Raw genomic sequence first — 56786 nt, forward strand, 5'->3', positions numbered from 1 at the left:
GCCCCGGCCGACGCCCGTGGAGACCGACCCGGCCCAGGCGGGCCCCGAGCCGTTCCCGCCGCCCCGGCCGACGCCCGTGGAGACCGGCCCGGCCCGGGCAGGCCCCGAGCCGTTCCCACGCGAACCGCCGCAGGCGCCGGCTCACCGCAACCCCGGCCCAGGCCCGGCCCAGGCGGGCCCAGGCCCGGCCCAGGCAGGCCCCGAGTCGTTCCCGCACGAGCCGCCGCACGCGCCGGCTCACCGCAACCCCGGCCCGCACCCCCGCCCCACCGACCTGGGACCACACCGCCGACTTCCCGGACCGCACCCGCGGAGCCCGGCCGGCCCAACACCTCGACGGGGTACGGCAGTACACACTTTCGGGTTCCGTTCGCCCGGCTTCCGGGACACAGGGCCCCCATCCGGTACAAGCTGGAACTCCACCCACACGCCGGAAGCCCCGGGCCCTCGATGCCCGCCGGACGTTCCCCTGCCCGGAGGAGAACCCATGAGCGCAGGAGAGCCCGCGAATCTGCCGCCCCTCGCCTCCGGCCCCACCGGCCCCGACACCCTGCGGCCCCTCCTCGACACCGTGCTCGACGCCCTCGCGGCCGGCCACGGCGAACGCGGCGGGCCGCTGCCCGCCGGCGGACCGGACGCCGTCGCCACGCGCGTGGCCGACGCCCTCGGGGACGTCCTGCCCGACACCGGCGACCCGGACGCCCTGCGCACCCTCGTGCACGCGCTCGCCGCGGGCTCCGCCGACCCCGCCGACCCACTGTGCGCGGCCCACCTGCACTGCCCGCCGCTCGCCGTGGCCACCGCCGCCGACCTCGCCGCCAGCGCCCTCAACCCCTCCCTGGACTCCTGGGACCAGGCCCCGGCCGCCTCCGCCCTCGAAGCCGCCGTCACCCGCACCCTCGCCCGCACGGCCGGGCTCGCCGACGCCCTCGTCACCACCGGAGGCACCGAGTCCAACCAGCTCGCCCTGCTGCTCGCCCGCGAGGCACACGGCGGCGTGCGCCTCGTGTGCGGCGCCAACGCCCACCACTCGCTGCCCCGCGCCGCCTGGCTGCTCGGCCTGCCCGACCCGGTCGTCATCCCCGCACCGGGCGGCACCCTCGACCCGGCCGCCCTCCACCAGACCCTCACCGCGCTCCCCGGCCCCCTGCTCGTCGCCGCCACCGCCGGCACCACCGACGCCGGCCTCATCGACCCGCTGCCCGAGATCGCCGGCCTGTGCACCGCGCACGGCGCCCGGCTGCACATCGACGCGGCCTACGGCGGCGGCCTGCTGTTCAGCGACCGGCACCGCGACAGACTCGCCGGCCTCGAAGCCGCCCACACCGTCACCCTCGACCTGCACAAACTCGGCTGGCAACCGGTCGCCGCCGGACTCCTCGCCGTCGCCCGCCCCCACGAACTCACCGCACTCCACCAGCGCGCCGACTACCTCAACGCCGACGACGACACCGAAGCAGGACTCCCCGACCTGCTCGGCCGCTCCCCGCGCACCAGCCGCCGCCCCGACATCCTGAAGATCGCCGTCACCCTGAAGACACTGGGCCGCAGCGGGCTAGGCGCCCTGGTCGACCAGGTCTGCGCCCGGGCCCGGGAGTTCGCCGCACTGATCCGCGAGCACCCCGGCTTCGAGCTCTACGACCGCCCCGTCATCAGCACCGTCCTGTTCCGGCCCGCCGAGGCCGACGACGACGCCGTCGCCGCCGTACGCCGACGACTGCTGCACGAGGGCCGGGCCGTCCTCGGCCGCGCCCGACTCGACGGCCGGCTCTGGCTCAAGGCCACCGTCCTCAACCCCCACACCCGGCCGGACGACCTGGCCCACCTGATCAAACTCGTCGAACTCGCCGAAAGAAGCCTCCCCGCATGACCCACCCCCCACGCCACGAACCCGCCTCCCCACGCGACCTGGTCGGCGTCGGCATCGGCCCCAGCAACCTCTCCCTCGCCGCGCTCGCCCAGCCGCTCGCCGAACTCGACGCCGTCTTCTACGAACAGCGCCCCGACTTCCACTGGCACCCCGGCCTGCTCGTCGACGGCGCCACCGTCCAAGTGCCCTTCCTCGCCGACCTGGTGACCCTCGCCGACCCCACCAGCCCCTGGAGCTTCCTCAACTACCTCAAGGCACGCGAGCGGCTCTTCCCCTTCTACTTCTCCGAGCACCTCCACATCCAACGCGCCGAGTACGACGCCTACGGCCGCTGGGTCGCCGGGCAACTGCCCGGACTGCGCTTCCGCCACCAGGTCGACGGCGTCCGCTGGAACTCGGAACGGGACGTGTTCGAGGTCGACTTCACCCAACTCGACACCGACGGCGAGACCGAGGCCCTCGGCCGGACCTACGCCCGCAACGTCGTCCTCGGCATCGGCACCGCCCCCTACGTACCCGACCCCCTCAGACCCCTGGTGGACGCGCCCGGCGTGCCCGTCGTCCACGCCGCCGACTACCTCGACCACCGCGACACCATCCTCGCCGCCGGGCACATCACCGTCGTCGGCTCCGGACAGTCCGGCGCCGAGGTCTTCCTCGACCTGCTCCGGCACCGCCCGGCCGGCCAGGAGAAACTGCACTGGATCGGCCGTACCGAGGCGTTCGCGCCCATGGAGTACTCCAAGCTCGGCCTCGAACACTTCACACCCGACTACACGCGCTACTTCCACGCCCTCGCCGAACCCGTCCGCGACCGGCTGGTCGCCGCCCAGTGGCAGCTCCACAAGGGCATCGACGCCGGCACCCTCGCCGCCATCCACGACGAGCTGTACCGGCGCACCCTGCACGGCGGCTGGCCCGACACCGTCCTCACCCCCGGCGTCCGCGTCCGCACCGCCGGCCGGATCGCCACCAGCAAGATCGAGCTGCACCTGGAGCACCTCCAGCAGGACAGCCGCTCCCGGCTCACCACCGACGCCGTCGTCCTCGCCACCGGCTACCGCGAACGCCCCCTTGACCGCATCCTCGCCGGACTCGACCCCTACATCCGCCGCGACAGCAGCGAACGCCCACGCATCGACGAGCAGTACCGCCTCGTGCTGGACCCCTCGGTCACCGGCTCCGTCCACGTCCAGAACGCCGAGCTGCACACGCACGGCGTCGGCGCCCCCGACCTCGGCCTCGCCGCCTGGCGCAGCGCCACCATCCTCAACTCGCTCACCGGGAAGGAGCCGTACCCGCTCCCGTCCCGGACCGCCTTCACCTCCTTCGGACTTCAGGAGCCCGCTGCCCGGGTGCCGCAGGGCAGGCAGCCGCAACGGCTCACCCCGCTCGTCGAGGGCAGGTGAACGCCGTCACGGGAGGGTGAGCGCGGTCCGCCCGGCCGTCGGCGACCGGCCGCCCCCCGACGGCGCCAGGGCAACGCCTGGCTGCTCGGCGACGCCCACCACCCCTTCGACGCGGTGGTGGGCGTCGCCGCCGTCGACCCGCTGCGACTCCAGAGGCCCTGCGGCCCTAGAACACCGGCTTGCCCTCGCGCACCAGCTTCCAGTCCACCGACGCGAAGTCCTTCGGGTCCAGGACACCCTTCGCGGTCACCCACTCGGCGATACGGGTGCGGATCTCCGTCGACTCCGACCACAGCTCCTTGGCCGTGGCGACGTGCGGGAAGGCACCGCCGCCGTTGGCCCGGTAGTTGTTCACGGCGAACACGAACTCCTGGGCGTCGTCCAGCGCCGCCCCGCCGAAGGTCAGGTTCTTGATCCGCGACCCGGCCGGCTGGGCGATGTCGATGTCGTACGACAGGCCCGAGACGTAGTCGTAGTTGTAGTCAGGGCGGCCACCGGCGTTGGTCAGCTTCTCCACGTCCACCGTGGCACCGGCGGCCGTCTGGACGTAGTACCCCGCCGAGTACTCCAGGTAGGCACGGACCTGCGCGCCCGTCAGCAGCTTCGCGACCAGCGTGTTGTCGTACACGTACAGGCTCGACAGGTCCCGGATGGTGACGTCGCCGGCCGGGATCTCGGAGGTCCGGGAGAACGGCGAAGCCTGGGCGATCACCGGCAGCGAGGCGTACGCCGTACCCGCGAGCGCGGCCTTGACCACGTCCTCCTGGACCTTGGTGATCAGGTCGATGATCGGGGCGTCCTTGTAGCGGGCCTCGACGGTCGTCAGGGTCTCGGTCGCCCGGCCCACGACCTGGTTGACGTACGCGACGACCTTCTTGTGCTCGTCGGTGAGCAGCTTGGTGATCTTCGGGTCGTCGGCGACGGTGTTGGAGTTGCGCAGCGAGGCGGAGACCGACTCGACCTCCCAGCGGCCCTTGCTGAACACCAGCTCGATGTCGAAGAGGGACAGCCGCTCGGCGAAGCACAGCGGCTCCGACAGCACGACCGTCTTCCCGGTCTTCTCGTTGACGACCTTCAGCTCCGGGATCTCCTGGTGGGCGTGCCCGACCAGGATCGCGTCGATGCCCGGCACCTGCTTCGCCACGTTCGCCGCCGCGTCCTCCACGTACGGCACCTGGTCGCCGTACGACGACGTGCCCGAGGTACCCGAGTGCGCCGAGACCACCACCACGTCCGCGCCCATCGACCTCAGCTTCGGCACCCACTTGGCCGCCTGCTCCTCCAGACCCGGGAACGCCAGCTTGCCCTGGACGTAGGCCTTGTCCCAGATCGCGATGCCCGGGTTGGTCAGACCGAGCACGGCGACCTTCACCGGCTTGGCGCCCGGCACGTGGAAGGTCTTCATGAAGTACGGCGGGAAGGCGGGCTTCAGCGTCTTCGCGTCCACCGCGTTGGCACCGAGCAGCGGGAAGTCGAGCTGGTCCTCGAACTTCCGCAGCGTCTCGATGCCGTAGTTGAACTCGTGGTTGCCGAGGGCCGCCGCGTCGTACCCGATCGCGTTCATCGCCTGCGCCATCGGGTGCACCGGGCCGCCCTTGGCGGTGATCGGGTCGACCTTGGCGTAGTAGTAGGTGAGCGGGGTGCCCTGGATGGTGTCACCGGCGTCCAGGAGCAGAGTGTTGCAGCGGCCCTTCTCCTCGCGCACCTGCTCGACCAGGGTGGAGATACGGGCCAGGCCCATCGCGTTGCCCGCCTTGTCGGCGTACTCGGCGTCCTTGAAGTAGTCCCAGTTGAAGACGTGCCCGTGCAGGTCGGTCGTGCCCATGACGGTCAGGGAGTACCGCTTCACGGGGTGTCCGGGCTTCCTCGCCTCCGAAGCCTCGGCCGCCGGAGCCGCCGCCGCGCCGGCGATCGCCACTCCCGCTCCGGTGGCGGCGGACTTCTTCAGGAACTTCCGGCGGTTCAACGGCATGTCTCGGTCTCCTTGGCGGTGGCACAAACGACGCGCGAGTACAACAACGCGCGTAGATTCTGACCTGAGCATGACTTACGACAACAGGTCCAGAAGGTTGCGATCTGATGACCATCGCTCATAGGAGCGGACCATCGCACAATTCAACACTTGTCAATAACCCTTTGCCGAAAGTCCGTTGACTGGTCATACGGCGCCAATTCTCTACCCGCCGGTAAGCCATAGGCTCGACTCATGCGCCGAGCAAAGATCGTTTGCACACTGGGGCCCGCCACCGACTCGTACGACCAGATCAAGGCACTGGTCGAGGCCGGAATGGACGTCGCCCGGTTCAACCTCAGCCACGGCACCCACGCCGAACACGAGGAGCGGTACCAGCGCGTCCGAAAGGCGGCCGACGAGACCGGCCGCAGCGTCGGAATCCTCGCCGACCTTCAGGGCCCGAAGATCCGGCTCGGCCGCTTCACCGAAGGACCCGTACTCCTTGAACGCGACGACACCTTCACCATCACCGTGGAGGAAGGAATCGACGGCGACCGCCACCGGTGCGGCACCACCCACGCCGGCCTCGCCACCGATGTCACCCCCGGCGAGCGCATCCTCGTGGACGACGGCAAGGTCACCCTGGAGGTCACCGACGTCGACGGCCCCCGCGTACACACCCGCGTGATCGAGGGCGGCGTCATCTCCGACCACAAGGGCCTGAACCTCCCCGGCGTGGCCGTCTCCGTCCCCGCCCTCTCCAAGAAGGACGAGGACGACCTGCGCTGGGCCCTGCGCACCGGCTTCGACGTCATCGCCCTCTCCTTCGTCCGCAACGGCGACGACGTCGTGGACGTGCACCGGATCATGGCCGACGAGGGCCGCCGCCTCCCCGTGATCGCCAAGATCGAGAAGCCGCAGGCCGTCGCCGACCTCGATGGCATCGTGGCCGCCTTCGACGGCCTGATGGTCGCCCGCGGCGACCTCGGCGTCGAGATGCCACTGGAACAGGTACCGATCGTCCAGAAGCGCGCCATCAAACTCGCCAAACGCAACGCCAAACCGGTGATCGTCGCCACCCAGATGCTCGACTCGATGATCGAGAACTCCCGGCCCACCCGCGCCGAGGCATCCGACGTCGCCAACGCGGTCCTCGACGGCACCGACGCGGTCATGCTCTCCGGCGAGACCAGCGTCGGCAAGTACCCCGTCGAGACCGTACGCACCATGGCGAAGATCGTCGAGGCGGCCGAGGAGGACATGCTGGCGGCGGGACTCCCGCCGCTGACCGAGCGGAACAAGCCGCGCACCCAGGGCGGCGCGGTCGCCCGGGCCGCCGCCGAGATGGGCGACTTCCTCGGCGCGAAGTTCCTGGTCGCGTTCACCCAGTCCGGGGACACCGCCCGCCGCCTCTCCCGCTACCGCTCCCCGATCCCCCTCCTGGCCTTCACGCCGGAGCCGGCCACCCGCTCCCAGCTCAGCCTCACCTGGGGCGCGGAGACCTTCCTCGGCCCGCACGTGGACTCCACGGACGCCATGGTCGACCAGGTGGACGAACTGCTCCTGAAGTACGGCCGCTGCCAGAAGGGCGACGTCGTCGTCATCACCGCCGGCTCCCCGCCCGGCGTCTCCGGCTCGACCAACATGGTCCGCGTCCACCACATCGGCGAGGACGACAGCCCGAAGTGACGACCGGGGCCCTCTCTCGGGGCCCTGGTCAGTGCTTGGGGCCGACGTGCGTCTCCATGAGGGCGACGGAGGCTTTACGGGCTATGGAGACGGTCACGGCCGCGCGGCTCTGGTTGAGCGTCTTCCACTCGACACCGACATCGTCCAGGGAGTCGGTGAAGAGGCGGACGATGTCGGCCGAGGTGTTGGTGAAGAAGTAGCGCGGATACTCGTACCGCTTGCGCTCACCGCCGACGAGCCGGGTCGTCCAGTTGGTGATACGGCAGCCGTCCGAGTGGATGAGACCCCGGATGAACTCCCACGGGTGCGCGCCGACGATGGCTTGCTGCCAGGCTTCCAGAACGATCGGACGCTCGTGCTTCTTACCGGGGCCGTGCTGGGGGAAGAGGCAGTGCAGGTGCTTCGAGTAGACCTTCACATTGCTGCAGCCGGTCCTGCGGACCCGGCAGACCCTGTTGTCCGGGAAGACCGTGCGCATCGCTGTCTCACAGGCGTCCATGAGACCCGGCCACGCCTCAGTGCAGCTGATCATGAGGTTGGGGACGCGGTGCTGTGAGTAGTGGCTGATGTGCCCGTCGCCGAGGTACAGCCCGAGCAGGTAGCTGTACGCAGCCTCGTCCAGTTCCCGTCCGTGGCAACGCGGGCAGGGCGGATCGTGGCGACCCGGGCATTCACCCCGCTTCGCCCGGTCCAGGTGCTTCCAGTAGCCGACCGTCCCCACGGGGACGTTCAGCTCGCGGGCCACGTCGGCGTTCTTCGCACCGCCACGCAGGAGCGTGAGCGCCCTTTGTCGCACGTCTGTGCCATGAATGTTCATGCGACCACTCTGGGTCACCGGAGAGGACCGTGTGCAGCAAAAAGTGGAGGACCACGCGAACGTGGTCCTCCATTTCCATTCCTGGTGCCCGGTGTGGGATTCGAACCCACATGCCCAAAGGGCACGGCATTTTGAGTGCCGCGAGTCTGACCAGTTCCTCCAACCGGGCAAGCTGGGGAGCCCTGGGAAGTGTACCGGTTCACCGCGCGTCCCCGCAGCTAGGTACCCTGCTGGGAGCAGAGCCCCTGCCCCGTACCAAGGAGCCTCAGTGACCGCCCCCGAGTCGCCCCAGCCCGCAGACGCGCCCGACGACGACAAGTCGCACGTGCCTCCGCTGACGACCCGTGTCGTCATCGCCGAGGACGAGGCCCTGATCCGGCTCGACCTCAAAGAGATGCTGGAGGAGGAGGGGTACACCGTCGTCGGCGAGGCCGGGGACGGTGAGCAGGCCGTCGAGCTGGCCCGCGAGCACAAGCCGGACCTGGTCATCCTGGACGTGAAGATGCCCAAGCTGGACGGCATCTCCGCGGCCGAGAAGATCGCCGGTGAGTCCATCGCGCCGGTCCTGATGCTCACCGCCTTCTCGCAGCGCGACCTCGTCGAGCGCGCCCGGGACGCCGGTGCCATGGCCTACCTGGTCAAGCCGTTCAGCAAGAGCGACGTCGTCCCGGCGATCGAGATGGCCGTCTCCCGGTTCACCGAGCTGAAGCAGCTGGAGCAGGAGGTCGCCGACCTCACCCAGCGGCTGGAGACCCGCAAGCTGGTCGACCGCGCGAAGTCCATCCTCCAGACCGAGTACGGCCTGACCGAGCCGGCCGCGTTCCGCTGGATCCAGAAGACGTCCATGGACCGTCGTATGTCGATGCAGCAGGTCGCGGAGGCGGTCATCGCGGACAACGAGGAGAAGAAGGCGGCCAAGAAGGACTGAGCCCGTCCGGCAGGACAGAGGCCCGCGCCCCGGAGAAGGGGGCGCGGGCCTCTGCCGTACACGGAGGGTCAGTCCTCGCCGAGGTAGGCCTTCCGGACGGACTCGTCGTGCAGCAGGTCCTGTCCGGTGCCGGACAGGACGATGTTGCCGACCTCCATGACGTGTCCCTGGTCGGCGAGGGAGAGGGCCGCCTGGGCGTTCTGCTCGACGAGCAGGATGGTGGTGCCCTGGGCCTTCAGCTCGGCGATCGTCGCCATGATCTTCTGCATCATGATCGGCGACAGGCCCATCGACGGCTCGTCCAGCATGAGCAGCTTGGGCTGGGACATCAGTGCCCTGCCCATGGCGAGCATCTGCTGTTCACCGCCGGAGAGGGTGCCCGCGGCCTGCTTGCGCCGCTCCCCGAGGATGGGGAAGAGGTCGTAGGCGCGCTGGATGTCCTTCTCGATGCCGGGCTTGTCGTTGCGCAGGAAGGCGCCGAGGCGGAGGTTGTCCTCGATGCTCATGCGGGGGAAGATGTGCCGGCCCTCGGGGGAGTGGGCGAGGCCCAGGGAGACCACCTGGTGGGCGGGGATCTTCTTCAGCGACCTGCCGTTGAACCTGATCTGTCCGCCGACGGGCTTGAGCAGTCCGGACAGGGTGCGCAGGGTGGTGGTCTTGCCGGCGCCGTTGGTGCCGATGAGGGTGACGACCTGACCGGCCTCGACCTTGAAGGAGATGCCCTTGACGGCTTCGATCTTGCCGTAGGCGACCCTCAGGTCCTCGACTTCGAGCAGTGCGGTCATCGGTCGTTCTCCTTGCCGGGCGCGGCGTCGGTCGTGGTGTCGGCGCGTGCGCCGGTGGCCTCGGCCGTGGTCCCGGCGTGTGCCTCGGCGGCTTCGACCTCGGCCACCTCCTCGGCGCCGGGTGCGTCCTCGAAGGGTTCGCCGAGGTAGGCCGCGACGACGCGTTCGTCGCCCTGGACGGTGGCGCTGTCGCCTTCGATGAGCTTTTCGCCCTGGACGAGGACGGCGACGCGGTCGCACAGGTTGAAGATGAAGCGCATGTCGTGCTCGATGACGAGGACGGCGATGCCCATGTCGCGGATGGCGAAGACGAGTTCCTCGGTGGCCCGGGTCTCCTGCGGGTTCATGCCGGCGGTGGGCTCGTCGAGGAGGAGCAGGCCGGGCTCGCTGGCGAGGGCGCGGGCGATCTCCAGTTTGCGCTGTTCGCCGTAGGGGAGGTTGCGGGCGAGGTGTTCGGCCTTGTGGTCGAGGCCGACGAACGCCAGCAGTTCCATGGCCCGGTCCTTGGAGGCCTTTTCGGCCTTGTGGAAGCCGGGGCCGCGCAGGACGGCGGACCAGAAGCCTTCTTTGGTGCGGGTGTGGCGGCCGACGAGGACGTTCTCCAGGACCGTCATGTTGGCGAACAGGCGGATGTTCTGGAAGGTGCGTGCGATGCCGGCGGCGGTGACCTTGAAGGACTTGGGTGGCAGGATGTCGCCCTTGTAGCGGACTTCGCCCTCGGTGGGGACGTACAGGCCGGTGAGGCAGTTGAAGAAGGTGGTCTTTCCGGCGCCGTTGGGGCCGATGAGGCCGACGATCTCGCCTGCGTTGACGGTGAGGTCGACGCCGCGTACGGCGGTGAGGCCGCCGAAGCGCATGGTGACGCCGCGGGCGTCGAGGACGGTCTCGCCGGGCGTGGTGGCGCCGGGGGTGGTGTCCTTGGTGGTGGTGTCGGTGGTCATGGTGGTCAGGCCCCCGCCTTCGTCAGGAGGGTGGGTGCTTCCGCCTCTTCGTGGAATTCGAGCTGGCGGCGCCGGTTGGGGATGAGGCCCTCGGGGCGGAACCGCATCAGCAGGATGAGTGCGAGACCGAAGGCGAAGAGCTGGTAGTCACCGAGGAACTGGAGTTTGTTCGGGATGAGGAAGAGCAGGGCGGCGCCGATCAGGGGGCCGCTGATGGTGCCCATGCCGCCGAGGACGACCGCGGCGAGCAGGAAGGCGGAGTTGGGCGGGATGGGGCCGGCGAAGAGGTACTGCTCGGGGGTCACGGTGTAGGTGACGTGGGCCTGGACGGTGCCGGCGAGTCCGGCGAGGGAGGCGCCGACGGCGAAGGCGATGAGCTTGACGCGGAAGCCGTTGATGCCCATGGCGAGGGCGGCGGTCTCGTCCTCGCGGATGGCGACCCAGGCGCGTCCGATGCGGGAGTTGCCGCTGCGGCGGAAGACCAGCACCACGACGGCGGTGATGATCAGCATCAGGAAGAAGTAGTTGGCGAACCGGCCGATGGTGAAGCCGCCCATGTCGTGCTGTGCGCCGAAGTCGAAGCCGAGGACGTCGAGGTTGGGGATGGAGGCGACGCCGTTGGAGCCGTTGGTGAGGTCGGGTCCCGAGGTGCCGTCGAGGTTGTTGGCCGTGATGCGGAAGATCTCGCCGAAGCCGAGGGTGACGATGGCGAGGTAGTCGCCGCGCAGGCGCAGGGTGGGGGCGCCGATGAGGACGCCGAACACCAGGGAGGCGGCGGCGCCGATGAGGACGGCGGCCCAGAAGGGGAAGTGGACGTGGAAGGGTGAGTTGGGGGAGCCGGAGACCAGGGCTGCCGCGTAGGCGCCGACGCCGAGGAAGGCGACGTATCCGAGGTCGAGGAGGCCGGCGAGGCCGACGACGATGTTCAGGCCGAGGGCGACGGTGGCGAAGATGAGGATGTAGACGCCGAGGGTGGCGTACTGGTCGTTGGTCTGGGTGAAGGGGAACAGCGCCGCTGCGACGAAGGCGCCGCAGATGGTGATGTTGGTGTGCCGGGAGGCGATCTGCGAGGCGTGGGTGATCAGGCCGGCCTTGTTGAAGGCGGCGAAGCCGAAGCCCGCGGTGATGAGGAAGCCGATGAACTGCTCGTCGTACTCGGTGCCGATGCCGTAGGTGAAGACGACCAGGCCGAGGGCGAGCATCGCGACGATGATCAGGATCTCGGCGTACGACGGCAGGGTGGCGACGGGTCGGGGCGCGTCGGCGGCGAAGACCGCCTTGGTGGTCTCCCACTTGTGGGCGGCGCCGTGCTTGAACTTCTCCCAGCCGGTGTCGTCGGGGTCGATCGGCTCGGGTTCGGGCCGCTGGAAGGGCAGGGCGAGGGCGCCGGCCAGGGCGGCGAGGCTGCCGATGGCGACGAGGAAGCCGCCGGGTTCCAGGTTGACGAGTCCGCCGAGGTCGACGGTGATGGCGAGGACGGTGTACCAGCTGGTGGCGAAGGTGGCGAGGGTGGCGAACCGCAGGGCGGCGTCGGGGCCGGCGGGTGCCAGCCAGGCCAGGCCGCGGATGCCGTAGGAGGCGAGTGCGAAGAGGGTGGCGAGGAGTGCGCCGATGAGGACGAGGACCTGGAGGCCGCCCGGGTAGCCGTAGACGGTGAGGTCGCCGGGGAAGTCGGCGGTCCAGGTCCAGGCGAGGAAGGTGGAGACGATCGTCAGCGCGCTGCCGCCGAGGGCGAGGGCGCGGGCGGCCTTCTCGGGCAGGGGCAGCAGGCCGGTGGGGGTGTCGGCCTTGCGGGCGCTGGGTGCGTCGGGTGCGGTGGTCTGTGTGGTCATCGGTCTCACGCCCTGTCCGCGACGCGCTCGCCGAGCAGGCCCTGTGGCCTGAACAGCAGTACGAGGATGAGGAGTACGAAGGCCCAGACGTCGGCCCAGGACTGGCTGCCGAACTTGTCCATGCCCGGGATGTCGGCGATGTAGGCGGTGGCCAGGGTCTCGGCGACGCCGAGGACCACGCCGCCGATCATGGCTCCGTAGATGTTGCCGATGCCGCCGAGGACGGCCGCGGTGAAGGCCTTGAGGCCGAGGATGAAGCCCATGCGGAAGTCGATCTGGCCGTACTTGAGGCCGTAGGCGACGCCGCCGATGGCGGCGAAGGCGGCGCCGAGGGCGAAGGCGACCACGATGATGCGGTCGGTGTCGATGCCCATGAGCTTGGCGGTGTCGGGGTCTTGGGCGGTGGCCTGCATGCCGCGTCCGGTGCGGGTCCTCATGACGAAGTAGGCGAGGACGGCCATGCTGATGGGGGCCGCGATGATGAGGAAGACGTCGCCGGTCTGGATGGTGACACTGCCGAGGTGGAAGGGGCCTCCGTTGATCTGCGGGAAGGTGCGGGCGGATTTGGCCTCGGGGTACCAGGCCCAGACGGCCTGCTGCAGGGCTAGGGAGAGGCCGATGGCCGTGATGAGAGGGGCCAGGCGGGGGGCGTTGCGCAGAGGCCGGTAGGCGAACCGCTCCGCTCCCACGGCCACAAGCACGGCGACCAGGACGGCGCCGATGAGCATCAGTGGCAGGGCGACCCACATGGAGGTGCCGCCGGGCAGGATGTACGCGTAGACCGTGAGGGCGCCGAACGCTCCGGTCATGAAGATCTCGCCGTGGGCGAAGTTGATGAGCTGGACGATGCCATAGACCATCGTGTAGCCGATGGCGACCAGCCCGTACATGGATCCGAGTAGCAGGCCGTTGACCAGCTGCTGCGGCAGTTCGTTCACCGCATGTCCTCCGAGACGTTCGGAAAAGCTCGACGTGTGTGTCCGGATGCGAGTCCGCGCGGGGCGCCAGTGGAACAGCGCCCCGCGCGGCTCGTGAGGATGGTGCGGGCGTGGTCAGCCGGTGAAAGTACCGGACTTGACTGCCGTGAAGGCACCGTTCTTGACGGCGTACACGGTGAGCTGCTTGTTGGTGGCGTCACCGAACTCGTCGAAGGAGACCTTGCCGGTCACACCGTCGAACGAGACGTTCTGCATGGCGGCGGTGACCTTTGCGCGGGCGTCGGAGGGCAGCTTGCCGCCGTTGTCGTCGACGACCTTCTTCACGGCCTCGATGATTGCCCAGGCGGAGTCGTAGGAGTAGCCGCCGTAGGCGGAGTACTCGTCCTTGTAGCCGGCGGCCTTGTAGTCGGAGACGAACTGCTTGGCGGAGGGCAGCGACTCGACGGGGGCGCCGACCGAGGTGGCGAGGTCGCCGGTGGCCTCGGGGCCGGCCAGCTTGCCGTAGGTGGCGTCGTTGATGCCGTCGCCGCCGACGAGCGGGATCTTGGCTCCGGCGGCCTTGATCTGCTTGCTGAGCGGGCCCGCCTGCGGGTACTCGCCGCCGTAGTAGACGACGTCCGCACCCGAGTTCTTCACCTTGGTGGCAACGGCGGAGAAGTCCGTGGTGTCGGGGTTGATGTGCTCGGTGCCGACGACCTTGCCGCCGAGCTTCTTGAACTCCTCGGTGAAGGTGCCGGCGAGGCCCGCGCCGTAGGTCTTCTTGTCGTCGATGACGAAGACCTTCTTCTTCTTGGCGGTGTTGAAGACGTACTGGGCGGCGAACGGGCCCTGGATGGCGTCCGTGGTCGCGGTGCGGAAGTACGACTTGTAGGGGCGCACCTTCTTGGTCTGCCAGTCCGCGCCCTGGGTGAGGGCCGGGCCGGTGTTGGCCGGGGAGACCTCGACGAGCTTGGCGTCGTCGAAGACCTTCTGCATCGACTCGGCGACGGAGGAGTTCAGCGGGCCGACGACGCCGAGGACGTTGCTGTCGGCGACGAGCTTGGTGGCGTTCTGCTGGCCCTGGGACGGCTGCTTCTGGTCGTCGAGGGCTTCGATCTTGAAGGTGATGCCCTTGACGTAGTTCTGCTTGTTGGCGTTCCTCACAGCGAGGTCCGCCGAGTTCTTGATCCCGAGGCCCATGGCGGACAGGTCGCCGGTCAGGGGGGCGTCGACGCCGATGACGACGGTGCTGCCGCCGTTGTCGGAGTCGGATCCCTTGTCGCCGCTGTCGCGCGAGCCGCAGGCGGTGAGGGTGAGCGCTCCCGCCGCCAGCGCGGCGGTGATGGCGATAAGCGAACGTTGACGCACGATCAGTCCTTTCCCCAGGCACAACCGCCTCCCCGTGGAAGCGGCCGAGTCGCGCGCCGCGCTGAATTGGACAATCCGAAGGCGCGGTGACTGGCCGTGACTCTAAGCGTGTGTGGGGAACGTGGAGGAGTGTCTGACCGAGGCTGTGACGCTCTTGTTATGACACGACGTAATGCAGAGCGGTACTTGGTGGGGTGGAAGGTGGAATTCAGGTGGATTCGCACCGTCCGCATTGTGAGAACCCGCAGGACCCGCCTTGATCCATCCAGGTGTCTCGGCCGTTTTGGTGATTACCGAACTTTGTTGCTGCAGGCTACTTGCAGGGCGTGTGAGAGGTCCTGTGCGTAACGGGGGCCCAGGATGTAGCTCTGTACCTGTATTGCGCGCGTATTACGCAGAGTTACATCCAGGAAAGGGAGCCCGGCGTTCTGGGGGGCTTTTTCGCATTCCGTCACGTGCATCGTGATCGTGACCGTGCGGGCGGAACCCGACCTTGTTCGAAACGGAGCAGTAGGTTCCGTTTTCACGGACAGCCCCGCGTACGGCTGGGTCACCCGGGTCACGGTGACCGGCGGCCCCGAGGCCACGCTCAGCAGCACGGCGAAGCTGAAGCTGCGCGGCGGGGCACCCGCGGGAGGGGTCCGGCCGTCGAGGTAGGTCAGGTCCACCACCTGGGCGGGATAGGGCACTTGCGCCCGCCTCTCGGCCGGGTGCGGGGGCGGCTGCTGCGGCCGGGTGGCGTACAGATAGCCGCCGCCCGCCAGGGCGACGGCCGCGGCGGCGAGGGCGACGGTGATCCGCCGGTGGCGGGTGTACCAGGCGGTCAGGGTCGCGCGTGTCCGGCCGGGTGGACGCGTCTCCGCCGGCCGTCGGCCGTCCCACGCGCGCGTGCCCTCGCCGGGCTCCAGCGGACCGATGCCGCTCATGTCCAGGGACCTCCGCTCGGGGTCCCGTGACGGTAGCGCGCGGCACACGCCGCGCGGTCCTGACGGTCCATCAATCGCCAGGCGGCATCTGCGCGTTGGCGCTGCCGCACGGAACGTCCCGCCGCCACGACGTCCATGAGGATCCGGTACTGCCCGTGGGACAGGCCCATCGACTGGTAGTCGCCGTAGGTGCCGTCGGTGAGCGTCCTGCGGGCCCCGTAGCTGACGAGCCTGGTGCGCAGGTCGGCGTCCGAGGTCGGCTGCGCCGAGGCCGGAGCCGAGGTCGTGGCCGGGGCCGTGACCAGGGCCGTGGTCGGTGCGGGGGAGGGAGCGGAGCCGTCCGGTCCGGTGCAGCCCGTCGTGCACAGCAACGCCGGCAACGCCAGCCCCAGCACCAGGAACCTCACCCCCGGCCGGGGGCCTCCTCGCCGTCCCATGTGCCGAAGCTAGAGGGAGGGAGGGCGAGGGGCAACGGTCCGGCGCAGGCCGGTGGAAGCGGGGCTCAGCTCGCGGCGGACTCCGTGGGCGCACCGTCGCCCGGCCGGACGTCGCGCAGCAGGCAGGTCAGCCGGGCGGTGCAGACGCGGCGGCCCTCCTCGTCGCTGATCACGATCTCGTACGTCGCCGTCGACCGCCCCCGGTGCACCGGCGTGGCCACGCCCGTCACCAGGCCGGAGCGGACCCCGCGGTGGTGCGTGCAGTTCAGGTCCACGCCGACCGCGATCTTCGAGGCGCCGCCGTGCAGCATGGAGCCGACCGAGCCCAGGGTCTCCGCCAGCACCGCGGAGGCGCCGCCGTGCAGCAGGCCGTACGGCTGGGTGTTGCCCTCCACCGGCATGGTCCCGACGACCTTGTCCGCCGATGCCTCCAGGATCTGCACGCCCATCCGCGTGCCCAGATGTCCGGCCGAGAACAGGGCGGGCAGGTCCACGCCGAGCGCCGTGTACTCGTCGAGGACCTCCTGCGGGAACTTCACGTGCTGCTGCTCACCCATGGGCCGGCTCCGTTCGTCGTCCACCTGTCTGCTCGCTGAGCAAACGCTCAGTCGGTCGCCGATTGTTCCAGACGGCTCCCGGCGGCGCCGGTGTGGTCCTCCAGCCGTACGACGACGGACTTGCTGGCCGGGGTGTTGCTGGTGTCGGCGGTGGCGTCCAACGGCACCAGCACGTTCGTCTCCGGGTAGTACGCGGCCGCGCAGCCCCGGGCCGTCGGGTACAGCACGACCCGGAAACCGGGCGCCCGCCGCTCCACCCCGTCCCGCCACTCGCTCACCAGATCGACGTACGACCCCTCGCTGATCCCGAGCGACCGGGCGTCCTCGGGGTGCACCAGCACCACCCGGCGCCCGCCCGTGATGCCCCGGTACCGGTCGTCCAGGCCGTAGATCGTGGTGTTGTACTGGTCGTGCGAGCGCAGGGTCTGCAGCAGCAGCCGGCCCTCGGGCAGCGCCGGGTACTCCACCGGCGCGGCCGTGAAGTTCGCCTTGCCCGTGGCGGTCGGGAAGCGCCGCTCGTCGCGCGGGGCGTGCGGCAGCGCGAAGCCGCCGGGCCGGGACACGCGCGCGTTGAAGTCTTCGAAACCGGGGATCACGCGCGCGATGCGGTCACGGACGGTCGCGTAGTCCTTCGCGAACTCCTCCCACGGCACGACGCTGCGCTCGCCGAGCACCCGGCGCGCGAGACCGCAGACGATGGCCGGCTCGGACCGCAGGTGCGGGCTCGCGGGCCTCAGGCGCCCGCGCGAGGCGTGCACCATGCCCATGGAGTCCTCGACCGTCACGAACTGCTCGCCGCTGTCCTGCACATCGCGCTCGGTCCGGCCCAGCGTGGGCAGGATCAGTGCCCGCGCGCCCGTGACCACGTGCGAGCGGTTCAGCTTGGTCGACACGTGCACGGTCAGCCGCGCGCGGCGCATCGCGGCCTCGGTGACCTCCGTGTCGGGCGAGGCGGAGACGAAGTTGCCGCCCATGGCGAAGAACACCTTCGCCTCGCCGTCGCGCAGCGCGCGGATGGCCCGTACGACGTCGAAGCCGTGCTCGCGCGGCGGCGCGAACCCGAACTCCTTCTCCAGGGCGTCCAGGAAGGCCGGCGCGGGCCGTTCGAAGATGCCCATGGTGCGGTCGCCCTGGACGTTGCTGTGCCCGCGCACCGGGCACACACCCGCACCCGGGCGGCCGATGTTGCCGCGCAGCAGCAGGAAGTTGACCACCTCGCGGATGGTCGGGACCGCGTGCTTGTGCTGGGTGAGGCCCATGGCCCAGCAGACGATGGTCCGCTTCGAGGCGAGGACCATGCCGAGGGCCCGCTCGATCTCCGCGCGCGTGAGGCCGGTCGCGGTCAGCGTCTCGTCCCAGTCGGCGGCGCGCGCGGCCTTCGCGAACTCCTCGAAGCCGTGGGTGTGTTCGCGGACGAACTCCTCGTCGACCGCGCCCTCCGTCTCCAGGATCAGCTTGTTCAGGAGCCGGAAGAGGGCCTGGTCACCGCCGATGCGGATCTGCAGGAACAGGTCGGTGAGGGCGGCGCCCCTGAGGAGACCCTGCGGGGTCTGGGGGTTCTTGAAGCGCTCCAGGCCCGCCTCGGGCAGCGGATTGACGCTGATGACCTTCGCGCCGTTCGCCTTGGCCTTCTCCAGCGCGGAGAGCATGCGCGGATGGTTCGTGCCCGGGTTCTGGCCCGCGACGATGATCAGGTCGGCCTTGTACAGGTCCTCCAGCAGGACGCTGCCCTTGCCGATGCCGATCGTCTCGCTGAGCGCCGACCCGGACGACTCGTGGCACATGTTCGAGCAGTCCGGCAGGTTGTTCGTGCCCAGCTCGCGCGCGAAGAGCTGGTACAGGAACGCGGCCTCGTTGCTGGTGCGGCCGGAGGTGTAGAAGACGGCCTCGTCCGGGGAGCCGAGGGCGGCGATCTCCTCGGCGACGATGTCGAAGGCCCGCTCCCAGGAGACCGGCTCGTAGTGCGTGCCGCCCTCGGGGAGGTACATGGGGTGCGTGAGGCGGCCCTGCTGGCCCAGCCAGTAGCCGCTGCGGCCGGACAGGTCCGCGACGGAGTGCGCGGCGAAGAACTCGGGCGTGACCCGGCGCAGGGTGGCCTCCTCGGCCACCGCCTTGGCGCCGTTCTCGCAGAACTCCGCCGTGTGCCGGTGGTCCGGCTCCGGCCAGGCGCAGCCCGGGCAGTCGAAGCCGTCCTTCTGGTTCACGCGCAGCAGCGTCAGCGCGGTGCGCTTCACGCCCATCTGCTGCTGCGCGATGCGCAGCGTGTGCCCGATGGCCGGCAGCCCCGCCGCCGCGTGCCGGGGCTCCGCGACCTGCGGTGCGTCCTGGACCGGATCACCCTTGGGCGGCTTCGTCGCCATCGCACGCTCCCCTTCGACTGCATGTGAGAAGTACCTCGACGATCCTCCCACGGCCCGCTGACAACGGTGCCGGGCGGCTCGGGCGGGAGGCGGCAGCTTTGCTTGCGGTGCCGGGCGGTCCGGGCGGGAGGCGGCAGCTTTGCTTGCGGTGCCGGGCGGTCCGGGCGGGAGGTGGCAGCTTTGCTTGCGGTGCCGGGCGGCTCGGGCGGGAAGTGGCCGCTTTGCTTGCGGTGCCGGGCGGTCCGGGCGGGAGGTGGCAGCATCGCTTGCGCCGGACCTGACGGACGCGGCGCGCCCGCTGCGCAGCACCTTCCACGGCTCACGCCGGCTCCGCGGCGTCCGTCGCGCGGGATCGTCGCCGTGGGCGACCGGGAGGCGACCGGCTGTGGCCGCGCTGGAACCGCCCGGCCCGCGCTGTCAGTGGCTCGTGGCAGGATCGGGGACGTGGCAGAGACAGCATCGAAGCAGACCGACAAGACCCCCGGCGCCGTCCGTCCCCGGCTGATGCTCATGGACGGGCACTCGCTGGCCTACCGCGCGTTCTTCGCGCTGCCCGCGGAGAACTTCACGACCGCGACCGGCCAGCCGACGAACGCGATCTACGGCTTCGCGTCGATGCTGGCCAACACCCTGCGTGACGAGGCGCCCACGCACTTCGCGGTGGCCTTCGACGTCTCCCGCAAGACCTGGCGCTCCGAGCGGTTCACCGAGTACAAGGCGAACCGCTCCAAGACCCCGGACGAGTTCAAGGGCCAGGTCGAGCTGATCGGCGAGCTGCTCGACGCGATGCACGCGCACCGCTTCGCCGTCGAGGGCTACGAGGCGGACGACATCATCGCCACCCTCGCCACCCAGGCCGAGGCCGAGGGTTTCGAGGTGCTGATCGTCACGGGCGACCGCGACTCCTTCCAGCTCGTCACCGAGAACACCACCGTGCTCTACCCGACCAAGGGCGTCTCGGAGCTGACCCGCTTCACCCCGGAGAAGGTTTTCGAGAAGTACGGATTGACGCCCGCCCAGTACCCGGACTTCGCGGCCCTGCGCGGCGACCCCTCCGACAACCTCCCCGGCATCCCCGGCGTCGGCGAGAAGACCGCCGCCAAGTGGATCAACCAGTTCGGCTCCTTCGCCGAGCTCGTCGAGCGGGTCGAGGAGGTCAAGGGCAAGGCCGGGCAGAACCTCCGCGACCACCTGGAGTCCGTCAAGCTCAACCGCGTCCTCACCGAGCTGGAGCGCCAGGTGGAGCTGCCGAAGGCGGTCGCCGACCTGGAGCGGGCCCCGTACGACCGCAAGGCCGTCGCGATGGTCCTGGACACCCTGGAGATCCGCAACCCGTCGCTGCGCGAGCGGCTCTTCGCCGTCGACCCCGGCACGGAGGAGGCCGAGGTCACGCCGGTCAGCACCGACGGCGTCGAGATCGACGGCACGATCCTGCGCACCGGCGAGCTGGCCCCCTGGCTCGCCGAGCACGGCGCCGGCCCCCTGGGCGTCGCCACCGTCGACACCTGGGCGCTGGGCGCCGGCTCGGTCGCCGAGGTCGCCCTCGCCGCGGCCGGGGGAGCGGCGGCCTGGTTCGACCCGTCCGAGCTGGACGAGGCCGACGAGAACGCCTTCGCCGCCTGGCTGGCGGACGGGGCCCGCCCCAAGGTGTTCCACGACGCCAAGGGCGCCATGCGGGTCTTCGCCGAGCACGGCTGGAGCGTCGAGGGCGTGCGCATGGACACCGCGCTCGCCGCCTACCTGGTCAAGCCCGGCCGCCGCTCCTTCGACCTGGACGCGCTGTCGATGGAGTACCTGCACCGCGAGCTGGCCCCCGCCGCGACGGCCGACGGCCAGCTCGCCTTCGGTGCGGACGAGGGCGCCGAGGCCGAGGCCCTGATGGTCCAGGCCCGTGCCGTCCTGGACCTCGGCACGGCCTTCGAGGGCCGCCTGGAGGAGGTCGGCGCCGCCGACCTGCTCCGTGACATGGAGCTGCCCACCTCGGCGCTGCTCGCCCGCATGGAGCGCCACGGCATCGCGGCGGACCGGGCGCACCTCGAAGCGATGGAGCAGATGTTCGCGGGCGCCGTGCAGCAGGCCGTGAAGGAGGCGCACGCGGCGGCCGGCCACGAGTTCAACCTGGGCTCGCCCAAGCAGCTCCAGGAGGTCCTCTTCGGCGAGCTGGCCCTGCCGAAGACGAAGAAGACCAAGACCGGCTACACCACGGACGCCGACGCCCTGGCCTGGCTGGCCACCCAGACCGACAACGAACTGCCGGTGATCATGCTCCGGCACCGGGAGCAGGCGAAGCTCCGCGTCACCGTCGAGGGTCTGATCAAGACCATCGCGGGGGACGGCCGTATCCACACCACCTTCAACCAGACGGTGGCCGCGACCGGGCGTCTGTCCTCCACCGACCCCAACCTCCAGAACATCCCCGTCCGCACGGACGAGGGCCGGGCGATCCGCCGGGGCTTCGTGGTCGGTGAGGGCTTCGAGTCCCTGATGACCGCGGACTACAGCCAGATCGAGCTGCGCGTCATGGCCCACCTCTCCGAGGACGCGGGCCTGATCCAGGCGTTCACCTCCGGTGAGGACCTGCACACCACCGCCGCCTCCCAGGTGTTCGGCGTCGAGCCCGGCGCGGTCGACGCGGAGATGCGCCGCAAGATCAAGGCGATGTCGTACGGCCTCGCGTACGGCCTGTCCGCGTTCGGCCTCTCCCAGCAGCTGAACATCGAGGCGGCCGAGGCCCGTGCCCTGATGGACGCCTACTTCGAGCGCTTCGGCGGGGTGCGGGACTATCTGCGCCGGGCGGTCGACGAGGCCCGGGCGACGGGCTACACCGCGACGCTCTTCGGGCGCCGCCGCTACCTGCCCGACCTCAACAGCGACAACCGCCAGCGCCGCGAGGCGGCCGAGCGCATGGCCCTCAACGCGCCCATCCAGGGCACGGCGGCGGACATCGTGAAGATCGCCATGCTCAAGGTGGACAGCGCACTGCGGGAGGCGGACCTCAAGTCCCGCATGCTCCTCCAGGTCCACGACGAGATCGTGCTGGAGATCGCCCCGGGCGAGCGGGCGGCGGCGGAGGAGATCGTCCGCCGCGAAATGGCGGGCGCCGTACAGCTCCGCGCCCCGCTGGACGTCTCGGTGGGCGTGGGCCCGGACTGGGAATCGGCGGCCCACTAGCGGGCGGCGCGTGGGGGGGGGTGACCCAGGGGGCGGGCGTCGCGGCCAAGCCCGAATCGACAGCTCCGCCGCAACGGCGCCCCCCCCGCGCCGCGGCTCCGAGGCGCCCCCACGTCGCGGCCCGGCAGTCTCGGCCTGCGCGGCCCGGCGACGCCCCCACGTCGCGGCCCGGCAGTCTCTCCCTCTACCGGTCCGATGGCCCCTCTACGCGGCCCGGTGGCGTCCCCTCTATGCGTCCCGGCGGCCCCCCACGACGCGGCCCGGCGATCATCCCCCACGCCGCGGCTCCGAGGCGCCCCCCACGCCGCGGCCCCGATGCCGCGGGCTCGGCAGTCTCCCCCCTACGCGGCCCGATGGCCCCCTCTGCGCGGCCCGGCGGCCCCCCACGACGCGGCCCGGCGATCACACCCACAACCCGGCCCAGCGGCGCCGCCCCCACCGCCCCGACTGCCTCGCCCCCTCCCCTCAACGACCCACCCGGGCTCGGAAACCCGGCGATCCCCCAGAGGGATCCGTCACAACCCGAACGGACCCCGCCAGAACGCCCCCCACCCCCCGCAGCCGCAACACTGCGGGCATGGGTATACGCATGCTTCACCGCCGGACGCCCGAGGCATCAGCCGGGGTCTGGGCGGACACCGCCTCGACGCAGGCCGTGCCCGCCGCGCCGGTGCCGGCCCTCGCGGCCGACGCAAGCACCGCCCGCATCCCGGCCGACCTGGCCACGACCGTCCGCAACCTCCCCAAGGACCTCCGGCGCAGGGTCACCGGCCGCGCGGCCCGCACCCCGGACTGGAGTCAGTGGGCCGACCTGGCCCGCGGCTATGCCGCCCTCGTCCTCACCCTGATCCCGAGATCACGCCCCCGGCCCACGCTCACGGTCTTCGTCGCGTCCGTCACCGAGAGACCGGCCGCCCCCGGCCCGCACCGACCACCCCACCGGGATCCCCTGGACCCCCGGGACCGGCGGCCGGACGCCAGACCCTGACGCCGACCGCGTACAGCAGCAGCCCCAGGACCAGCCCGGCGCCCACCCCGAAGCACAGGGTGGGCACCAGCTCCCACGGCCCCGCGGCCGTGCCCCGCCGCTCCCACCACCGCGCCGTCCGCTGCACCGCCGCGGCCAGCGCGCAACCGCCGATCACCGCGAGCGCCACGCACCGGTCCCGCACCGACAGCACCGGCACCCCCGCCGGCACCCCGTCCGGGGCCCGCCGCAGCGCGCGTACCACGAACACGGCGATCACCACGGCCGCCACGGCCGACGAGCCGTACTGCAGCCAGGTGAACAGCGGTACGCCCGCCGGACGGTCCCGCCCGATGGCCGGCACCAGCCGCGTGCCCCACCGGTCGTGGTGCGTGAACGCGTCCCACACCACATGGGTGAGCGCGCCGAGCACCGCGGAGGCGTACCATCGCCCCACCGAAGCGGCCCGTACCCGCGCGCGGGGCGCACCGCAGCGCAGCAGCGCGGCCGGCCGGCCCTGCCGGGCCCGTGGCAGCAGCGCGAGCAACGGCTCCCGCACCAGCAGCCACAGCCCCGTCAGGACCCAGGCGATGAGGACGTCGACCGTGACGACGCCGGCGAACGCGTGCGTGACCGCGCCGAACTCCATTCCGCCCGGCAGGACGCCGGCCCCGTAGTAGGGCATGTCGGGCGAGAAGGAGCCCGCGACGAGCACCGTCGGCACCAGTGGGCCCCGGCCGCTCCCGTCCCGTCGGATCGCGGGCAGCACGGCCGCCGCATGGCTGAGCGTGAACGGCAACAGAGCCCCCCGGAGCGGTCGGCGACCCGGAACGCGGCGCCGATATCAGGTCGGTCCAGTATGCGGGACCGCCGCCCGAGGCACGCACGGGCAACGACAGTTGGCCAACCGGTGAAATCCGGGCGCGAACCGCTGCAGGTTCCCAGCAAGTTGTCGTAGGGTCACCTGCGTCGCCGTGCGGGCGCACGGCCCTACACCCGTCGCACGGAGGGAAAGGCGGAACAGGCGCAACCACAGCACCGGGTCAACCGTCACACCAGAGCGAGGCAGGCAGAAGGAGACGGACGCACGGGCGTCCATGGGAGGGGTTCACTCTATGGCGGCGCATTTCGGCAGGCGGCTGCGCAAGGGAGCGGCGACCACCGCCGTGGCCGCGGCGGCGGTCGCGGCTCTCTCCGCGTCCCAGGCTCCGGGAGTGACCAGCGAGGACGGCGGCAGACAGGCGACGGCCGGCGCCAGCGCCCCCACCACGGACGGGGCCGCCGACGGCAACGCCACCGGCAACTCGCCGTACTACACGGACCTGCCGCCCCTGAAGAGCCCCAACCCCAGCCCCTCGCCGAGCGCCGGCACCCCCGTCTCGCGCGGGGACGCCGAGGCCGGCATCCCGGCGACGGTCCTCGACGCCTACAAGAAGGCCGAGGCGGAACTGCGCTCCACCAAGCCCGGCTGCAACCTGCCCTGGCAACTGCTCGCCGCCATCGGCAAGGTGGAGTCGGGGCACGCCCGCGGCGGCCGGGTCGACGCCGACGGCACCACCGTGGGCCGGATCCTGGGCCCGCAGCTCGACGGCAACGGCTTCGCGCTCATCCCGGACACCGACGACGGCGCGTACGACGGCAACAGCACCTACGACCAGGCCGTCGGCCCCATGCAGTTCATCCCGTCCACCTGGGCCTGGGCGGGCCGTGACGGCAACGGGGACGGCAAGAAGGACCCCAACAACGTCTACGACGCCGCCCTCGCCGCGGGCCACTATCTGTGCCGCAACGACTGGGACATGGCCACCGAGAGCGGCCTGCACAGCGCGATCCTCAGCTACAACAACTCGCAGGACTACCTCAACCTGGTCCTGAACTGGCTGGAGTACTACCGCAAGGGCAGCCACTCCGTCCCCGACGGCACCGGCGGCATCCCCGAGCACCGCAGCGACGACGACTCCGGCGGTACGCACTCCCCGAAGCCCTCGGACCCGCCGAGGACCGAGCCGGACCCGGAGCCCCACAAGCCCGGCAACGGTGGGAGCGACCACAGCGGGGACGAGAACTCCGGCCCCAAGCCGACACCGCCCGCGCCGCCGACACCCGCCCCGCCGACACCGCCCACTCCGCCGACGCCGCCCGCCCCGCCGACGGACCCGCAGACGCCCACCGACCTGGTGGACCACCTGGTGGGCGTGGGCACCGGAAAGCTCAGCGCCATGGCCGGTGACGCCTTCGCCGAGCCGGTCAGCGTCCGCGCCGAGACCAAGGTCGGCAAGTCCGTCGCCAAGATCAGGATCCGGTTCACCATCAGCGGTGACACCGACGCCACCTTCGCCGGCGGCGAGACCGTGGCCACGGTCGCCACCGACGCCAAGGGCATCGCGCTCGCCCCGGCGCTCCAGGCCGGCGAGAAGACCGGCGACTTCAAGGTCACCGCCGCCGTCGTGGGCCGCCCGGTCAAGGGCGTCGATTTCGCGGCGACCGTCACCGCGCGCGCCGCCGACACTCTGGCCCGCACCGGCGACACCCCGCTGAGCTGCACGCCGGGCGGCGAGTTCGCCGACCAGGTCCAGGTGAAGGCGACGTACAAGGGCGCCGTCGCGGACAAGGTCGCGGCCACCGCCACCCTGGTCAAGTCGGCGGACGACGCCACGGAGAACGACAAGGGTCCCTACTTCAAGGACGCCGACGGCAAGGCCGTGCGCACCCTCACCGGACTCCAGACGGACGACAAGGGCCTGCTCACGCTGCCGAAGCTGTACGCCGACGACACCACCGGCACGTTCCTGCTCCGCATCACCACCACGGGCGGCGCCACGCTCACGGTCGAACTGAAGGTCGCCGCCGACTCCCCGGCGAGCCCGGACCCGAGCGCGTCCGCCTCCTGACGCACCCCCGCCCACAGGGCGCCCGACCCGCTCCGACGGGCGGGCGCCCTTCTTCGTGCGTGCGGTTCTTGCCTCGACCCCCGTTGCTGCGATACCGGGCCTGATGATCCGTCAGCAGGTAGTGAGTTACGCCTGGTCAGTGTCCGAGCCGCGCGTTGGTGTGCCGGGTGGGCTCGGCGGTCGTGGGGTCCTCCGGCCACGGGTGCTTGGGATAGCGGCCGCGCAGCTCCGCGCGGACGGCGCGGTAACCGTCCGCCCAGAAGGAGGCGAGGTCGGCCGTGACGGCGGCGGGCCGCCCGGCGGGCGAGAGCAGGTGCACGAGCAGCGGCACGCCCGCGACGGCCGGCGTCTCCCGCAGCCCGAACATCTCCTGGAGCTTGACGGCGAGGACCGGCCGCTCGGGATCCCGGTAGTCGATCCGGACCCTGGACCCACTCGGTACGGCGATCCGCTCGGGCGCGAGCTCGTCCAGCCGGGCGGCCTCCCCGCTCGCCCAGGGCAGCAGCCGCGCGAGCGCCTGTCCGGCATCGATCCGGGCGAGATCGGCCCGCCGCCGGGCCCGGCTCAGCTCGGGTTCCAGCCACTCGTCCACGCGCGCGTGGAGCGCCGCGTCGGACACGTCCGGCCACGGCTCACCCAGGTGCGCCCGCAGGAACGCCAGCCGCTGCCGCAGCACCTCCGCCTCCGGCGACCAGCGGAGCAGCCCGAGCCCGTCCTGCCGGAGCCCGTCGAGGAGGGCGCCGCGTACGGTGGCAGGATCGGCGTCCTGCAGGGACCGTACGGCCAGCTCGATCGCCCCCAGCCGTTCGACACGCCGGGCCACGACGTCCCCGTCGGCCCAGTGCACCTCGTCCCCCTCCGTCAGAAGCGTGCCGGCGGCGGTCCGCGCCACGTCCTCGTCCACGGCCGCTCCGAGCAGCACGCGCGCGTGACCCTTGCCGGAGGGCCGGTCGGCGACGGCCACGACGATCCAGGGAGCACCGCGCAGCGCCGACCCCTCGGCCGGTTCCGCCCGGGTCCCGGACGCCATGAGGTACGACCCGCCGTCGAGCCTGGCGACCCGCTCCGGAAAGGCCAGGGCGGTGACGAGCCCGGCGAGCTTGTCGTCGCCGGTGCCCGGTCCGGCCTGGAGGGCGCCTTCCTGCCGGCCGTCACGGGCGGGCGGACGGGAGAACTCCGCCGAGACGCCCCGCAGCCGCCGCACCTCCGCAGCCCACCGCGCTGCGTAGGCGTCACCACCGCGCCGGACACGGCGCAACGCACCGGCGAGATCATCCCCGCAGTCCCGAGGCACTTCCTCGGAGAGCAGAGCGACGACCTCGGCCCCTCGACCGCCCGTGTCCAGCAAGGCCCGCCCCAGCCGGGGGTGCACCCCCAGCCGAGCCAGCCGCACGCCGACCTCCGTGGCCCGCCCGGCGGAGTCCACCGCTCCCACGGCCGTCAGCACCTCCCGCGCCGCCGCCATCGCCCCGCCCGGCGGCGGATCGAGCAACGCCAGCCCAGAGGCGTCCGGATCGCCCCAGCAGGCCGCCTGAAGGGCGAAGGCGGTCAGGTCGGCCACCTTGATCTCCGGCGCCGGAAAGGCCGGCAGGCGGCCGTCCTCGGCCTCCGCCCAGCACCGGTACACGGCACCCGGCGCCTCACGCCCGGCCCGTCCCGCCCGCTGCCGCCCGGCCGCCCGCGACGCCCGCACGGTCGTCAGCCCGCTCAGCCCGCGCGCGTGATCCACCCGGGGCTCCCGGGCCAGCCCGGAGTCGACCACCACCCGCACCCCCGGCACGGTCAGCGACGACTCGGCCACGGACGTCGCCAGCACCACCCGGCGCCGCGCCCCGGGCACCAGCACCGCGTCCTGCACGGCGGCCGGCGCCCGCCCGTGCACCTGGAGCACGTCCACCCCACCGAGATCCCCCAGCAGACCCGCCACCCGCGCGATCTCGCCCACGCCGGGCAGGAAACACAGCACGTCCCCGGCCCGCTCGGCCAGCGCCCGCCGTACCACCGACGCCACGTGGGCCAGCAGCGCCGGATCCACCCGCATCCCGTGCGGCGGCCGGACCGGACGCGCCGGGGGAGCCCACACGACCTCCACCGGATGCGCCGCGCCCGCCGCCTCGACCACCGGAGCTCCGCCGAGCAGCCGCGCCCACCCCTCGGCGTCCGTGGTCGCCGACGCGGCCACCAGCCGCAGTTCCGGCCGCAGCGCCTGCCGCACGTCCCACAGGAAGGCGGCCGCCGTGTCCGCGTCCAGATGCCGCTCGTGGCATTCGTCGAGGACGACGACGTCCACCCCGGTCAGCTCCTGATCACGCTGGAGACGCTGGAGCAGGACACCGGTCGTCACGACCTCCACGCGCGTGTGCCGCCCCACGGTCCGCTCGCCGCGCACCGTGAAGCCGACGCTCCCGCCCGGTTTCTCGCCCAGCAGCCACGCCATGCGCCGGGCCGCCGCCCGCGCCGCGATCCGCCGCGGCTCGGCCACCACGACCCGCCGCGCGGGACCGCCGCCGACCAGCCCCGCCAGCACCAGCGGCACCAGCGTCGTCTTGCCGGTGCCGGGCGGCGCCACGAGGACGGCGGTGCCGCGACCCTCCAGGGCGTCGGTCAGGGCGGGCAGGGCAGAGCGCACGGGCAGCGCGTCCAGGGCGTCGTAACGGATCACGCCCCCAGTGTCGTACGGCCCGGAGAACGGCCCGCACGCGTGCGTGCACCTGCGCGAGGGGACTTGCGAGGGGTACGAGGCTCGGCCCCCTCAGCCCTCGGCCGGGGACAGACCCGTCTCGCTCCGCTCGCACACGAAGATCGCCGTGCCCGGGATCAGGTTCCCGCGCAGCGGTGACCAGCCGCCCCACTCGGACGTGTTCCAGGCCGGCCACTCCGGTTCCACCAGGTCCACCAGCCGGAACCCGGAGGCCACGATGTCCCGCACCCGGTCGCCCAGCGTGCGGTGGTGCTCCACATAGACCGCGCGGCCCTGATCGTCCTGTTCCACGTACGGCGTGCGGTCGAAGTAGGACGAGGACACCGACAGACCCTCCGGGCCCGGCTCGTCCGGGAACGCCCAGCGGATCGGATGCGTCACCGAGAACACGAACCGCCCGCCCGGCCGCAGCACCCGGTGCACCTCGCGAAGCACCATCCGCGGGTCGGCCACGAACGGCAGCGCCCCGTACGCGGAGCACGCCAGGTCGAAGGAGCCGTCCGCGAAGGGCAGCGCGCCGGCGTCGGCGCAGACCAGCGGGAACGAGCCGCCGATCCGCAGCGCGTGCTGCAACTGGCGGTGCGAGAGGTCCAGGGCCACCGGACGCGCGCCCTGGGCGGCCAGCCAGCGCGCGCACTGCGCGGCGCCCGCGCCGATCTCCAGGACCGCCTTGCCCTTCAGTTCCTCCGGCGGGCCGAGCAGCTCGGCCTCCACCTCGTCCAGGCCCTCCGGGCCCCACACGAAGCGGTCGTCACCGAGGAACGTGCCGTGCTCGATCTGGTACTCGTCGGCGTTGCGGTCCCACCAGCCCCGGTTGGCCCGCGCGCTCTCCGTGACGTCCGCGTCACGCCGCGTGGCCTCCGGCTCGAACCCCTCGGACCCCTCCGGCTCGTGCACTTCCGGCTCTTGGATGATCGGCTCCCTCGTCGTACTCTTCCGTCCAGCCCGACGGGGTCCGTACGGAAGGGGTCCCCAGGCCCGCGTGGCCTGTTGGGACGTTTCTTCTGCCGGAAATGCGGCGATCTGCCCCGGGTGTGCGCCTTCGCGCATTGACCATGTCCGGCTGCCCCCGTATGCTACAAGTTGCGCTGCGGGCCTGCGCACCTCAGACGTAGCAGGCTGCGCTCGCATCTGTTGTATGTCCCCTCGGTTGTCGAGGCGCCACCGGGCACCCGGTGCTCAAAGTGGCGCTTCCTTGGCTGTCCGGCTTCTGCAGAGCGAAACGGGCTCCCGGCGTAAGCAGTACCTACGACTTCAATGTCCGTACCGGAGCCCTTTCCCACATGACGAGCAGCACCGAGACCACCGCCACCACCCCGCAGGTAGCGGTCAACGACATCGGTAACGAGGAAGCCTTCCTCGCAGCGATCGACGAGACGATCAAGTACTTCAACGACGGCGACATCGTCGACGGCGTCATCGTGAAGGTCGACCGGGACGAGGTCCTGCTCGACATCGGTTACAAGACCGAAGGTGTCATCCCGAGCCGCGAGCTCTCGATCAAGCACGACGTCGACCCGAACGAGGTCGTCGCCGTCGGCGACGAGATCGAGGCCCTGGTCCTCCAGAAGGAGGACAAGGAAGGCCGCCTGATCCTCTCGAAGAAGCGCGCCCAGTACGAGCGTGCCTGGGGCACCATCGAGAAGATCAAGGAAGAGGACGGCATCGTCACCGGTACCGTCATCGAGGTCGTCAAGGGTGGTCTCATCCTCGACATCGGCCTCCGTGGCTTCCTCCCGGCCTCCCTGGTCGAGATGCGCCGCGTCCGCGACCTCCAGCCGTACGTCGGCAAGGAGCTCGAAGCCAAGATCATCGAGCTGGACAAGAACCGCAACAACGTGGTCCTGTCCCGCCGTGCCTGGCTGGAGCAGACCCAGTCCGAGGTCCGCCAGACGTTCCTCACGACCCTCCAGAAGGGTCAGGTCCGCTCCGGCGTGGTCTCCTCGATCGTCAACTTCGGTGCCTTCGTGGACCTGGGTGGCGTCGACGGTCTGGTCCACGTCTCCGAGCTCTCCTGGAAGCACATCGACCACCCCTCCGAGGTCGTCGAGGTCGGCCAGGAGGTCACCGTCGAGGTCCTCGACGTCGACATGGACCGCGAGCGCGTCTCCCTGTCGCTGAAGGCGACCCAGGAAGACCCGTGGCAGCAGTTCGCCCGCACCCACCAGATCGGCCAGGTCGTGCCCGGCAAGGTCACGAAGCTGGTGCCGTTCGGTGCGTTCGTCCGTGTGGACGAGGGCATCGAGGGTCTGGTCCACATCTCCGAGCTGGCCGAGCGCCACGTGGAGATCCCGGAGCAGGTCGTCCAGGTCAACGACGAGATCTTCGTCAAGGTCATCGACATCGACCTGGAGCGTCGTCGGATCAGCCTCTCGCTGAAGCAGGCCAACGAGTCCTTCGGTGCCGACCCGACCGCGGTCGAGTTCGACCCGACCCTGTACGGCATGGCCGCGTCCTACGACGACCAGGGCAACTACATCTACCCCGAGGGCTTCGACCCGGAGACCAACGACTGGCTGCCGGGCTACGAGAAGCAGCGCGAGGAGTGGGAGCGCCAGTACGCCGAGGCGCAGGCCCGCTTCGAGCAGCACCAGCAGCAGGTCATCAAGTCCCGCGAGGCCGACGCCGCTGCCGCGGCCGAGGGTGGCGAGGCTGCGGCTCCGGCCGCGACCGGCGGTTCGTACTCCTCCGAGGGCGCGGACACCTCCGGTGCGCTGGCCTCGGACGAGGCGCTGGCCGCGCTGCGCGAGAAGCTGGCCGGTGGGCAGAGCTGAACGCTAGCCGCTGGGCTTAGCCGATAGTCGGCTGAGGGGCCGTACCTTTCGAGGTGCGGCCCCTCAGGCGTTCACGGGGTCACCGCGATGTTGGTCAGACCCCTGCCGCCCGTCACCGTGTTGCCGCTGTACACCGTCGTCGTGCAGCCGGCGCCGACGTTGGTGACGTCGATCGCCAGGCGGGTGGCCCCGGTGGCGGTCGTCAAGTCCGACCTGTTGCCCTTGAAGATCGTGCCGCAGCCCCAGCCGGGCTGCTGGGTGTGGGTCTGGTAGCCGTCGTTGCTGGTCGAGGTGCCGGTGTTGTCCTGCACCAGGACGTCGTTGCCCTTCACGTCGACCCAGGAGTCGTCGTAGTTGGCGCCGGTCAGGCCCCCGCCGTCGAAGGTGTTGCCGATGATCCGGGCGCCGGTCGTGCCCTCCTTGATGTCGACGTTCTCGCCGCCCACGCCGGGACCGATCGTGTTGTCCAGGATCTGGATGCGGTCGCTCTTGTCGGACAGCGTGTTCGCGGTCCCGACGTAGACGCCCTCGCCCATGCCGCGGCCGTCGTTCCCGGTGTCGTAGATCCTGGACTTCCTGATCACGCCGTCCGTGCTGGAGGTGCGGAAGTGCACGCCCTCCATGTCCAGGCCGTGCACCGTGACGCCGTCGACCACGACCCCCCTGGCCGCGTCGATCATGATCCCCTTCTGGCCGCCGGTCACGGTCACGCCCCGGACCGTCCAGTAGGAGGCGCCGTTCAGATGGAGCCCGTAGCCGCCGCCGGCGGTGAGCACGGCTTCGGGGGAGCCGGTGAGCGTGATGCGGGCGGACGCCGTGGCCGGCGTCGTCGCCTTGAAGTTCCCGGTGTACGTGCCGTCCGCCAGGTGGATGGTGTCGCCGGGCCCGGCGGCAGCGAGCGCTGCCTTCAGCTGGGCCGCGGTCGTCACCTCGATCGTGGTGGCGGCCGAGGCCGGCCCGGTGGCGGTCAGCAGCAGTCCGCCGGCGGTGAGGGCGGCGGTGACCAGGGAGGGGAGCGGCGTGCGTATGCGCATGGGATGCCTTCCTGTGGTGCTTCCTCATACGTGAACGACGACCGGCATGCTGAACCCGGCTGTCGTGAAGGTACGGACCAGGTGACGGGTCGTCAAGGTGTCCCGCAGGAGATCGCTGATCAGCGGCGTGTCGCGGGAATTCCCCTGTTCCGGGGCGCGTTGTCCATGGGGAACACGAGGAGGAGCGGTCACAGTGCTTGATCCGCAGGGTTTGTACGCATGGGAGCCGAAGGGCCTCGCCGTGGTGGACATGGCGCTCGCCCAGGAGTCGGCCGGCCTTGTCATGCTCTACCACTTCGACGGATACATCGACGCGGGTGAGACCGGCGACCAGATCGTCGACCGGCTGCTCGACTCACTGCCCCACCAGGTCGTGGCCCGGTTCGACCACGACCGGCTCGTGGACTACCGCGCCCGCCGGCCCCTGCTGACCTTCAAGCGGGACCGCTGGACCGGCTACGAGACCCCGGCCATCGAGGTCCGCCTCGTCCAGGACACCACCGGTGCCCCGTTCCTGCTGCTGTCCGGCCCCGAGCCGGACGTGGAGTGGGAGCGGTTCGCGGCGGCCGTGCGGCAGATGGTGGAGCGGCTCGGCGTCCGCCTGTCCGTGAACTTCCACGGCATCCCCATGGGCGTCCCGCACACCCGCCCCGTGGGCCTGACCCCGCACGGCAACCGCACCGACCTCGTCCCCGGCCACCGCAGCCCCTTCGAGGAGGCGCAGGTGCCCGGCAGCGCCGAGGCACTGCTCGAATACCGCCTCATGGAGGCCGGACACGACATCCTGGGCGTCGCCGCGCACGTCCCGCACTACATCGCCCGTTCGCCGTACCCGGACGCCGCCCTGACCGTCCTGGAGGCCATCACGGCCGCCACCGGCCTGGTCCTGCCCGGCGTCGCGCACGCGCTGCGCACCGACGCGCACCGCACGCAGACCGAGATCGACCGGCAGATCCAGGAGGGCGACGAGGAACTGACCGCGCTCGTCCAGGGCCTTGAGCACCAGTACGACGCCGCGGCGGGCGCCGAGACCAGGGGCAACATGCTCGCCGAGCCCGTGGAGATCCCGTCGGCCGACGAGATCGGGCGCGAGTTCGAGCGCTTCCTCGCGGAGCGCGAGGGCGACAACTGACCTCCGCCGGTTCCGCCGGCAGAGGCAGCGCCTAAGCTTTCGCTCATGCTGACAGTGGGCCTGACCGGCGGGATCGGCGCCGGCAAGAGCGAGGTGTCGCGGCTGCTCGTGCAGCACGGGGCCGTACTGGTCGACGCCGACCGCATCGCGCGCGAGGTCGTGGCGCCCGGCACGCCCGGTCTCGCGGCCGTGGTCGACGCTTTCGGAGCGGACGTCCTCGCCGCCGACGGCAACCTCGACCGGCCCCGGCTCGGTTCCATCGTCTTCGCCGACCCCGAGAAGCTCGCCCTCCTCAACTCGATCGTGCACCCCCTGGTGGGCGCCCGTTCCCGCGAGCTGGAGAGAGCCGCGGCCGAGGACGCCGTGGTGGTCCACGACGTGCCCCTGCTCACCGAGAACGGCCTCGCCCCGCTCTACGACCTCGTGATCGTCGTGGACGCGAGCCCCGCGACCCAGCTCGACCGGCTGGTACGGCTGCGCGGAATGACCGAGGAGGACGCACGCGCGCGCATGGCCGCGCAGGCCACCCGTGAGCAGCGCCGGGAGATCGCGGACATCGTGATCGACAACGACGTACCCCTGGACGCGCTGAAGAAGCGCGTCGCCGAGGTCTGGGACGACCTCGCACACCGGGCACGGCAGGCCGGTACGGTCCCGAACGGCACGGACGACCCGGACGACGCGGGCGGTGCCTGACAGGCGGACGTCGACGGTACGGGACCGAAGGTGCGGAACAGCCGGTGTGGTGTGCCGGTGCGGAATAGCGGTCCGATCCGGGGCGTTGAAGGGCGGGAGTGAGGGAAGGACTCTGCCGTGCCCGAGACCAGCGGTTCCACCGGACGTACTCCGGAAACGCATGTCATCGACTTCCGTGCTGCCGAGCAACTGCTCAACGCGCGGGACCCGCGGGGCGCGGTGAAGCTGCTCGACGGAGTCATCGCCGCGCACCCCGAGAACACCGCCGCCCGGCTGCTCCGCGCCCGCGCCTTCTTCGCAGCGGCGCAACTGCGTCCCGCCGAGCTTGAGTTCACCATCGTGCTGGAGCGCGAGCCGGACAACGCGTACGCGCACTTCGCTCTGGCCCGCACCTACGAGCGTCAGGGCCGCCCCGACCAGGCCAAGCGCCACTTCCGGCTGGCGGCGGCGCTGGACCCCAACCCGCAGTACCTGAAGGCGGCACGCTTCGAGGAGTGACGGCGCGACGGTGGACGACCCCTCGCGGCCGTGAGAAGGATGACTGCCGCCGCGGTCACCCACCCCGTGGGAGGCGGGGGCCGGGATCGAGCGGGCACCGCGGGCGGTGGCCGGAGCGCGACATCACGACGCCGGCGAACAGCGAGGCGAGCGCGAGCGCCCCAGCGCCGTCGGCGGGGTGTCGGCCGTGTCGGCCGGTTACGGATGGCGGTGTCCGGGTGGCCGCCGATACGGGTGGCGGTGTCCCGGTGGCTTCGGATACGGCGGTCCGTCCGGCGGCCGGTACGGGGGTACGTCCCGGCCCGGCTGGTAGTGCGGGCCCTGCCGGATGTGCCGGAGGATCACGGTCATGTCCACGGTGATCAGCAGCCACAGCACCCCACAGGCCGCCGCCCAGCCCGGGCGTCCTGCCAGCGCGAACGCCGCCGTGCCGAAGACCGCCCAGGCCAGCCCCCACAGGCTCAGCCAGAACCGCGCCCGCAGGGCACTGCGCGCGGTCGCCGGTTCACTTCCCGTACGCATCGGATCACCACTCCTTCCAGCAACGTACTCTTCGACGACGACAGGCATCAACACTCGACGAGGCGACGGGAACCCTCGCCGAGGAGGCGTGACGAGGCCGTCCGCTGAGGCCGAAGGGGGACACGCCCGTGCTGCCGGACACCGACGACCTGCCCGCACTGCTCCTCGACCTGGCCGTGCCGCACGAGGACGTCAACGACCTCGTCGCCCAGTGGCGCAGGCTGACCGGTGACCCCGGCACGCTCCGGCTCCTGGCGGAATGCGTCGAGGAACTCTTCCGCGAGCCGGAGGACACGGGCCGCACGCCCGAGTTGCCCGATCTGCTCGCCTCGGCCCCGGCCGATCTGACGGACACCTTCGCCGTGCACGTCCTCCTCGCCGCGCTCCCGCGCACCCAGGCACTCCACCGGGCCCGCGGCATACCGGCCGAGATCTCCCGGCGCACCCTGGCCGACCTGGGCCGTCATCTCGCCGTGCACCGCAGGCGGCACGGCAGGGCCGGGACGCAGTCGTGGCGCTGGCTGATCCGGCACTTCCGCGGCGAGCTGTACCAGCTCGGGCGGCTCCAGTTCGAGCGCGCACGGCTCGGGGACCGCGACGCGCGGGTGACGGCGTCGGCCGGACTGGACGCGGCGCCCGGAACGCCCTGCCTGAACCTGCACATCCCCGACTTCCACGGCCCGCTGACCCCGTCCGCCTGCGACCGCTCCCTGGCGCTGGCCCGTGAGTTCTTCGCCCGGTACTTCCCCGAGGAGCGGCCGGCGGCGGTGCTGTGCCACTCCTGGCTGCTGGACCCGCAGTTGCGGCGGTACCTGCCCGCCGACTCCAACATCCTGCGCTTCCAGAGGCGCTTCCGCATCGCCCGTGAGGAGAGCGAGGCGGCCGACACCGAGCCCGTACAGTTCGTCTTCGGTGACCCGGACCTGCCAGTGGCCGCGCTGCCCCGCCGGACGTCCGTGGAGCGGGCGATCGGGGACCATCTGCGGGCCGGCGGCCACTGGTACATCGGGCACGGATGGTTCCCGTTCCGGGCTGAATAGCTCGAACGAGTAAACTGGGGGAGGGTGGGAACGGGCGTGCGGGGGCGGGCCGTTGTCCGGGCATGAGGATCGAGATGCGTGAGGGCTACGAGGGCACGGGACCGGGCGCGATCACCCCGGACGGCTGCGCGGTCGAGTTGTACGCACGACTGCCGGTGGGCGAGGAGCCGGACATCATCGCCGCGGCGGTCCCGGCCGGGGCGCACATCCTGGAACTCGGCAGCGGGGTGGGCCGGGTGACCCATCCGCTGCTGGAGCGCGGCTTCACGGTGACGGCGGTGGACGAGTCGGCCGACATGCTGGCCCGGGTCCGCGGAGCGCGCACGATACGCAGCTCCATCGAAGACCTCGACCTGGGCGAGAGGTTCGACGTGGTGATGCTCGCGTCGTTCCTGGTGCACGCCGGTGACGAGGAGGTGCGCAGGGGCCTGCTGCGCACCTGCGCCCGGCATGTGGCGGACGGCGGCTGTGTGCTGATCCAGCGGGAGGGCGCGGACTACCACACCAAGGTGCCCAGGGAGCGGGTCGACCCGAGCGGCTTCACCGTGCGGATCGCCTCGGTGGAGCCGGCCGGGGAGGGGGTGAACTCGGTCCAGGCGGAGTATGTCTTCCCGGACGCGGTCTGGACGCAGACGTTTCTCTCCAGACCCCTGACGAAGGAGCAGTTCGAGTCGGCGCTGGCGGAAGCGGGACTGGAGGTGGACACGTATCTGACCCCGGACGGCATGTGGGTCCGGGCGGTGCCCTCGGCGTAGTCACCTCGGCTCCCGCACAGGTTGGTTCGTCCTGGGGGAGGGACGGCGAGGGTTCCCGACCGTTGAGGTGTCGGCCGATGAGTTCCGGACCGTCGGCCGGTCTACCTCGGTGACAGCAATCGGGACCGCTTCACCAGGAGACCCCTCATGTCCGAGACCACCGCCCCCGTCAGCTCCATGACGACGACGCCCGCCGGGGTCACCGCCGGCGCGCTCACCGGCCGGGCGCGCGGAGCCCGGGTCGCCCTGCGCGGGGTGCAGGTGCTGCTCGCGCTGTTCTACGGCATCGCGAGCGCCCTGCCCAAGCTGATCGCCCACCCGACGGCAGTAGAGTCCTTCGACAGAATCGGCTGGGGCAGCGGGGCCATGTACACCATCGGCGCGCTCGAACTCGCGGGAGCGATCGCGCTGTTGGTCCCGGTGCTGCAGTCCGTGGCGGCGATCGCCCTCAGCGCGCTCATGGTGGGGGCGTTCATCGTCCAGGTCACCGCATTCGACGGCCAGAACGCGGCGACCCCGCTGATCCTGATCGCCCCCCTCGCCCTGATCGCCTGGACCCGTCGGGCGCACAACAGGGAGCTGCTGCGGCTGCTGGGCCGACGGTGACAGTGCCGTCGTCGGCCGGGTAGCCGGCTCCGGCCGTGGCAGCAGCCGACGGCCTGGGGTGGGCCAAGCCTCGTCGGCTCAGCGTCCGCGCGGTCACCCTCCCGAGCTGCCGGAGCCTGCCGGGCCACCCGAGCCCGCCGGACCGCCGAAGCGTCCCTAGCCGCCGGAGGTGCCGCGTCCGCCGGAGCCGCCGCGTCCACCCGAGCCGCCGGGTCCGCCGGAAGTACCGGGGCCACCGCGTCCGCCACGGCCGCCGGACCTGCCGCGTCCACCGGAGCCACCGTGTCCGCCGGAAGCACCGGACCGGCCCGGTCCGCCGGATGCTCCGGGTCCGCCCAGTTCGGTCAGGCCGGGGAAGCCCGCGGGGATGCCCGGGCCGGCGACACCGCGGAGGCGTTCCAGCTCGCGGCGGTCCCGCTTCGTGGGGCGGCCGGCGCCGCGGTCACGGAGGCCGACGGGGGCGATGGCCGCGCGGGGCGGGGGCGGAGGGGAGTTGTCGATGTAGCACTGGGCGGCCACGGGCGCGCCCACCCGCTTGCGGATCAGGCGCTTGACGATCACGATCCGTTCCCGGCCCTCGTGTCGCATCCGCACCTCGTCGCCGACGCGCACGGAGTAGGCGGGCTTCACCCGCTCGCCGTTCACGTGCACATGCCCGCCCCGGCAGGCTGCGGCGCCGAGGGAGCGGGTCTTGATCAGGCGGACGGCCCAGATCCAGCTGTCGATGCGGACGGTCTCGCCGTTGGCGGGCCCGGCGGCCTCGGCGGCGGCCACCGCGGCGGCGATCTTGGGATCGAGCGATCGGTCGGCGGAGGCGGAGGCAGGGGCGGGTGCGGTCCCGCTCGGCTCGCCGGTTCCCTCGACGGTCCCACGGTCCACGTTCTCGTCCGCGTCATCGGTAGCCATGCACCGACCTTAACGCCCCCGACCCGTGGACCCGGAAGCGTTTTCGCGGTGGTCGCGGTGGTCGCGGTGGTCCCCCTCGTCCCGGTGGCCCGGTGGTCCCGTCGTCCCCATAGTCCCGGTGGCCCCCGTGACCCCGGTGGTCCCGTGGTCCGAGGTGGGCCCCTGAGCCCCCGCACCCAGGCTCACCACCGGAGCCGGACCTCGACGGCCAGTGCCTCGGCGCCGACGGCGGCGGCGTACCGGGCGCCGGCCATGTCCGGGGTCCGCCCCACCCAGCCTCCCCGCCCCACCGGGCCTCCCCGCCCCACCGGGCCTCCCCACCCCACCGGGCCTCCCCGCAGGGCACCGGCCTCCCCGCAGCGCACCGACCACCAGGGCATAGCGTGGTCGTATGGACGACAGCAGCGCCCTCGCCCGGCTCGACCGGCGCGTCGCCGACTGCCGGGCGTGCCCCCGGTTGGTCGAATGGCGTGAGGAGGTGGCCCGTACGAAGCGGGCCGCGTTCGCCGACTGGACGTACTGGGGGCGGCCGGTGCCCGGGTTCGGGCCGGCCGACGCACGGCTGGCGATCGTCGGGCTGGCCCCGGCCGCGCACGGTGGGAACCGCACCGGCCGTATGTTCACCGGGGACCGTTCGGGCGACGTGCTGTACCAGGCGCTGTACGACGTGGGGCTCGCCTCGCAGCCCACCTCGGTCAGCGCCGACGACGGGCTTGAGCTGCACGGTGTGCGGATCACGGCGCCCGTGCACTGTGCGCCGCCCGCCAACAAGCCGACGCCGGGTGAGCGCGACACCTGCCGTCCCTGGCTGGTCCAGGAGCTGACGCTGCTCCGGCCGACCCTGCGGGCCGTGGTCGTGCTCGGCGCCTTCGGCTGGCAGGCCGCGCTGCCCGCGTTCGCGGACGCGGGCTGGACCGTGCCCCGTCCCCGCCCGGCCTTCGCCCACGGCACCCGGGTCGCGCTCGACGGCCTGGACCTCTTCGGCTGCTTCCATGTCAGTCAGCGCAACACCTTCACCGGCCGGCTCACCGCCGAGATGCTCCGCGAGGTACTGCGCACGGCGGCGGAGGCGGCCGGACTGCCGTAGAGCCCGTGGACGAGGGGGGGTGTCTCAGCCGGTGTGGGCCTCACCGGCGTCCGCCGGGTCCGGTCCGAACAGGTGCCGCACCGTGGAGCGGTAGTTGGCGCGGACGTGGCCGAGGGCGTGGGCGCGGGCGCGTCCGGAGTCGCCGGAGGCGATGGCGTCGTACAACTCGCGGTGCTCGGTGAGGAGTTGGGACCACTCCTCGTTCCGTCGGGTGAGCCAGCGCAGGCGGCCGTCGACCGGTTCCATGACGGAGATCAGCAGGCTGTTGCCGGCCATGGCGAGGACGCGGTCGTGGAAGCGCGTGTTGATGTCCGTGATCGCCTCGGCGTCGTCCTCCTTCGTCGCCCGGGCCGCCTGGTCGAGCAGGTCCCGCAGCTCGGCCAGGGCCTCGGGGGTCGCCCGGGACGCCGCGAGACCGGCCGCGTAGACCTCCAGGGCCTCGCGCAGCTCGAACAGTTCGCGGACGTCGGCGGGGGTGAGCCGGCGGACGACCGTGCGGCGGGCCGACTCGAAGAGGACGAACCCCTCGGCGACCAGGGCGCGGATCGCTTCCCGCACCGGTACCCGTGAGACGCCGAACCGCTCGGCGAGTTCCCGTTCGACGAGCCGGTCACCGGGACCGAGCCGCCCGGCGATGATGTCCTGCCGCAGGCTCGCCAGGACGCGTTCGCGCACCGCGCCCAGGGGCTCGGTCTTCGCCCTTCCGGGGCTCGTCGTGGGGGTCATGACCCCATCTTCGCCGAAACCAGGGGACTTTTACGGGGCCGTAACGGCGACGACATCGGTCCGAACGCTTGACGGCGGGACCATGACGGCAGTTTGGTATACCAAACGCGCTCGCCCGGCACTCAAGGAGAGCCGCCGTCCTCCGTCCCCTCGCCCATGGAGGTCCCGTGTCCCTGGCCGACCGCGCCGCAGCCACCGGCGCTCCCGCGTTCGTCCCCGATCCCCGCCTCGTCAACGAGGACCTCGCTCCCGCGAAGCAGCGGAACTGGAAGGTCTTCGACCTGTTCGCCATGTGGATGTCCGACGTCCACAACCTCGGCAACTACACCTTCGCCGCCGGCCTGCTGGTCCTCGGCATGAACGTCTGGCAGGTCTTCACCGCCCTCCTCGTCGGCTTCGTGCTGATCTACGCCGGCATGAACCGCATGGGACGGATCGGTCAGCGGCACGGCGTGCCGTTCCCGGTCGTCAGCCGGATCAGCTTCGGTGTCTGGGGTGCCAACATCCCGGCGCTGATCAGGGCCGGGATCGCCATCATGTGGTACGGCATCCAGACCTATCTGGCCTCCGTCGCCGTGAACGTGATGCTGCTGGCGGCCTGGCCGGGCCTGGAGTCGCTGACGCACCACTCGTTCCTCGGCCTGGACGCGCTCGGCTGGATCTCCTTCGTCTCGCTCTGGCTCCTCCAGGCGCTGATCATCAGCCGGGGCATGGAGTCGGTGCGGATGTTCCAGGACTTCTGCGGTCCGGCCATCTGGCTGGTGATGATCGCGCTGGCGCTGTGGGTCCTGGCCAAGGCCCACTGGAGCATCTCGCTGACCTCCACCCCGCACCCGGTCCCGGTCGGCGAGCAGTGGCGCCAGTGGTTCGGCGCGATCGGGCTCATCCTCGCCACCTACGGCACGCTGATGCTCAACTTCTGTGACTTCTCCCGCTTCGCGCCCGACGACCGGACCGTCCGGCGCGGCAACTTCTGGGGGCTCCCCATCAACTCCACCGCGTTCGTGGTGGTCTCGGTGATCGTCACGGCGGGCTCGCTGGAGGCGTTCGGGCAGGCCATCACCGACCCGGCCGAACTGGTCGCCAGGGTGGGCAACACCTGGGTGCTCGTCATCGGTGCCCTGACCTTCGCCATCGCCACCATGGGCGTCAACATCGTCGCCAACTTCGTCTCACCGGCGTACGACCTCGCCAACGTCTGGCCGCAGAAGATCACCTTCAGGGTCGGCGGCATGATCAGCACGGTGGCGGCCCTGGTGGTCACCCCCTGGAACCTCTTCTCCAACCCGACCGTCGTCAACTACTTCCTCGGCGGACTCGGCGCCTTCCTGGGCCCCCTGTTCGGGGTGATCATGGTCGACTACTACTGGGTCAAGCGCGGCCGGGTCGATGTCCACGCGCTGTTCGACGCCCGGCCCGGCAGCGCCTACCACTACCGCAAGGGGGTCAACCCCAAGGCGCTGTGGGCGTTCCTGCCGGCTGCCGCGGTCGCCGCCGTCCTGGCGCTCGTGCACAGCTTCAGTGACGTCTCCCCCTACTCCTGGTTCATCGGCACGGCCCTCGCCGCGGGCGTGTACGCGGCACTGTGCCGCCGGGAACGTGCGACGGCGGGGCAGGAGGGCTGACGGACGTGCGGATCATCGTCACCAACTGCAACACCACACGGGAGATGACGGAGGAGATCGTCCGAGGTGCCCGTGCCGCGGCGGCTCCGGGCACCACGGTGGCCGGGCTGACACCGGCCTGGGGCCCCGAGTCCGCCGAGGGCTGGCTGGACAGCTATCTGTCCGCCGCCGCCGTCCTCGACGCGCTGCGGACGTACGAGGGTCCCGTCTACGACGCGGTCGTGCTGGCCGGGTTCGGGGAGCACGGGCGCGAAGGCGTACGGGAGCTGGTGGACGTACCGGTCGTGGACATCACCGAGGCCGCGGCCCACCTCGCCTGCCTCCTCGGGCGTCGCTACGGCGTCGTCACCACCCTCGACCGGTCCTGCGGCCTGATCGAGGACAGCCTGGAGACGGCGGGCGTGGCGCGCAACTGCGCCGCCGTCGTCGGCACCGGCCTCGGTGTGCTCGACCTCGCCCAGGACCCGGCCCGCACGGAGTCGGCGTTCCTGGCCGCCGCCGAACGCGCCCGGGAGGCCGGCGCCGAGGTCCTGGTCCTGGGCTGCGCCGGGATGACGGGGCTGCAACGGGCGGTGGGGGAGAAGCTCGGGCTGCCGGTGGTCGACGGTGTCGGGGCGGCCGTCAGACTCGCGGAGTCGCTGGTGGGCCTGGGCCTGACGACGAGCCGGGCGGGCGGTTACGCACGGCCGCTGCCCAAGGGGAGGGTGTGGGGGCGGCCGGTTGGATGAACCGGCATCCACGGTTCCAGGGGCGCCCCGGGACCGGACGTGACCGTCACGGACGCCGGACGCGGCGCCGGGGAACGGGGACCGCGGATGTCACGGACGCCGGACGCGGCGTCAGCTAACGGTGACCGCGAACCTCATCGACGCCGGACGCGGCGTCAGGAAATGGGGACCGTGGACGTCAGGGAACGGGAACCGCGGACGTCACGGACGCCAGACGTACCGGACGTCCGGCTCCCGCTCCTCGTTTCCGCTGCCGTCCGTGTACTCGACGGCGACGAAACCGTGCCGCTCGTAGAAGCGGTGGGCGGGCTTGTTGACCTGGAAGGTCCACAGGCTGAGGCCCCCGGGACCGCGTTCCTTGGCCAGCGCGACGAACCGGTCCCCGATGCCCCGCCCCCGCCACTGAGGGTCCAGGTAGAGCTGGGACAGCGACTCCCCGTCCAGGACCATCAGGCCGACCACCCCGGCCCCGGCGGCCTCGGCCACCCAGGTCTCCCGCAGTGGCACCACGACGTCTCGGATGTAGTCCCGGACCTCGTCGTCGGTGCGCGCCCGGACGACCGTCGGCAGCGCGGCGTCGAAAGAGCGCAGATAGACGTCGGCGACGGCGCGGGCGTCCGCCGCGACGGCGCGGCGGAGGACGACCGCTTCCGTCACAGGCCGTCTCCCGCCCGCTCCGGCACCACGGCGGTGGCCGTGATCTCCACCAGCTGACCGGTGTAGCCGAGGCAGGCGACGCCGAGCAGGGTGGAGGAGTGGGGGCCCGTGCTCAGTCCCGAGGACTCCACCACCTCCCACACCGCGGACAGCACCGAGGGCTCGCTGCTCACGACGTACACGTCCGTCGACAGCACGTGCTCCAGGTCGCCTCCGACGACACGGAGTTGTTCCCGCAGGTTGGCGATCACCTGCTCGGCCTGCCGTACAGGGTCGCCGGGCCCGACGATCTCTCCCTGCTCGTCGAGCGGCACGGCACCGGCGAGGAACGCGAGCTTCGTGCCGGCCTCGACGACGGAGGCGTGGGAGTAGGTGGGCGGAGGGAAGAGGGCGGGGGCGGTGACGCGCCGGATCACGGAAATCGGCTCCTCGGACGGCAGTGAACGACAACGGTCGGCGGGCAACTTTCCGATGATCGGACCTCCCCGGCACCGCCCGCATCCGAATTACGCGGGCGCCCAGCCACCTTCACCCGTGCTCGCCGGAATTCCAGGAGCGGTCTTCGGTGCGGCTGCGCCAGGCTGAGGGCATGCCGCAGTCCTCCGACGCCGACTTCCTCGCCACCACCGCCGACCGCCTGGCGGCCCTGCCCACCGTGCGGGCCGTGGCCCTCGGCGGTTCCCGCGCCCAGGGCACCCACCGCCCGGACAGCGACTGGGACCTGGCCGTCTACTACCGGGGTCCCTTCGACCCCGACGACCTGCGCGCGCTCGGCTGGCCGGGCGAGGTCTCCGACCTCGGCGGCTGGGGCGGTGGTGTCTTCGACGGCGGGGCCTGGCTGACCATCGACGGACGCCGGGTCGACGTGCACTACCGGGACCTGGACGTCGTCGCGCACGAGCTGGCCGAGGCGGAGCAGGGCCGCTTCCGGGTCGAGCCGCTGCTCTTCCACCTGGCCGGGATCCCCACCTACCTGATCGTCGCCGAACTGGCGCTCAACCGCGTCCTGCGCGGCGACCTCCCGCGCCCGGCCGGCTACCCACCCGCACTGCGCCGCACCGCCTTCGACCACTGGTCCGGCACCGCCCGCGCCACCCTCTCCTACGCCAAGGCCCACCACGCCCCACACGCCCGCCTCACCGAAACCGCCGGCGCCCTGGCCACGGCCGCCATCCAGTCCGCCCACGCCGTCCTCGCGTCCCGCGGCGCATGGGTGACCAACGAGAAGCGCCTCCTGGAGCGGGCGGGACTGCGGGGGATCGACGCGGTCGTGGGCGCGCTGCGGGCCGAGCCCGGCGCCCTGGCCGATGCCGTGACCGCGGCCGAGGAGATCATCAGCGGGGCGTTGCGTTCATGCGGGGCGTTGCGTTCATAAAGAAACCTCGCACCCGGCACCTTTCACCTGCCCGAAACGTGCGCGCACCGTTCGCGCGGGGAACGCGATCTACCGTGGAGGTGCCTCCACCGGCCACCGTCGTCCGAAGGCCCACCCGCCCTCGTATGAACAGGAGCCCCGTGTCGCGGCCTGCTGTACCCCTCTGGCTCGCTCATGCCTTCCGTGCCCAGCGCGGTCCCGTTCCCTGGAGTGCCGTGTGCCGGGGAGCGCTCGCCGCCGGGCCGTTGCTGCCGGCCGGGATGCTCGGCGGGCAGACGGCCTCCGGAGTGCTCGCCGCCATCGGTGCGATGCTCGCCGGTATCAACGACCGGCCCGGAAGCCGGCGTGCGTCCGTGAAGCGGCTCGGGGTGCCCGCGCTCGCCGGGGCACTGGGCCTGCTCCTCGGCACGTACGCCGGACAGGGACTGGCCGCCGTACCGCTGACCCTGGCGCTCACCGCGCTGGGGCTGGTCGCCGGCGGCATCAGCGCGGTCGGGCCCGTCGCCTCCGCCGCCGGCACGCAACTGCTCGTCGCCGCGGCCATCGGCGCCGGGATGCCCGCGGCCGAGAGCGGCTGGCAGCGGGCCCTGGCCTTCCTGGCCGGCGCCGGCTGGCTGCTGGCGCTGCGGCTGGCCCTGCCCACCCCCGGCTCGATCGCCGGTGACTTCCGGTTCGACGGCGAGCGGGAAGCGGTCGCCGATGTGTACGACGCCATCGCCGCGCTCGTCGACGCCGTGGGCGGGGAGCACGCCACCGCCCGGCGGGCCGCGCTGACCGCCGCGCTCGACCACGCCCAGGACGCCCTCGCCGGACCCCGGCTGCGCCGGTACGCCGGCTGTGCCGCCGAGCGCCGGCTGCACGCCCGGTTCGTGGCGGCGCTGCCCCTGGCCGAGGCCGCGACCGCCCTGTACTGGGCGGGAGAACCCGTACCCGCACGGGCGGCGGAGGGTCCCCGGCGGCTCGCCGTCGCCGTCCGCGGCAACACCGGCACCGGTCCGCTGCCCGCGCCGCACCGGTCGGCCCCCGCCCTGCGCGCCCTGGACGACGCCCTGCTGCGCGCCGCCGACGCCTTCGACCGGGGCGAGGGCGCCCACCGCGGGCTGCTCGGCCGCCGCCGCGGCTTCCGGCACGCCCTGCGGGCCGCGCTGGGCACCGGCGGGCGCGAGTACGGGCTGCGCGTCGCCCTCTGCTTCGGCGCCAGCGCCGCCATCGCCCAGGCCCTGCACCACTCCCGCTGGTACGGACAGCACGAGCACTGGTACTGGCTGCCCGCCACCGCCGTCTTCCTCGTCAAGCCCGACCTCGGCCCGCTCGCCTCACGGGTGCTGTGCCGGGCCGCCGGGACCGTGCTCGGCGCCCTGGTGTTCGCCGGCCTCGCCGCGCTGCTGCCCCGGCCGGCCGGGCTGATCGCGCTGGTGGCGGTCTGCGGCGCGGCCATACCGGTCGCCACCCGGCACTTCGCGGCGCTCACCGCCGTCGTCACCGTCCTCGTCCTGGCCCTGATCATGGCCGGCGGGGAGCCGCAGGCCTCGGTCAGCCGGATCGGCGAGACGCTGCTGGCCTGCGCGCTCGTGCTGGTCGTGGGACACCTGCCGATGCCGGGGGAGCGCGGCGGCGGGGTACGGGCCCGGCTCGCGGCGGCCGGCAGTGCCGCCGACGCCTATCTCCTGCACGTCCTCGGCGAGTCCGGCGACCGCGCCGAGCGGTGGGCGCTGCGCCGGGAGGCCTACCGGACCCTCGCCGAGGCCCGGACCGCCATCGCCCTCGCCGCCGCCGAACTGCCCGCCCTCGCCCGGCACACCGAGGGCACCGACGCCGTCGCCGAGGTGCTGGAACGGCTCGTGGACACGACCACGGCCTGCGCCGTGCACCTCGACGAGACCGGCCGCCTCACCCCCCGACACCTCCGCCGCCTCCGGGACGCGCTGGGGGAGCTGGAACGGCGGGGCATGCGGGTGCCGGTGAGCGCGGCGGCTGCCGCATAGCCGTACCCGCCGGGCTGGTGAGTGGCGCTGTGGGTGAGTGGTGTGCGCCCAGCTGGGGATGTGGCCGCTGCCGGTCAGCGGTATCCGCCCGGCCGGCAAAGCGGCGGTTGCGGGTGAGTGGGTGTGCGCCCGGCTGGTGATGTGCCGGCTGCCGGTCAGCCGTATCGGCCCGCCCGGCAACGCGGCGGCTGCCGGTCAGCCGTGTCCGCACGCCCGGCAACGCGGCGGCTGCCGGGCAGCCGTGGCCGCGCGGTCGGCTAGGCCACCCGTATCCACACCGGCGCGTGATCCGAGCCGGGGGTGTTCCGGCGTTCCGCCGGGTCCGGGCCGATCGACGGCAGGTGGGGTGGTGGCTCGGTGGGCAGGCCGGTGCCCGCCTCCGTCACCCGGTGGGCCAGATGGTGGCTGACCAGGACGTGGTCGATCAGCTCGCGGCGCCCGGAGTCGACCCGCGAGTAGCGGCGGTCGGCCGGTATCAGCGGGGCCACGTCCCACAGCCGTACCGCGTCGCCCTGATCCGGGTGGTCGTACCCGGGGGTGCCGATCTCGGAGCCGGGCGGGCCGAGCAGGAGCTGTGTGGTGGCGGCGAGCACCTCGTCGTTGAGGTCACCGAGCACGGCCACGTCCCGGGCCCGGCCCTCGCCCGCCAGCAGCTCGTCCGCGAGGGCCCGCAGGGCCGTGGCCTCGGCGGTACGGCGGTAGAGGGCGTACGCCCCGTAGCGGGCTCGTTCACCCTCGTCGTGGGGGAGGAAACGGTTCCCGGGATAGCTGAGCAGCTTGGACTTCAGATGCGCGACCGCCACGGTCAGCTCACCCGCCCCGGTGTCCGTGGCCACCGCCAGGAACCCCCGCCCGGCCGCCGCCTCCGTCGCACCGGAGTCGTCCGACTGCACCGGGCGCAGCTGCGCCGGGAAACCGGCCGTGTCGGCGACCACACGCAGCTCGGTACGGCCGAGGAAGCCGACCCGTATGCCGCGCCCGTCGGGATGCGCGGACAGGGCCGTGTACCAGTCGCCGCCCAGCAGACCGGTCAGGTCGGCGAGCGCGTCCGGGTCGCCGACCTCCTGGACGCCGAGCAGTAACGGGTCGAGTGCGGTGATCACGCTCGCGAGCGCGGCGAGTTTCGCCTCGTAGGCGGCCTTGTCGTGCGGGCCGTACGGGCCACCGGGGCGGTAGAGGTTCTCCAGGTTCCAGGTGCCGAGGAGCATGCCGGGCTCCTTTCGAGGGCCGCGGGCGGGCCGTGATGAGGCCAGGGTGCTCGCCCCGGCCGCCACGCGCGAGGGCTGTGACCCGGATGCGTGGTTCGGCTCACATAGCGGTACGACAGGGCCGTACGTTGGACCCATGACTGCCGTCGGGCCCCTGAGCGCCGCTCCCGCCGACCTGATCGTCACGGGCTGCGCGGCCCTCGTCCATCAGGACGGGGACGAAGGGGAGGGGATCGGATTCCGTCAGGACGCCGCGATCGTCGTCCGCGACGGCGTCATCGACGCGGTGACGACGGCGGCCTCCGTGCGGGACCAGCCGGCCGGCACGCGGATCGACGCGCGCGGGCAGGTCGCGCTGCCCGGACTGATCAACTGCCATACGCACGCACCGATGGTGGCTCTGCGCGGCCTCGCCGAGGACCTGCCGACCGAGGAGTGGTTCAACGACGTCGTGTGGCCCGTGGAGACCAACCTCACCGCCCGGGACGTGGAGTTGGGGGCGCGACTCGCCTGCGCCGAGATGATCCGGGGCGGGGTGACCTGCTTCGCCGACCACTACTTCCACATGGACACCGTCGCCGCCGTCGTCGCCGAGTGCGGGCTGCGCGCCCATCTCGGCGCGGCCTTCTTCTCCGGCCAGGGGCCGCGGGCGCGGGAGGCGTCGGTGGAGTTCGCGCTGCGGCAGCGCGGCGCCGCCGACGGCCGCATCACCACGGCCCTCGCCCCGCACGCCCCCTACACCGTCACCGACGCCGACCTGGCCGCGACCGCCGAACTCGCCCGCGCGCACGGCCTGCCCGTGCACATCCACGCCGCCGAGAACCGCGACCAGACCGACACCAGCCTCGCCCGGTACGGCCTCACGCCCATCGAGGTCCTGGACCGCGCCGGACTCCTCGACACCGACCTCCTCATCGCCCACGGCACCGGAATCCTGGAACGGGACCTGCCGCTGCTGGCACGCACGGGCGGCCGTACGGCGGTGGCCACCGCGCCCCGCGGCTACCTCAAGTTCGCCTGGCCGACGACCACTCCGGTACGGGCCCTGCGCGCGGCCGGAGTCCCCGTCGGCCTCGCCACCGACGGCGCCGCCTCCAACAACTCCCTGGACATGTGGGAGGCGATGGCGCTGACGTCCCTGATCCAGAAGTCCACCGAGGGCGACCCGCGCTGGCTGACCTCCCGCCAGGCCCTGCACCACGCCACGCGGCAGAGCGCCCGCGCGGTCGGGCTCGGCGACCGGATCGGCACCCTAGCGCCCGGCCGGCGCGCCGACATCGTCCTCGTCGACCTCACCGGCCCGCACACCCAGCCGGTGCACGACCTCGCCGCCACCCTCGTGCACAGCGTCCGCGCCGCCGACGTCCGCACGACCGTCGTCGACGGCCGTGTGCTGATGCGGGACCGCGAACTGCTCACCCTCGACGTGCCGGCGGTCGTACGGGAACTGACGGACCGGCTGCCCGCACTGACCGCACGCGACCACGGCCGACGCCTCCAGGAGTACGACACCTGAGCCCGCCCCTGGCCGGAAGCCGGGCAGGACTTGGCCGAAAAATCCTCCGTCCCCGGCGATGAGTTCCGCCGCCGCCGTCGGTCACCACCCTGAACCGACCGTCGGACAGGAGGGCCCATGTCGCACCCGGAGATCGTCTCGCGCGAGCAGTGGCGCGCGGCGCGCGAGGAGTTGCTGCGCAAGGAGGAGGCGGTCAGACGGGCGCGCGAGGCACTGGGCGCCGAGCGGCGGCGGCTGCCCGTGGTCGAGGTCGACCCGGAGTACGTCTTCGAGGGCGGCGACGGCAAGGCCACCCTGCTCGACCTCTTCGAGGGGCGGACCCAACTCGTCGTCCACCACTTCATGTTCGCCCCGGAGTGGCGCACCGGCTGCCCCTGCTGCGCGGCCTTCCTGGACCAGGTCGGCCACCTCGCCCACCTGCGCGCCCGGAACACCTCCTTCGCGGCCGTCTCCCGGGCACCGTTCACCCGGATCCTGCCGTTCAAGGCGCGGATGGGATGGGCGGTGCCCTGGTACTCCTCGGCGCACGGCGGCGACTGCGACCGCGGCTCCGGCCGCGACTTCAACCGTGACTTCGAGGCGACCGTCGAGTCGGGCGGCGAGCTGGTCGAGCGCGCGGGGCTGAGCTGCTTCCTGCGCGACCACGACCGGGTCTTCCACACCTACTCCGTGTACGACGACGGGCTGGACGGACTGGGCACCACCTCGGCCCTGCTCGACCTGACCGCACTCGGCCGCAGCCCGGCCGGAAGCGAGGGACTTCGGCTGCATGACGAGTACGACTACTGATGCCGAAGGTGTCAGTGTTGACACGGTGTGTGCGGTCACTGATACGGAGCGTGCGGTTCGTGTCACAAGGTGAACGGATCCTCACGGTCCGCGCCGACCCGGTGTCGACAATGTCTCAGTACCGTCACTGACCGAGGCGTTTCCCATCTCCAGGGCGTTAACTCCTACACGTACGACGCTTTCTGGAGGTGCGAGATGGTGAACGGGCGAACGGTGCTCGAACGCTTTCCCGCCGGTGGTCCCCGGGGCTCCTGGCCCGCGGAGGAGTTCGCGCACGCGCGGCGACTGGAAGGTCTGCCCGCCGAGGTCGTCATGGACCTCGCGACGGACACCTTCCTGGTGATCGTCCGCGGTGGCGAGACGGTCGACTGAGCCGGTCCGGGCCACTCAGGCCGGCTTCGGAGCCGGCACCCGCGCCGTGAACTGCTGCGCCTGGAGGGAGTACAGCTCCGCGTAGACACCGCCTCTGGAGAGCAGCTCCTCCGGGGTGCCGGACTCCACCAGGCGCCCGTGCTCCAGCACGTGCACGAGGTCGGCATGCCGGACCGAGGCCAGCCGGTGGGTGATCAGGACGACGGTCTGCCCGCCGCCCGCCAGTGCCCGGATCTTCTCGAACACCTCCAGTTCGGCCCGCGCGTCCAGCGCCGCCGTCGGCTCGTCGACGATCAGGATGCTCCCGCGCCGGTAGGCCGCCCGGGCGATGCCGAGCCGCTGCCACTGGCCGCCGGACAGCTCGTGCCCGCCGCTGAAGTTCCGGGCCAGCAGGGTGTCCAGGCCGCGCGGCAGGTCCGCGACCACGTCCTCGGCGCCCGCCTCGGCGATCGACGTGGCCAGCCGTTCCTCGGTCATCGGCGCGGTGGAGCGGCCGACGGCCACGTTCACCCGGGCGGTGAACGGCCAGCGCTTGAAGTCCTGGGCCACCATCGCGATGCGCTCGGCGAGCAGCCGCCGGTCGGCACGCGCCGCATCGACGCCGTCCCACAGGATCCGGCCCCGGTCCGGCGTGTACAGCCCCGCGAGCAGCTTGACCAGCGTGGTCTTGCCCGAGCCGTTCTCACCGACGAGCGCGATGATCCGGCCGAGGGGGAGGGTGAGGGTGACGTCGTCGAGGGCGGGGCGGGGCGTGGGGCCGGTCGTGTTCTTGCCGGGGAGGTCATTGCTGGGGAGGTCATTGCCGGGCAGGTCCTTGCCAGGCGGGGGTCCTGCGGTCGGGTGGGGGACGGTCGCGGGCTGAGCGGGGGCGTGGTCGCCGGCCGGGTGGGGGACGGTCGCGGGTTGAGCGGGGGCGTGGTCGCCGGTCGGGTGCTGGTCGGCCGGAGGCCCGTCGTGCGGGTAACTGAAGGAGACGTTCTCGAAGCGGATCTCCTTGGGGTCCTCCGGCAGCGGCTCGCCGCCCGCCGGGATGGCCCGCTCGGCCGCCGCGGTGTACAGCCGCTGGAGATCGCCCACGAACAGCGCCTCCTCGTGCAGCTGGTTGATCTCCAGCACCAGCGTGTCCAGGCTCGCCGCGCCCGTACGGATCGCGATCACCGCCGTACCCGCCACCGCCAGGGCCATCGCGCCGGCGAGCAGCAGCGCGCCCAGCGTCGCGTACGTGGCGAGTGTCGCCAGGCCCGTCCAGGTCGCGGCGATCAGACCGGTCCGTGCGGCCAGCCGGGACAGCCGGGCCTGCTCCGCCTCCGCGGTCTCCGACATGGACCGGAAGTGGCGCAGCAGGAACGGGCCCACGCCGTGCACCCGGATCTCGGGGGCGGCGGCCGGCTCGGTGAGCAGGCCGCTGATCAGCTGACCGGCCCGCGCGTGCTGCACCCAGGTGTGGAAGGACTCGTAGCGGCGCCGGGCGTTCGTCAGCGCGCTCCAGGCGCTGGGCAGGGTCATGGTGACCAGCAGGGGCAGCAGCGCCGGATGCAGCACGGTCAGCACGCCCGCCGCGGCGACGAGCGAGATCATCGCGTTGATCACGCGGGTGCTGTAGCCGATCATGTGCCGGGCGGACCGGGCGCCGTACTGGGCCGTGTCCAGCAGTTTGTGGAAGGCGTGGTCCTCGATCGCGGCCAGTTCGACGTTCGCCGCCCGCTCCAGGTACAGCTCGGTCGCCACCCGCTCCACCTTGGGTTCCAGCCGTCCGGTGGCGTAGACGGAGGCGGCCCGCAGCAACGCGGCGACCAGGGTCACGACGGCCATCACGACGAGGGCGGGTGCGGCCGCGCGCAGCCGCTGCTCGATGTCGGGGCCGGTGAGCAGCTTGCCGAGCGCGCTGTTGACGGCCAGCAGGCTCACCGCCTGCGCAACGCCCCGGCCCGCCTCGGCGGCCAGCACCACCCGCGCGGCCCGGGCGTCCGCCTGCCGGGCCAGCCGGAGACTGGACGACAGCATGCCGGGCAGCCGGGTCAGCATCGCCCGGAAGGTCAGCGCGAGGAAGGCGTCCGCGTGCTGGTTCCAGCCCATGTCGTACCGCAGCGGTCCGCCGAACAGCAGCCGTTCCGACGCCGACACCACCGGCTCGGCCGCCTCCCGCTTCTTCCTCACCGTGACCTCCCGGACCCCGACGGAACGGCCACTATTCCGGCCGCGACCCCGGCTCGGCAGGGCGCGAGCAGACGCAGGAGGGGCGCGGAGGGAGCACGATCCGCGTGAGCGGCGCGGTGGGCGGGCGCCGGGTGGGTGGCGTGTGGGGCCTGACTGGGGGCTGCGGGACCGGGACGGGGAGGCTGCGGGACTGGTGGACTGGGCGGTGACGGCGACGGGGGTGGCTCGGGCTGGGGCGGCGGCGGTGGCGCCGGACGGCGATGGCGCGCCGGGACGGCGGCAACGGCCGCGCCCGGGCGGCAACGGTTACGCCGAGACCGCCCGTGACCAGTCCGGAGCCGTCCCCGTCACCCGGCACAGGGCCAGGTACAGCGGGATCGGCGGGGTGTACGGAACCGTACCGTCCGGACGATGGATGAGCCGGGCGGCGCCGGTGACCAGGGCCCCGACGGCGTAGTGGGCCGGGGACGGCCAGGGCAGCGCGTAGTCGGAGTCCGACGGAACGATCCACCACCAGTGAGAGCCGTCGGCGTACACGCATCCCAGCCGTGGCAGCCGGGGTACGACGAGCGGGCCGAGGCGGTCGGGCACGGCGACGGCGTCGCAGCCGAGCGGGGCCGTCATGCCGTCCGGCAGGGACAGACGGTGGGCCGGATCAGGTGCCGGGCGTCGGCGCTGCAGCCGTACCAGCGTGTCCAGGCCGATGGCGGGCTCCTGGCCGGCACCGCTGCCACCGGGCCGCCCGCCGGTCACGGCCGCTCCCTGTGCAGGCGGGGCTCCGGTGTGTCGTGCGGAGGTCGTCCCGGTGCCATGGGCCGGTGCTGCTCCGGGTGCGCGGCTTGCGGGTGCTGCTCCGCTGCGTGCGGGTGCTGCTCCGCTGCCCCATACCCGTGCTGCTCGGGCAGCCGGTGCAGCGGTTGCCCGGCGGTGAGGTACCGCTGACGCTCCGGCTCCCCTCGCCCGTGCGGTCCGAGCGCACCCGGCCCGAGTTGCCCAGGCGCCCCAAGCCCGAGCTGCCCGGTCTTCCCCGGCCCGTCCGGCTGGGGAGTCCGTCGTTGCTGCCCCGGTACGGCGTCCCGGCGGTGTTCCGAGGCCGCGTCCCCGCGCTGCCCGGAGGCCGCTTCCCCGCGCTGCCCGGGGGCCGTGTGCAGGTGCCCCTCCGGCAACGCATTCCCGCGCTGCCCGGAGGCGGCGTCCAGACGCCCCGCCTGTGGGGCGTTCCGGTGCTGCCCAGCTGCCGTACCCCGCTGCTCCTCCGGTGCCACCCGCCCACTCGCCTCGGTCGGCTGGTCGCTGTCGGAGTCGTCCGGGCGGCCCGGCTTCGGGCGGGCGCCCCAGCCCAGGTCGTCGCGCGGTTCGGCGGCGACCTGGGCGACGGCGTCGTTCTGCCGGGGCAACTCGGCCCAGACCAGCAGCCCGGGGCCGTGCTCCTGGGCACCCCAGGCTCGGCACAGCGCGTCGACGAGAAGCAACCCCCTCCCGTGCTCCTCGTCAGGTCGCTGCGGAGACGGGTGGGGTTCGCCAGGAGCACAGCCCTCGTCACGTACGGCTATGCGCACCATGTCGTCGTGGTCGTGCAGCTCGCACACGACCCGACCGCTGGCGGTGTGCACGATCGCATTGGTGACCAGCTCGGATATGACCAGGGCAGCGCTGTCGCACGTGTCCGCGCACACCGCCCAGCCGGACAGCCGAGCATGCGTCAGGCGTCTGGCCTGGGCGACGGAACCGGGATGTGCGGCCAGCTCGAAGCGGAACCTGCGCTCGGCAGTGCCCCCCTGGGAGGTCGCTGCCTTCCCCGCGTTCGAACCGGCTCGCGCGGGGAAACCCCCATCGGCACCGAGACCGGGACGGTCTGCGGCGGCGTCTGTTCCTAAAGGCGCGGACGGAATCACGCCTGCCACTATCGCCCTGCCATGGACACTTGGCAAGAGTCACTCTGAAAATTGCAGAGTGCTGTGTGACTCGGTCAGGGCTCGTGGCAGACTGCTCGCAACAGCACGTCGCGCGGCGCCAATTGGAGTCGTCGGAGGTCCGGTCCGATCTTCGAATGAATCTTCGAACGGCGCCGCAGGGCTGTCAGCGAACTTTCGGTGGAGGTGGGAGCGTGAGCGAACCGCGGTCCGCGCCGACGGTGGGCCAGGTGGTCCTCGGCCGGCGCCTGCTGGACCTGCGGGAACGCGCCGGGCTGAAGCGCGAGGAGGCCGCCCGCGTCCTCCGTGTCGCCCCCGCCACCGTCCGCCGCATGGAGACGGCCGAGGTCTCCCTCAAGATCCCGTACCTCCAACTGCTGCTGAAGGCCTACGGCGTCCCCGACGACGAGGCCGAGGTCTTCGTCCAACTGGCCGAGGAGGCGAACAAGCCCGGCTGGTGGCAGCGGTTCCACGGCATCCTGCCCGGCTGGTTCTCGATGTACGTCAGCCTGGAGGGCGCGGCCAGCCTCATCCGCTCCTACGAACCGCACTTCGTCCCCGGCCTGCTGCAGACCGAGGACTACGCACGCGGGGTGCTGAAATCCGGTGCCGTCGGCCAGACGAGTCCGGAGGACATCGAGCGGCACGTCGCACTGCGCATGCAGCGCCAGGAACTGCTCACCCGTCCCGACGCCCCCCGCTTCTGGGTGGTGATGGACGAGACCGCCCTGCGCCGCCCGGTCGGCGACCCGGAGGTGATGCGTGCGCAGATCGACAAGTTGCTTGAGGCCACGAAGCTGCCCCATGTCACGCTGCAGGTCGCCCCGTTCGCCAACGGGCCGCACGCGGGGACGTACGGGCCCTTCGTGCTGTTCCGATTTGCCATGTCAGAACTGCCGGACATGGTCTACAGCGAGTACCTGACCGGCGCCGTCTACCTCGACGCGCGCACCGAGGTGGCGGCCCACCTGGAGGTCATGGACCGCATGGCGGCGCAGGCCGCTACGGCACAACGCACGAAGGAGATCCTCCGGGATCTCCGCAAGGAGCTGTGAATGGATCGCATCAAGCCGCACGGACGCGTCTACAACGGCATGCCCGCGCGGGAACTGGGCAGCGAGGGGTGGCACAAGCCCTGGAGCGGCGGCAACGGCGGAAACTGCCTGGAGGCCATGAAGCTGGCCGACGGACGCATCGCCGTGCGCCAGTCGACCGACCCGGACGGGCCGGCCCTGATCTACACCACGGCCGAGATGACCGCGTTCATAGAGGGCGCCAAGGCGGGGGAGGCCGATTTCCTGCTGTCCTGACCCCGGCGTGTGTTGTTTCTTAGTCAACTGCCTTACGGTGAAACCGATTTGATCAACACTCGCGTCCGACGCTTACGGAGTGCCGCATGACAGGGCAGGACCCGACGGCCATCGAGATCGACACCAGCAAGCCGCATCCCGCGCGGATGTACGACTGGTATCTCGGCGGCAAGGACAACTACCCCGTCGACGAGGCGATGGGCCGGCAGATGCTGGCCCTCGACCCCCGGGTGCCGGTGATGGCGCGGGTCAACCGCGCGTTCATGCACCGCGCCACGCGCTGGCTGGCCCAGCAGGGCGTACGACAGTTCATGGACATCGGTACCGGCATACCCACCGAGCCGAACCTGCACCAGGTCGCCCAGCGGATCGCACCCGACGCCCGGGTCGTCTACTGCGACAACGACCCGATCGTGCTGGCCCACGCGGCGGCGCTGCTGCGCAGCACCCCGGAGGGCGTCACGGAGTACCTCCAGGCCGATGTCCGCGACCCGGAAGCGATCATCGAGGGCGCCCGGCGAATCCTGGACCTGGACCGGCCGGTCGCCCTCTCCCTCGTCGCCCTGCTGCACTTCATCCCCGACGAGGACGGCGCGCACGCCCTCGTCTCCCGGCTGCTGTCCGCCCTGCCGTCCGGCAGCTACCTGATGATGACCCACGCCACGGCCGATTTCACGCCCGAGGAGTCGGCGGCGGCCGTCGAGAAGCTGAAGGCCGCCGGCGTCACCCTCGCCCTGCGTTCCCGCGAGGAGTTCGCCCGCTTCTTCACCGGCCTCGACCTGGTCGACCCCGGCGTCGAGATCGTCCACAAGTGGCACCCCGACCTGGGCGAACCGGTCCCCGGCCAGGACGACG

General features: G+C 72.0%; 48 protein-coding genes, 1 tRNA gene and 1 pseudogene (1 of these 50 only partly in view). 25 read left to right on the top strand and 25 right to left on the bottom strand.

Annotated elements, in window-relative coordinates; all coding sequences use genetic code 11:
* The first annotated feature begins 487 nt into the window (after positions 1-487).
* Complete coding sequence (locus ACH4LD_RS16995; protein WP_398056874.1) at positions 488-1870, top strand: pyridoxal phosphate-dependent decarboxylase family protein; 1383 nt, start codon at positions 488-490, stop codon at positions 1868-1870.
* The gene (locus ACH4LD_RS17000) at positions 1867-3279 is read left to right on the top strand and encodes a lysine N(6)-hydroxylase/L-ornithine N(5)-oxygenase family protein (protein WP_398056875.1); all 1413 of its coding nucleotides are present in this window, start codon (positions 1867-1869) and stop codon (positions 3277-3279) included. Before ACH4LD_RS16995 ends, ACH4LD_RS17000 begins: the two co-directional genes overlap by 4 nt.
* Positions 3280-3445: 166 nt before the next feature.
* Here ACH4LD_RS17000 and ACH4LD_RS17005 read toward each other — a convergent pair whose 3' ends face one another.
* Entirely contained in the window at positions 3446-5251 is a 1806-nt protein-coding gene (locus ACH4LD_RS17005; protein ID WP_398056876.1) for a bifunctional metallophosphatase/5'-nucleotidase, read from the bottom strand.
* A gap of 234 nt (positions 5252-5485) precedes the next feature.
* On the opposite strand from ACH4LD_RS17005, the gene pyk reads away from it, so the two are divergent.
* The gene (pyk, locus tag ACH4LD_RS17010) at positions 5486-6922 is read left to right on the top strand and encodes a pyruvate kinase (RefSeq protein WP_398056877.1); all 1437 of its coding nucleotides are present in this window, start codon (positions 5486-5488) and stop codon (positions 6920-6922) included.
* A gap of 28 nt (positions 6923-6950) precedes the next feature.
* On the opposite strand, the gene ACH4LD_RS17015 is transcribed toward pyk, so the two are convergent.
* Together ACH4LD_RS17015 and ACH4LD_RS17020 are read right to left on the bottom strand one after the other, a co-directional pair.
* Entirely contained in the window at positions 6951-7739 is a 789-nt protein-coding gene (locus tag ACH4LD_RS17015; protein ID WP_398056878.1) for a helix-turn-helix domain-containing protein, read from the bottom strand.
* Positions 7740-7821: 82 nt separating this feature from the next.
* Positions 7822-7908 (bottom strand) — tRNA-Leu (locus ACH4LD_RS17020).
* Between the two features lie 99 nt (positions 7909-8007).
* Here ACH4LD_RS17020 and ACH4LD_RS17025 point away from each other — a divergent pair.
* Complete coding sequence (locus tag ACH4LD_RS17025; protein WP_398056879.1) at positions 8008-8667, top strand: ANTAR domain-containing response regulator; 660 nt, start codon at positions 8008-8010, stop codon at positions 8665-8667.
* A 68-nt stretch (positions 8668-8735) separates the two neighbouring features.
* Here the strand turns inward: ACH4LD_RS17025 and ACH4LD_RS17030 are convergent, their stop codons facing one another.
* The 9 genes from ACH4LD_RS17030 to ACH4LD_RS17070 form a co-directional block, all read right to left on the bottom strand.
* On the bottom strand, positions 8736-9452 hold the full coding sequence (locus ACH4LD_RS17030) for an ABC transporter ATP-binding protein (RefSeq protein ID WP_014672089.1): 717 nt from the start codon (positions 9450-9452) through the stop codon (positions 8736-8738).
* Complete coding sequence (locus ACH4LD_RS17035) at positions 9449-10393, bottom strand: ABC transporter ATP-binding protein (RefSeq protein WP_398056880.1); 945 nt, start codon at positions 10391-10393, stop codon at positions 9449-9451. Before ACH4LD_RS17035 ends, ACH4LD_RS17030 begins: the two co-directional genes overlap by 4 nt.
* Positions 10394-10398: 5 nt before the next feature.
* Positions 10399-12225, bottom strand: a complete 1827-nt coding sequence (locus tag ACH4LD_RS17040) for a branched-chain amino acid ABC transporter permease (protein ID WP_398056881.1) — start codon at positions 12223-12225, stop codon at positions 10399-10401.
* Between the two features lie 5 nt (positions 12226-12230).
* Positions 12231-13163, bottom strand: a complete 933-nt coding sequence (locus tag ACH4LD_RS17045) for a branched-chain amino acid ABC transporter permease (RefSeq protein WP_398056882.1) — start codon at positions 13161-13163, stop codon at positions 12231-12233.
* A gap of 114 nt (positions 13164-13277) precedes the next feature.
* Positions 13278-14510 (bottom strand): branched-chain amino acid ABC transporter substrate-binding protein, encoded by a 1233-nt coding sequence (locus tag ACH4LD_RS17050; protein ID WP_398056883.1) that lies wholly within the window; start codon positions 14508-14510, stop codon positions 13278-13280.
* 290 nt (positions 14511-14800) lie between these two features.
* Positions 14801-15436, bottom strand: a complete 636-nt coding sequence (locus ACH4LD_RS17055; RefSeq protein ID WP_398056884.1) for a Tat pathway signal sequence domain protein — start codon at positions 15434-15436, stop codon at positions 14801-14803.
* Positions 15433-15873, bottom strand: a complete 441-nt coding sequence (locus ACH4LD_RS17060) for a hypothetical protein (protein ID WP_398056885.1) — start codon at positions 15871-15873, stop codon at positions 15433-15435. Before ACH4LD_RS17060 ends, ACH4LD_RS17055 begins: the two co-directional genes overlap by 4 nt.
* Positions 15874-15938: 65 nt before the next feature.
* The gene (locus tag ACH4LD_RS17065; RefSeq protein ID WP_398056886.1) at positions 15939-16430 is read right to left on the bottom strand and encodes a hotdog fold thioesterase; all 492 of its coding nucleotides are present in this window, start codon (positions 16428-16430) and stop codon (positions 15939-15941) included.
* Between the two features lie 47 nt (positions 16431-16477).
* Positions 16478-18790 carry an FdhF/YdeP family oxidoreductase gene (locus tag ACH4LD_RS17070; protein WP_398056887.1) on the bottom strand — a complete coding sequence of 771 codons (2313 nt, stop codon included), beginning with the start codon at positions 18788-18790 and terminating at the stop codon, positions 16478-16480.
* Positions 18791-19234: 444 nt separating this feature from the next.
* Between ACH4LD_RS17070 and polA the strand changes: the two genes are divergently transcribed.
* Together polA and ACH4LD_RS17080 are read left to right on the top strand one after the other, a co-directional pair.
* The gene (gene polA / locus ACH4LD_RS17075; RefSeq protein WP_398056888.1) at positions 19235-21961 is read left to right on the top strand and encodes a DNA polymerase I; all 2727 of its coding nucleotides are present in this window, start codon (positions 19235-19237) and stop codon (positions 21959-21961) included.
* Positions 21962-22538: 577 nt separating this feature from the next.
* Positions 22539-22949, top strand: a complete 411-nt coding sequence (locus ACH4LD_RS17080) for a hypothetical protein (RefSeq protein WP_398056889.1) — start codon at positions 22539-22541, stop codon at positions 22947-22949.
* Here the strand turns inward: ACH4LD_RS17080 and ACH4LD_RS17085 are convergent.
* Positions 22858-23727 carry a DUF4184 family protein gene (locus ACH4LD_RS17085; RefSeq protein WP_398056890.1) on the bottom strand — a complete coding sequence of 290 codons (870 nt, stop codon included), beginning with the start codon at positions 23725-23727 and terminating at the stop codon, positions 22858-22860. The genes ACH4LD_RS17080 and ACH4LD_RS17085 overlap by 92 nt on opposite strands.
* A 316-nt stretch (positions 23728-24043) precedes the next feature.
* Here ACH4LD_RS17085 and ACH4LD_RS17090 point away from each other — a divergent pair, with 316 nt between their 5' ends.
* Complete coding sequence (locus ACH4LD_RS17090; protein WP_398056891.1) at positions 24044-25819, top strand: lytic transglycosylase domain-containing protein; 1776 nt, start codon at positions 24044-24046, stop codon at positions 25817-25819.
* Positions 25820-25955: 136 nt separating this feature from the next.
* Here the strand turns inward: ACH4LD_RS17090 and hrpB are convergent, their stop codons facing one another.
* The gene (hrpB, locus tag ACH4LD_RS17095) at positions 25956-28481 is read right to left on the bottom strand and encodes an ATP-dependent helicase HrpB (protein ID WP_398056892.1); all 2526 of its coding nucleotides are present in this window, start codon (positions 28479-28481) and stop codon (positions 25956-25958) included.
* Between the two features lie 90 nt (positions 28482-28571).
* Positions 28572-29570 carry a class I SAM-dependent methyltransferase gene (locus ACH4LD_RS17100; protein ID WP_398056893.1) on the bottom strand — a complete coding sequence of 333 codons (999 nt, stop codon included), beginning with the start codon at positions 29568-29570 and terminating at the stop codon, positions 28572-28574.
* 233 nt (positions 29571-29803) lie between these two features.
* Between ACH4LD_RS17100 and rpsA the strand changes: the two genes are divergently transcribed.
* Positions 29804-31294, top strand: a complete 1491-nt coding sequence (rpsA, locus tag ACH4LD_RS17105; protein WP_030642226.1) for a 30S ribosomal protein S1 — start codon at positions 29804-29806, stop codon at positions 31292-31294.
* 71 nt (positions 31295-31365) lie between these two features.
* Here rpsA and ACH4LD_RS17110 read toward each other — a convergent pair whose 3' ends face one another.
* Positions 31366-32328, bottom strand: coding sequence for a right-handed parallel beta-helix repeat-containing protein (locus ACH4LD_RS17110; protein ID WP_398056894.1), 963 nt, complete (start codon positions 32326-32328; stop codon positions 31366-31368).
* Positions 32329-32521: 193 nt separating this feature from the next.
* On the opposite strand from ACH4LD_RS17110, the gene ACH4LD_RS17115 reads away from it, so the two are divergent.
* From ACH4LD_RS17115 to ACH4LD_RS17125, 3 genes are all read left to right on the top strand, one after another.
* Complete coding sequence (locus tag ACH4LD_RS17115) at positions 32522-33460, top strand: PAC2 family protein (protein WP_398056895.1); 939 nt, start codon at positions 32522-32524, stop codon at positions 33458-33460.
* Positions 33461-33505: 45 nt separating this feature from the next.
* Complete coding sequence (gene coaE, locus ACH4LD_RS17120) at positions 33506-34156, top strand: dephospho-CoA kinase (protein ID WP_398056896.1); 651 nt, start codon at positions 33506-33508, stop codon at positions 34154-34156.
* Between the two features lie 117 nt (positions 34157-34273).
* On the top strand, positions 34274-34654 hold the full coding sequence (locus ACH4LD_RS17125) for a M48 family metallopeptidase (protein WP_014672069.1): 381 nt from the start codon (positions 34274-34276) through the stop codon (positions 34652-34654).
* Between the two features lie 198 nt (positions 34655-34852).
* On the opposite strand, the gene ACH4LD_RS17130 is transcribed toward ACH4LD_RS17125, so the two are convergent.
* A complete protein-coding gene (locus tag ACH4LD_RS17130) occupies positions 34853-35176 on the bottom strand; it encodes a DUF6343 family protein (protein WP_398056897.1) in 324 nt (107 codons plus the stop codon).
* Positions 35177-35304: 128 nt separating this feature from the next.
* Here ACH4LD_RS17130 and ACH4LD_RS17135 point away from each other — a divergent pair, with 128 nt between their 5' ends.
* The 3 genes from ACH4LD_RS17135 to ACH4LD_RS17145 all read left to right on the top strand — a co-directional run bounded on the left by ACH4LD_RS17135 (position 35305) and on the right by ACH4LD_RS17145 (position 37577).
* Entirely contained in the window at positions 35305-36216 is a 912-nt protein-coding gene (locus tag ACH4LD_RS17135; RefSeq protein ID WP_398056898.1) for an acyltransferase domain-containing protein, read from the top strand.
* Between the two features lie 74 nt (positions 36217-36290).
* The gene (locus tag ACH4LD_RS17140; RefSeq protein ID WP_398057063.1) at positions 36291-36971 is read left to right on the top strand and encodes a class I SAM-dependent methyltransferase; all 681 of its coding nucleotides are present in this window, start codon (positions 36291-36293) and stop codon (positions 36969-36971) included.
* Between the two features lie 147 nt (positions 36972-37118).
* Positions 37119-37577 (top strand): DoxX family protein, encoded by a 459-nt coding sequence (locus tag ACH4LD_RS17145; RefSeq protein WP_398056899.1) that lies wholly within the window; start codon positions 37119-37121, stop codon positions 37575-37577.
* 156 nt (positions 37578-37733) lie between these two features.
* Here ACH4LD_RS17145 and ACH4LD_RS17150 read toward each other — a convergent pair whose 3' ends face one another.
* Positions 37734-38483: an RNA-binding S4 domain-containing protein gene (locus ACH4LD_RS17150; protein WP_398056900.1), complete on the bottom strand. Its 750-nt coding sequence runs from the start codon at positions 38481-38483 to the stop codon at positions 37734-37736.
* A gap of 391 nt (positions 38484-38874) precedes the next feature.
* Here ACH4LD_RS17150 and ACH4LD_RS17155 point away from each other — a divergent pair, with 391 nt between their 5' ends.
* Complete coding sequence (locus tag ACH4LD_RS17155; protein WP_398056901.1) at positions 38875-39570, top strand: uracil-DNA glycosylase; 696 nt, start codon at positions 38875-38877, stop codon at positions 39568-39570.
* Between the two features lie 24 nt (positions 39571-39594).
* Here the strand turns inward: ACH4LD_RS17155 and ACH4LD_RS17160 are convergent, their stop codons facing one another.
* Positions 39595-40296: a GntR family transcriptional regulator gene (locus tag ACH4LD_RS17160; protein ID WP_398056902.1), complete on the bottom strand. Its 702-nt coding sequence runs from the start codon at positions 40294-40296 to the stop codon at positions 39595-39597.
* A 167-nt stretch (positions 40297-40463) separates the two neighbouring features.
* Here ACH4LD_RS17160 and ACH4LD_RS17165 point away from each other — a divergent pair, with 167 nt between their 5' ends.
* Both ACH4LD_RS17165 and ACH4LD_RS17170 read left to right on the top strand, forming a co-directional pair.
* Entirely contained in the window at positions 40464-41921 is a 1458-nt protein-coding gene (locus tag ACH4LD_RS17165; protein ID WP_398056903.1) for an NCS1 family nucleobase:cation symporter-1, read from the top strand.
* Between the two features lie 5 nt (positions 41922-41926).
* Complete coding sequence (locus ACH4LD_RS17170; RefSeq protein ID WP_398056904.1) at positions 41927-42649, top strand: aspartate/glutamate racemase family protein; 723 nt, start codon at positions 41927-41929, stop codon at positions 42647-42649.
* Positions 42650-42850: 201 nt separating this feature from the next.
* Here ACH4LD_RS17170 and ACH4LD_RS17175 read toward each other — a convergent pair whose 3' ends face one another.
* Together ACH4LD_RS17175 and ACH4LD_RS17180 are read right to left on the bottom strand one after the other, a co-directional pair.
* On the bottom strand, positions 42851-43306 hold the full coding sequence (locus tag ACH4LD_RS17175; protein WP_398056905.1) for a GNAT family N-acetyltransferase: 456 nt from the start codon (positions 43304-43306) through the stop codon (positions 42851-42853).
* Positions 43303-43722: a RidA family protein gene (locus ACH4LD_RS17180; protein WP_398056906.1), complete on the bottom strand. Its 420-nt coding sequence runs from the start codon at positions 43720-43722 to the stop codon at positions 43303-43305. Before ACH4LD_RS17180 ends, ACH4LD_RS17175 begins: the two co-directional genes overlap by 4 nt.
* 173 nt (positions 43723-43895) lie before the next feature.
* Here ACH4LD_RS17180 and ACH4LD_RS17185 point away from each other — a divergent pair, with 173 nt between their 5' ends.
* Positions 43896-44681, top strand: coding sequence for a nucleotidyltransferase family protein (locus ACH4LD_RS17185; RefSeq protein WP_398056907.1), 786 nt, complete (start codon positions 43896-43898; stop codon positions 44679-44681).
* Between the two features lie 125 nt (positions 44682-44806).
* The gene (locus ACH4LD_RS17190) at positions 44807-46666 is read left to right on the top strand and encodes an FUSC family protein (RefSeq protein WP_398056908.1); all 1860 of its coding nucleotides are present in this window, start codon (positions 44807-44809) and stop codon (positions 46664-46666) included.
* A gap of 257 nt (positions 46667-46923) precedes the next feature.
* Here ACH4LD_RS17190 and ACH4LD_RS17195 read toward each other — a convergent pair whose 3' ends face one another.
* Positions 46924-47874, bottom strand: a complete 951-nt coding sequence (locus ACH4LD_RS17195) for an endonuclease/exonuclease/phosphatase family protein (RefSeq protein WP_398056909.1) — start codon at positions 47872-47874, stop codon at positions 46924-46926.
* A 136-nt stretch (positions 47875-48010) separates the two neighbouring features.
* Between ACH4LD_RS17195 and ACH4LD_RS17200 the strand changes: the two genes are divergently transcribed.
* From ACH4LD_RS17200 to ACH4LD_RS17210, 3 genes are all read left to right on the top strand, one after another.
* Complete coding sequence (locus ACH4LD_RS17200) at positions 48011-49390, top strand: amidohydrolase (protein WP_398056910.1); 1380 nt, start codon at positions 48011-48013, stop codon at positions 49388-49390.
* Between the two features lie 117 nt (positions 49391-49507).
* The gene (locus tag ACH4LD_RS17205) at positions 49508-50179 is read left to right on the top strand and encodes a DUF899 domain-containing protein (RefSeq protein WP_398056912.1); all 672 of its coding nucleotides are present in this window, start codon (positions 49508-49510) and stop codon (positions 50177-50179) included.
* A 195-nt stretch (positions 50180-50374) separates the two neighbouring features.
* A complete protein-coding gene (locus ACH4LD_RS17210; protein ID WP_014672054.1) occupies positions 50375-50551 on the top strand; it encodes a hypothetical protein in 177 nt (58 codons plus the stop codon).
* Between the two features lie 15 nt (positions 50552-50566).
* Here the strand turns inward: ACH4LD_RS17210 and ACH4LD_RS17215 are convergent, their stop codons facing one another.
* The 3 genes and pseudogenes from ACH4LD_RS17215 to ACH4LD_RS17225 form a co-directional block, all read right to left on the bottom strand.
* A complete protein-coding gene (locus ACH4LD_RS17215) occupies positions 50567-52708 on the bottom strand; it encodes an ATP-binding cassette domain-containing protein (protein ID WP_398056913.1) in 2142 nt (713 codons plus the stop codon).
* A 306-nt stretch (positions 52709-53014) separates the two neighbouring features.
* The gene (locus ACH4LD_RS17220; protein ID WP_132783967.1) at positions 53015-53461 is read right to left on the bottom strand and encodes a hypothetical protein; all 447 of its coding nucleotides are present in this window, start codon (positions 53459-53461) and stop codon (positions 53015-53017) included.
* A 488-nt stretch (positions 53462-53949) separates the two neighbouring features.
* Positions 53950-54612 (bottom strand): annotated as a pseudogene (locus tag ACH4LD_RS17225) (ATP-binding protein); the annotation flags it as partial.
* A 203-nt stretch (positions 54613-54815) separates the two neighbouring features.
* On the opposite strand from ACH4LD_RS17225, the gene ACH4LD_RS17230 reads away from it, so the two are divergent.
* From ACH4LD_RS17230 to ACH4LD_RS17240, 3 genes are all read left to right on the top strand, one after another.
* Positions 54816-55676, top strand: a complete 861-nt coding sequence (locus ACH4LD_RS17230; RefSeq protein ID WP_398056914.1) for a helix-turn-helix domain-containing protein — start codon at positions 54816-54818, stop codon at positions 55674-55676.
* Complete coding sequence (locus ACH4LD_RS17235; protein WP_132783969.1) at positions 55677-55931, top strand: DUF397 domain-containing protein; 255 nt, start codon at positions 55677-55679, stop codon at positions 55929-55931.
* A gap of 86 nt (positions 55932-56017) precedes the next feature.
* Positions 56018-56786, top strand: the 5' portion of a protein-coding gene (locus ACH4LD_RS17240; protein ID WP_398056915.1) for an SAM-dependent methyltransferase. 41 nt of this gene lie beyond the right edge of the window; 769 of the gene's 810 nt are visible here — the first part of the coding sequence; the start codon lies at positions 56018-56020; the stop codon falls past the right edge of the window.

It is taken from the genome of Streptomyces sp. NPDC017676, assembly GCF_044329325.1.
Taxonomy (GTDB): Bacteria; Actinomycetota; Actinomycetes; order Streptomycetales; family Streptomycetaceae; genus Streptomyces.

What these genes read in the sequence shown, in the direction of transcription:
- ACH4LD_RS17080 (WP_398056889.1), top strand. Translation starts at nt 22,539, where the DNA reads ATGGGTATACGCATGCTTCACCGCCGGACGCCCGAGGCATCAGCCGGG.
- ACH4LD_RS17065 (WP_398056886.1), bottom strand. Translation starts at nt 16,430, where the DNA reads ATGGGTGAGCAGCAGCACGTGAAGTTCCCGCAGGAGGTCCTCGACGAG.
- ACH4LD_RS17185 (WP_398056907.1), top strand. Translation starts at nt 43,896, where the DNA reads ATGCCGCAGTCCTCCGACGCCGACTTCCTCGCCACCACCGCCGACCGC.
- ACH4LD_RS17195 (WP_398056909.1), bottom strand. Translation starts at nt 47,874, where the DNA reads ATGCTCCTCGGCACCTGGAACCTGGAGAACCTCTACCGCCCCGGTGGC.
- ACH4LD_RS17190 (WP_398056908.1), top strand. Translation starts at nt 44,807, where the DNA reads ATGAACAGGAGCCCCGTGTCGCGGCCTGCTGTACCCCTCTGGCTCGCT.
- ACH4LD_RS17060 (WP_398056885.1), bottom strand. Translation starts at nt 15,873, where the DNA reads ATGGGACGGCGAGGAGGCCCCCGGCCGGGGGTGAGGTTCCTGGTGCTG.
- ACH4LD_RS17055 (WP_398056884.1), bottom strand. Translation starts at nt 15,436, where the DNA reads ATGAGCGGCATCGGTCCGCTGGAGCCCGGCGAGGGCACGCGCGCGTGG.
- rpsA (WP_030642226.1), top strand. Translation starts at nt 29,804, where the DNA reads ATGACGAGCAGCACCGAGACCACCGCCACCACCCCGCAGGTAGCGGTC.
- ACH4LD_RS17155 (WP_398056901.1), top strand. Translation starts at nt 38,875, where the DNA reads ATGGACGACAGCAGCGCCCTCGCCCGGCTCGACCGGCGCGTCGCCGAC.
- ACH4LD_RS17110 (WP_398056894.1), bottom strand. Translation starts at nt 32,328, where the DNA reads ATGCGCATACGCACGCCGCTCCCCTCCCTGGTCACCGCCGCCCTCACC.
- ACH4LD_RS17100 (WP_398056893.1), bottom strand. Translation starts at nt 29,570, where the DNA reads ATGCGCGAAGGCGCACACCCGGGGCAGATCGCCGCATTTCCGGCAGAA.
- ACH4LD_RS17150 (WP_398056900.1), bottom strand. Translation starts at nt 38,483, where the DNA reads ATGGCTACCGATGACGCGGACGAGAACGTGGACCGTGGGACCGTCGAG.
- ACH4LD_RS17205 (WP_398056912.1), top strand. Translation starts at nt 49,508, where the DNA reads ATGTCGCACCCGGAGATCGTCTCGCGCGAGCAGTGGCGCGCGGCGCGC.
- ACH4LD_RS17035 (WP_398056880.1), bottom strand. Translation starts at nt 10,393, where the DNA reads ATGACCACCGACACCACCACCAAGGACACCACCCCCGGCGCCACCACG.
- pyk (WP_398056877.1), top strand. Translation starts at nt 5,486, where the DNA reads ATGCGCCGAGCAAAGATCGTTTGCACACTGGGGCCCGCCACCGACTCG.
- ACH4LD_RS17030 (WP_014672089.1), bottom strand. Translation starts at nt 9,452, where the DNA reads ATGACCGCACTGCTCGAAGTCGAGGACCTGAGGGTCGCCTACGGCAAG.
- ACH4LD_RS16995 (WP_398056874.1), top strand. Translation starts at nt 488, where the DNA reads ATGAGCGCAGGAGAGCCCGCGAATCTGCCGCCCCTCGCCTCCGGCCCC.
- ACH4LD_RS17235 (WP_132783969.1), top strand. Translation starts at nt 55,677, where the DNA reads ATGGATCGCATCAAGCCGCACGGACGCGTCTACAACGGCATGCCCGCG.
- ACH4LD_RS17000 (WP_398056875.1), top strand. Translation starts at nt 1,867, where the DNA reads ATGACCCACCCCCCACGCCACGAACCCGCCTCCCCACGCGACCTGGTC.
- ACH4LD_RS17130 (WP_398056897.1), bottom strand. Translation starts at nt 35,176, where the DNA reads ATGCGTACGGGAAGTGAACCGGCGACCGCGCGCAGTGCCCTGCGGGCG.
- ACH4LD_RS17200 (WP_398056910.1), top strand. Translation starts at nt 48,011, where the DNA reads ATGACTGCCGTCGGGCCCCTGAGCGCCGCTCCCGCCGACCTGATCGTC.
- ACH4LD_RS17160 (WP_398056902.1), bottom strand. Translation starts at nt 40,296, where the DNA reads ATGACCCCCACGACGAGCCCCGGAAGGGCGAAGACCGAGCCCCTGGGC.
- ACH4LD_RS17210 (WP_014672054.1), top strand. Translation starts at nt 50,375, where the DNA reads ATGGTGAACGGGCGAACGGTGCTCGAACGCTTTCCCGCCGGTGGTCCC.
- coaE (WP_398056896.1), top strand. Translation starts at nt 33,506, where the DNA reads ATGCTGACAGTGGGCCTGACCGGCGGGATCGGCGCCGGCAAGAGCGAG.
- ACH4LD_RS17140 (WP_398057063.1), top strand. Translation starts at nt 36,291, where the DNA reads ATGCGTGAGGGCTACGAGGGCACGGGACCGGGCGCGATCACCCCGGAC.
- ACH4LD_RS17040 (WP_398056881.1), bottom strand. Translation starts at nt 12,225, where the DNA reads ATGACCACACAGACCACCGCACCCGACGCACCCAGCGCCCGCAAGGCC.
- ACH4LD_RS17090 (WP_398056891.1), top strand. Translation starts at nt 24,044, where the DNA reads ATGGCGGCGCATTTCGGCAGGCGGCTGCGCAAGGGAGCGGCGACCACC.
- ACH4LD_RS17145 (WP_398056899.1), top strand. Translation starts at nt 37,119, where the DNA reads ATGTCCGAGACCACCGCCCCCGTCAGCTCCATGACGACGACGCCCGCC.
- ACH4LD_RS17070 (WP_398056887.1), bottom strand. Translation starts at nt 18,790, where the DNA reads ATGGCGACGAAGCCGCCCAAGGGTGATCCGGTCCAGGACGCACCGCAG.
- ACH4LD_RS17015 (WP_398056878.1), bottom strand. Translation starts at nt 7,739, where the DNA reads ATGAACATTCATGGCACAGACGTGCGACAAAGGGCGCTCACGCTCCTG.
- ACH4LD_RS17005 (WP_398056876.1), bottom strand. Translation starts at nt 5,251, where the DNA reads ATGCCGTTGAACCGCCGGAAGTTCCTGAAGAAGTCCGCCGCCACCGGA.